The organism is Catenulispora subtropica (assembly GCF_039531675.1).
GTDB classification, from domain to species: domain Bacteria; phylum Actinomycetota; class Actinomycetes; order Streptomycetales; family Catenulisporaceae; genus Catenulispora; species Catenulispora subtropica.
Genome location: NZ_BAAAQM010000071.1, coordinates 1 through 51,374 on the forward strand (window position 1 = coordinate 1; position 51,374 = coordinate 51,374).

Here is a 51,374-nt window from a genome sequence, read left to right on the forward strand (position 1 = left end):
CCCAAGCGACATCACTCCACCTCGCAGCTTGATCACAACAAGCTAAGTGGCATTGGGTCTTGGGCAGCATCGGCCCTCCGCTTGGCCCGAGTTCGGGGAACGCATCGGTCAACGCCTTCATGAGCGAGCTGGGAGCGAGCCAGCGCGCTTAGACGTGTCCACAGCCCACGAGCGATCTGCCGATCAGGTCGTGTTCGATTTCGGTTACCGCTTCGATGTGGACCATGTTGCTCAGCGCGGATGACGACAACGCACGCCTCACGACGAACTTCAAAGCCAAGGCCAATTCACGTCGGGTGCCGAGCAGGGTCTGGATCTGTACGGGCCCTTGCAGAAGCAGGCTGATGAGTCGGTCTCGAGTACGTGTCTGGAACGTCGGCGCATCGCCATAAAGCATTTCGATGGTGACCCTGTTCAGCCATCCGCGATATGGGTCGGCTTCGCGAACGAACCCGATCACTTCGAGTAGTTCAGCTGCGAGCTCATCAAGGCCCACCAGCGCCGGGCTCTGGCTGGATGGCGATGCCTGCGGTATCGAGATGCCAGCTGCCTGTTCGACCCACACACGCAGGTCGTATTCGGGGAATCGGACCATACGCAAACCGGCCTTCTTGGCGACCTCACCCACAAGCTCAGCATGAGCCAAGTCGTCGGGATCGACGCCCTGAAGCCAGGCGATCACATCGCTCCATGCGCCGCGAACCGTCTGTGCCTCTTGTCCTGTGCAGCGTCGTGCGTAGCCGTCGGGCTTCAGCATCAAGAGAAGGCGGCCGGCGGTATCGCTCACTGCTCTCTCCTCGGAGTCACGAGCATGTCACCGATCAAGAGCGCATCGAGCCCGCAGGCAAGAAAGGTCCGCACGGCCTCTACGGGCGTACACACAATCGGTTCGTCTGCGTCGTTGAAGGACGTGTTGAGAACCACAGGCACGCCGGTCAGGCATTTGAAGGCGTCGATGATCCCCCACATCAAGGGGTTAGTGTTGCGCGACACAGTCTGAACGCGAGCAGATCCATCCTGGTGGACGACTGCGGGGATCGCCTCCGCCTGCGTCGGCCGGACCTTGGCGGTGGCAAGCATGAACGGGTAGACGGAGCGGCCAGCCTCGCTGAGGACAAAGTAGTCGTCGCCGTCCTCCTCCAAGACCGCCGGCGCGAGGGGACGGAACGCCTCGCGGCGCTTGATAAGCGCGTTCACCCGCGACGTGTTCGAGGCGTGCATCGGATTGGCGAGAATGGATCGCGCGCCGAGAGCACGAGGGCCGAACTCCATTCGCCCCTGGACCCACCCTATGATCTGGTTCCGGGCAAGAAGCTCGGCTCCGACACGGCAGGGGTCGTCAACTGTCCGGACGTCGCAGCCTTGATCCCTTGCCTGAGAGATCGCCGCCTGCACAGCTGTCGTGCTGGCCGCGGGGCCGAGGAAAGCTGAACGCATGTGCCAGCGTGGTGCCTTACCTAGGTTCTGCGACGCAGCGACGAGCGCGGCGCCGACGCTTGTGCCAGCGTCGTTCGCTGCGGGCTGTATGTGGATGGCCTTAAAGATTCCTGACTCAATGACCGCGCCGTTCGCGACGGCGTTCAGTGCGACACCGCCGGCCATGCAGAGGTTGTCTCCAGGAACGAGGCGTTGGGCGAAGGCGACGTACCCCAGCACGAGTTCTTCAGTGAGCTGCTGCACGGCGAACGCGATGTCGCGGTGATGGTCGTCGATCGGATCGTAGGCGGAGCGTGCCGGCCCCAGGAGTCGGATGAGCTTGTCGCTGAACAGTTGACGCGCGTGGCTGGGGCGGCGATGGTGGTCGAAGTAGTCGAGGTCGAGGCGAAGCCGGCCTCGCTCGCCATCGAATGCGGCGAATTCGCGCACCACCGGGACGAGGCTCGGAGAGCCGTACGCGGCGAGCCCCATGACCTTGTACTCGTCCCGCTGGGGTCGGAACCCGAGGTACTTGGTCATCATGCTGTAGAGGTAGCCGATGGAGTGCGGGTATGCGACGGAGTGGACTCTGCGGAGCTTGCCGTCGCGGCCTTCGAAAATGCAGCAGGACTCGTATTCGCCACGGCCATCGATTGTCACGACAGTCGCATGAGCGAAGTTCGAGGTGAGGTAGGCGCTAGCTGCGTGTGCGAGGTGGTGGCGGACCGGGATGATCTGACAGTGTTCGGCTACCAGTCCGCTACTGCGAATTTGGTCGGGTGCCTTGCTCCTGCTGCGATACTTGCCGAAGTCTGACGCTGTTGAACCCAGAGCGGCGGGGAACGCCTGCCGAAGGTTCGTCAGCGGCAACATCAGCTGTAGTCGCGGTTTCACGAACAGGGCGGCTCTTTTGATGTCGCCGGGCTCGACCCCTGCTTCACGCAGGCAGTACGCCGCGGCTTGTGTAGGGAATGCCTTGGTTTGTTTGGACCGGCTGAAGCGTTCTTCTTCGGCCGCCGCGGCGACAGCCCCGTCAATGACAAGGGCCGCCGCCGCGTCGTGGGTGCCGAAGTTCAGGCCAAGGATCGGCGAATCCACGGCCTCCGATCACCTACTTTCCGAGTCGTTCAGCTCCCCCGAGATAGGGCCGCAGCGCCTTGGGAACGTAGATGCTGCCATCAGGCTGGACGTGATTCTCCAGGACAGCAAGAGCTGCGCGGTCAGTGATGCCCGTGGAAGAGATGGTGTGTGGGTGGATGGTCTTCCCGTCGCGCCGGAACCGAATCTTGAACCGCCGCGCCTGGTAGTCGATCAGGTTGCTGTTGGAGTGGGTCTCGCGGTAGGCCCCGAAGCTGGGGAACCAAGTCTCGGTGTCGTACTTCTTGTAGGCGGGGGCGCCGAGATCGCCGAGGCAGACCCGTACGACACGGAATGGCAGCTCCAGCCCGCGCAGGATGTCCTCCGCATTGGTCTGGCACTCGTCGAGCCAGCGTTCGGAGTCCTCAGGCGCGCAGATGACGATCTGCTCCACCTTGTGGAACTGATGGACCCGGTAGCCGCCTCGGTTGGAACGTCCGGCGCTGCCGGCCTCAGTGCGGAAGCAGGGGCTGAATGCGCTGAGACGGATCGGCAACTCGTCCAGGTCCACGATCGTGTCGCCGTAGTACCCGATGAGCGTCTGCTCGGACGTACCGATGAGCGACAGGTCAGTTCCCTCGACGCGGTAAAGCTGGTCGGCGAAGAACGGAAGGTAGCCGGTGCCGAAGAATGTCCGCTCGCGTGCGACAAGCGGGGTCATCATCGGGGTGAATCCACGCCCGCCAAGGAGGTCCTGCGCGTAGGAAAAGATAGCCCAGGCCAGGCGTGCCCCGTCGCCGCGCCAATAGTAGAAGCCAGCTCCTGCGACCTCAGCGCCACGGGCCATGTCGAAGATGCCGAGCTGTTCGCCGATCTTGTCGTGGGCACGCTCCTCATCCGCCGGCACAGGGTTACCCTCGCGGCGCAGCTCGACGTTGCCCTCATCGTCGTCGCCGACCGGCGTATCCTCGGCGACTAGGTTCGGAACGCGGACCCAGAGCTCATCACGCTCCTGTTCCAGCGCTCGGAAGCGTTCAGTCGCCTCCTGCAGCTCAGTCTTGAGAGCGCGGGCCAGTTCCAGGTCCGTATCTTTGCCCTGCTTCTTCTGGCGCCCACGCAGTTCCTCCATGCGTCCCTGCTCGGCGCGCATCAGCGAGTCGACCTCGATCAGGCGTTCGACATCGACGTCGGAACTCTTCGCTCGCACCGCCTCGCGCACGACGTCCGGGTTGGTGCGAACCAATGCGATGTCGATCATTACTGACCTTCCTGAGGTGGTTTCGGAGCGGACTGCTCGCTCTAAATCATACGGATGATCACTCTCCGCCTACGGCTGATTAGGTACGGGGGCATGTCGCCAAGCCTCGAGATGCTGACGTACCTGGTCAAGGCGCAGCGGGTGTTGGGCGGCATCGATAACCTCTAACAGGTGTTCGGATGATGAGATTGTGATCACGGCGGCGGTAACCGCAGGGTGTCCCAACACCCAGCGAAGGGAGCGTAGGCGATCTCTGGCGGTCGGCGCAGCCGTGTCGACCAGCAATGATCGGCGAAGTGGTGCCATGGCAAGGAACGGCCGATCGCTGAGGGCAATGCGGTCCAGGTACAGCCCAGGCCATGCCTCGACGGGGTTGTACTGCGCCGCGAAGCCGCCGATCTGCGTCGTACGGAGGCAGGCATCAAGGTGCGCGGGGCTGTGACAGTAGGCGAACACAGTTGGTTGACCGCCGAAGCTGGCTACCTGCTTGGCCGTGAAGTCGTAGAACGCTGTGAGCGCGTCGACGTCCACGAGGAGCGCTCGGTCCCGAGTCCGTTTGAGGTCGATCTCGATGGTGACGGCATCGACCCGGTCGATGCCGAGGTTCTGAGCTGATTGTGTAAGCCTCGCATGGATCAGTTCACAGGCTTCGTGCTCCGACGCCCCTAGGGGCAGCTCAACCTTCACCACGTGCCGGATCCGTACGTCTTCGTGGACTCGGCTGAGCGCTTCTCGGATCGCCCATTGAGTTTGCAGCTTCGGGTTGGAATGAATCATGCGTATCCCGGCATCCACCGCCGCTGCCAGGGCGGCGATCCCCGGACCTGAGTCTTTGTCGGGTATCAGCCGCCCGGCAGCGAACGTGCTGGTGCCGAAGCACAGCCTGGTGACGGTCACTCGTCAGCGGCCTGCTGGGCGAGCATCTGGTCGCGCGTCATGATCTCGCGGAAGTGGACGATCTCCTTCTTTGGCCCAACCACCTTGTCGAACCGCAGCTCGCCGAGCTGGGGTCGGTAGTGGCGCCGGTCGGGGAAGTCGACGTCGAACTGGTCGCCGTCCCGGTAGTCCGTCAGGTGCGTGATCGTCGCCAGCTTCTCCTCGTAGGACATGCCCCACAGCACCGGCGGGTTCTTTTGGCTGATGCAGATGGTCGCCAGCCCTTGGGGGCTGATGCGCAGCTTCTTGCAGCCGCCGCAGGGGTAGTCCCAGGAGAACATCGCGAGCACCGCCACCATCACCCCGGTGTCGCCGATCTGGTAGTAGTTGTAGCTCGGGTTGTCGCCTTCGACAGTGGACCGTGGGATGGGCTTGAGCTCGCCGGCTTTGGCAAGCGCTTCGAGGATCACCCCCTCCTCGACGAACTCCTTCTTCCAGTAGTCCTCGCCCTCGTCGGACAGCTGTGCCGGGTTGCTGGGGAAGAACTGGTTCAGCTTGATCGCCAACTTGCCGTCGTGGCCGCGACTGTTGAGGTCCTGGGCGAACTCCACGAACTTGGGCAGCTCGTCCAGCGTCGACCGCATGGTCACGCAGCTAATCTTCGTCAGCGTCGGCAGCACTTCCACCGCGCGGGTGATGCTCTGGACGGTGTCGTTGAAGAAACCGGCGCGCGTGATGAACGCATTCTGCTGTGCATCGAGGGTGTCGAGGCTGATGATTGCCCTCGTGAGCCCGGCCTCCGCTGCCTCGTCGATGAAACGATGGAGCCGGTACCCGTTGGTCGTGACAATCTGCTGTGCGAACCCGATGTCCTTGGCGGCACGCAGGATGTCCAAGAAGTCTCTACGCACGGTGGGCTCACCGCCGGTGTAGTGGACGCGGCGAATGCCGACCTCGTAGGCGGCCCGCAGTACCTCCACCAGTTCCTCGAACGATGCCTGGGTGATCACGCCCTGCGGCCCGGCTGGCAGGCAGTACTTGCAACGGATGTTGCAGCGGGACGTGAGTCCGATCCGGAGGTTCCACGACCGGCGGCCCGGTGCCGAACGTCCGTCCATGATGAGCATGCTGCCTCCAGCTCGTTGGCCGTTGGTGGTTGATGTGCTGTGCCTCGCGATCGTCGTTCCCGGTCATGCATCCTTAGACAGCAGTGAGGACAGCTGACAGGATGTCGAACTAGGAGTGATCGCCTGCAACCTAGCAGTGACCATCAGTGCTCGTATACGGGTTGCGTCTGATGGCCGGCGGCGCGGCTCCCGTCGTGGTGATGCATCCTGCGTTGCCCAATGGTGGTCGTCTGTGTGCGTTCTCCTGCGATCAGTCAGCGTGGCCGAACCCCTGCCGAACTTGAGACCAGAAGCCTGATCCCAGTCGGCCTTGAGCCTGTACGAGGCTCGGCATCCTCATTGGTTTGGTGATTCCAGCCTGTCCACTGTTCGACCCTTTGAGTATGTGTGTTTATGGGATCTTGTCGGAGTCTGGGGTACCAGGTCAGGGACCTCACATGACCGAGGCTGGCCTCAGCGTGTCCGTCGTGATTGGCGGCGTCTGCCCAGCCGCCAACCACATGACGATCGTCGACTGCTCCGGCGAGATCGTCCGTGCCGGTGTCGTTCACGAGCGTGCCATCGAAGCAGCGCTCGGCCGGTAGCACCACCTTCGTGTGACTGGCCCAGACTTCAGGTGTGAACCGTCTCGTTATTCCCCGGGGCTTGCGTCATGTAATGGGCCAGGTCCCGGCTAGCATGGCGGCTCATGAGCGATCGTCCCAAGATAGGCCTCAGTGAGGTTCTTGCTCAGGTGGTGGCCTGCGATCACGACGGCTATGAGCCGGATCTCAGTGGTGGCCGCCGGGTTGAATACGTCGTCATCGCGGTGCGGGGAGTCTTCGCGCATGCGCAGGCCGTCGACGGTTCGGATGACAAGCATCGCGAGAATGCCGAGATCCTCGCCCGGAAGTTCAAGGTCGACGTCGAGGCGCTGCCGGGTCATCGGTTCAGCTATCGCGTCGTGCCTGCCGAGCACGGCAAGTTCATGGTCGACTTCGAGTTGGTCGGCGGGCCGGTGACTCGTTGAACAACGGCTCTCGTCGGGCGGTGTCCCGACGAGAGCGTCGATGTCGCGTATCTACCTGGCCTTGGGCGGGTCGTCCTTGACGGCGCTCTTCGGGCGCTTGTTGGGCCGGTAGCTGGGGCCGTTCATGATGACCTGGTGACTATTGTTGATCACTCTGTCGAGGAGGGATTCGGCCACGACGGGGTTCGGAAACAGCGGATACCAGTCACTCGGGGCCCGGTTGCTGGTGATCACCATGCTGCGGCCCTGACGTTCGCTGACCAGCTCGTAGAGGTCGTCGGCCTGGGGTGCGGTGAGCTGGCGCATCGCGAAGTCGTCGAGGATGAGCACGTCGGGACGGATCAGTTCTTTGATCCTCTTGTCCCAGGTGCGGTCGGCATGCCCGCCGGCCAGGTCTGCCAGGACGCGGCTGGTCTTGGCGAAGCGGACGTTGGCTCCCTGTCGGACCGCCAGGTGTCCGAGAGCCTGGGCGACGTGGGTCTTCCCGACGCCGACCGGCCCGAACAGGATCACGGACTCGCCGGCATGCAGCCAGCGCAGTGCCGACAGGTCGCGGATCTGGGCGGCCGGGAGCTTGGAGGAGGCGTTGAAGTCGAACTCCTCCAAGGTGACGTTCTGCTCGAAGTGGGCGCGTTGAAGGCGGCGCTGGAAGGCGACGGTCTCCCGCCGGGTGATCTCGTCCTGACAAAGGACCTGCAGGAACTCCAGGTGGCCGAGCTCGCCGCCATGGGCTTGCAGGAGACGAGCATCCAGGGTCTCCAGCATGCCGGAGAGCCGAAGGACCTTGAGGGATTCGCGCAGCGCGTTGTCGATCGGGTTCACCGGTCACCACCTTCGGCGTCGTCGGCAGCAGGGTCGTCGGGGAGGTCGTCGCTCGTCCCCGTGGTCGCGGCGGCGAACAACCCGGCCGGGCCGTGCAGGAACGCGGCCGCACCGGCGTCGCCGGTCTCCGGCTCCGGGTCGGTCTCGGTGCCGGCGATCAGTACGCCCTTCACGGTGCGATACGACGGATCGCCGACCGCGGTCGCCTTCACACAGGCGGCCTCCAGCCGGGCGTCGCCGTACTTCTTGCGCAGCCCGAGTACGCCTTGTGCCGCCCGCAGCCGGTAGAGCGCGTTGACCTCCAGCAGCCCGTCGATCAGCGCCCGGCAGGCGTCCCCGACCTCTGCGGCCTGAGTCCGGCACCAGACCGGCGTCCGCATCTGGAACGCGATCTTCTCCGGCGGGTAGTCTGCGGCATCGGTCCGTTTCCCCTGCTCCAGAGCGGCGTGCGTCTTCACCAACTCACCGTCGAGGAACACCTGGACCATCGTGGCCGTGGAGCGGACGTCGACCCGGCGGCCGATTAGCTTCCACGGCACCGAGTAGAGCGTGCGGCCGACCTTGATGTGGATGTCCGGGCCGACGGTCGCGGTCGACCAGCGGGCCAGCGTGAACGGCGCCTCCGGCAGCGGCAGCAGCATCTCCGACTCGATCGCCTCGAACACCGCGATCGGCGCCGCACCGCCCAACGGTCGGCATTCACGCTGGCCAGCCACGTCACGGGCCCAGACGACCGCCTGGGCCTGCATGTGCTCGATCGAGACGAACTCGCGCCCGGCCCAGAACGAGTCCCGGATATATGGCATCTGCCGCTCGACTCGCGGCTTGTCCTTCGGCTTGAGCGCGCGAGCCGGGTCCACGAGCGCCCCGTAGTAGTTCGCGAGCTCGGCATACGCCCGGTTGATCTTCGGGTCGTAGAGGTCGGGCTTGTCGACTCCGGTCTTCAGGTTGTCCGGCACCAGCCGCTTCGGCACCCCGCCGAAGAACTCGAACGCCGCGACGTGCGCCTCGGTCCAGGTGTGCTGGTCCATGTTCACCACCGGGCGCACGAACATGTGCCGCGAGCACGGCAGCACCATCACGAACGCCCAGATCCGGTGCCGCTTGCCGCTGCGCGGGTTGGTCCACTGCCCCAGGAACCCGTAGTCGATCTGCGCCTCGCTGCCCGGGTCGACCTCGTCCCGCAGCACCGTCACCTTTGCCCTGGCCTGCTCTGGCATCGTGGCGTGCAGCCACCGTCGCAGCGTCGGCTCGGAGATGTCCAGGCCCCGCTCGTCTCGCAGCCGCTGCCGGATCGTCGCCCGCGACGCCACCGGAAGCAGCTCCTTGATGAACTCGTGGTGCGCGTCCAGCTCGCCCCAGCGGACCTGCCGCAGCCGACGGTCAGCCAGCTGCGGGAACCAGCTCCTGATCAGCTTCGACCAGTCCTCCTGACTCATCGGCGGCCCACCCGGCACGATCCCGGCCTGCTCGGCCGGCCGCAGGTAGTTCCGCACCGTCTTGCGATCGATCCCCAGCGAGGTGGCCACCGCCCCCTTGGAGCGACCCGCATACCAGTGGACGTAGATCTCGATGATGTCGACCACGGCGAACGTCCTCCTTGCCATCGGCTGCCCATCGGTCTGTTGAACCGTGGAGGCGGGGGGGACCACGACGCTTCGGCTTCGCGACCACGTCCCTCCCGACCCACCGGAGGCGCTACCCGCGACGAACAAAACCGAGCCGGGCAACCATATGACAAAGCACTAAAACCACCCGCGAGCGCTACCTCGGGGCAGCGGTCAGCAGACGTCCGCGCACCGGGGACGACGACGAGCCCGGCGGGGAATTACGAGACGTGATCATGACGTTCGGCGGGGAAATCCGTGACGGCTGACATTCAGGGCTGAACCGCGTAAGAACGACCGCTAGATCCCGGCGGGCAAACGGAATGGAGCCTATCGTCGTGGGCGTGCCCGACTTCGAAGAAGACGCGCGACGCACGCTTGCCCACGCAGCGGTTCTCGCGACCATCCCGGATAGCGAATGGTTGACCGTACGGATCGGCGAGCGAGGCGTGTTCCGCCGCGGAGACGTGGTGGCGAAGGTCGCACGCAGCCGATCCAGGTTCCCGCACGCCAAGCGCGAGGTTCTTGTTGCTCGCTGGCTTGGAGCATCGGGAGTACCAGTTGAACGGCCACTCGCGAACGAGCAGCCGGACGAGCGAGTCGCGCTTCCGGTCACGTTCTGGCACGCAGTCGATGGCGACTGGACGACGCCGGACCGGTTGGCGGAGGTGCTACGGGTGATGCACGAGCTGACCCCACCCGACGATCTCGACCTTCCCAGGCTCGACCCGTTTCCGCGTATGCGCCAACGCCTTGATGGAACCGCAAGCCTTGACGCGGCCCAGCGAACACAGCTGGAAGCTTTGGTCGCCCGATTTGAGCCGCAACTGCCAGTGGCATTGGCCGTCATCCAGCGCCCCAATGTGGTGCTTCACGGTGATGCGAATATCGGCAACATCCATGTCCAAGCCAATGGTGATCTGGCGATGCTCGACCTGGACGGAGTATGCGTCGGTGCATCGGCGTGGGACCTGATGATCACCGCCGTATATCGAGACCTCGGCTGGCACACCGCTGCGGAGTACGCGGCTTTCTGTGACGCCATCGGTTGCGACGTCACCCAGGACCCGGCATGGCCCACACTGAAGGCCGTCCAAGAGCTACGGATGACCTGCTGGCTGGCGCAGAAGGCCGCTTCGGACCCGCTCGTGGCACAGGAGTTCGCTGGCCGTGTTGCCGACCTCGGCGACCCCCAACGACCTCGCAGGTGGCATCCCTACTAGGCGGTGCAGCTCGGTGACTCCGATCTCCACTGATGTTGACCGCTTCTGGTTCGATCCCGCCGCGACGTATCTGATGGAATGGTCCGGTAGGCCTCCTATCTGTAGCGATGTTCGGATGAAAGACACGCCCGTTGATGGAACAAGAGGATCAACCCCTCGAGGACGCGACATGGGTCGCACGGCAGAAGGTCTCGATCGACGAGCTCACCTTCGCTGCAGGCGTCTTGTGGTGGCTTCAGAACTCCCCAAGCGGCGGTAAGACCCAGTTGATGCGCAGTTCCGGAGCCGAGGCACCGGTGCCCGTGACGCCACCGGGCTTGGCGATCGGCGGCTGGCTGCATGGCTACGGCGGCGGGTCGTATGCCGTGGGAGATGACGGCGTCGTGTGGTTCATCGACGGAACAGACAGCGGGCTTCGCCGATTGAACCCCGAATCTGGTCACGTCGAGGCTGTAACAGGGGAGGGCGGATTTCTCTTCGGTGATCTGAGCCCTGCCCCGGGGGGTGTGCTGGCGGTCCGCGGCTGTGACGGCGGCGACGAACTCGTCCTTTGCCACGCTGGCGAAAGCTCCGTTCAGGTTCTGCTCCGATCGGCTGGGTTTCTGGGTGCCCCGCGGTTGCTGGGTGACCATTTGGCGGTTCTGGAGTGGGACGAAGACCAGATGCCGTGGGACGGAAGCCGTCTGCTGGTATCTCGTCTGGTCTCGGACGGGGTGCCGGAATCGCCGAAGGTGATCGCGGGCGGCGTCGAGGAGTCGGTCGTTCAGCCGATGTGGGGTCCGGACGGGGAGCTGTACTACCTGTCGGACCGCAGCGGATGGTGGAATTTGTATCGCTGGGATGGGGTGCGCCACCGCGCCGTGGCGCCAATGGACTTTGACTGTGCGCCGGCGCCGTGGGAGGCCGGCTACCAGTCGTTCGCGTTTCTCGCTGATGGTCGAATCGCGCTGACGGTGCAGGATGGGCTGTCACATCGCCTGGTCATTGCCGCCGCCGATGGGACCGTACGTGACGTCGACGTCCCGCTCACGTCGATCAAGCCATACGTAGCTGCTCACGCCCATTGGGTGGCCGTCATCGGTTCAGCCTCAGCCGAGCCGCCCGCTGTTGTCGATGTGAACGTGGACGCGAACGTTGCGCCTGCTTCATCGCCGGCCGTCGTGTCCGCGAAACCAGCGGCGGTGGCTGGTGAGCACCGTCGAGTGCCAGGCCGCGGCCAACTCCGGTTCCTGATGCACCGGCCGAGCGTCGACGAGCCGGTCCCGCTGATCATCCGGGCGCATGCCGGTCCGACGGACGAGGTCCGCGACCGGCTGGACTGGACGAAGCAGTACTTCGTCGCCCACGGCTTTGCCGTCGCCGAGGTCGTCTACCGTGGTTCCGCCGGACTGGGGCGCGCGTTCCGCACCTGCCTGAATGGGAACTGGGGAACCTTCGACGTCGAGGACTGTCTGGCCGTCGCGCGGCATCTTGTATCCGAGGGACTCGCTGTGCCTGGCGCAGTCTTCTTGTCCGGCAGCAGTGCCGGCGGATACACCGCTCTTCAGGCGGCGTGTGTCCAGGATTCGCCGCTGGCGGCGGTGACCGCGATTTCGGCGATCGTCGACCCGGTTGGCTGGGCCACGACGGCTCCGCGCTTCCAGCGGGCGCATGCCAGGACTCTGGCTGGTCCGGCCGGTGCGGTACGGGCCGAGAAGGTGAGGATCCCGGTGCTGCTGATGCATGGTCGAGGCGATCAGGTCGCGACGGTCGCTGACGCGGAGGCTCTGGCTGGCGAGCTTTCTATTCGCGATCGGCGGCATGAGGCGCTGTTCTTCGACGACGTGGGCCACTACCTGTCCAAGCCGGAAGTCCTGGCGCAGGCCCTTCGGGCGGAGCTGGCGTTCTATCGGCGGTTCACCGACTGATCGCGGGTGCCGCCTCGGGAAGCACTTCGCGGACCAGTGCTTCGACCTCGGCGGCATACGGGGAGCCGTGGTAGACCGACAGGTCGCTCATCAGCGTGCGCACTCGTTGTCTGCATCGACCTGAGGAGGTGCGGGCGGTGTATTCGACGGCCTGCCTGGCCGCCGCGCACGCCTGCTCGACGTCGCCGGAGCGCAGCCAGGTCGAGGCCAGTAGCGCCGCGTCAATGGCCAGCCGCCGGACCCGGGAGGCGCCGACTCCTTCCATGGCGCTTTCGGCTTCGGTGCGGGCGGCCGGGGCGCGTCCGAGGTCGTGGAGGCAGTGCGCGATCTCATCGGCGAGGTAGGCGCGGTTGAAGTAGGCGATCCAGGCCGGTTCATTATCGGGGTTGACTGCATCGAGCAGATTTTCGCAGGTCATCAATGCTGTGGTGGTCTCCTTCTCCCGGCCCATCCGGGCCAGGGCTCGGGCTGACACCGCAGTGATCGCGGCGCGGGTCGCCGGGCTGGCCGCAGTGCCCACTCCGGCCTCGGCCTTCTTTGCCCAGGTGAGCGCGACTTCGGGGTGCTTGCAGTGAAGAGCGAGGTGGCCGAGGTTCACCGCCACGAGGTAGCCGCCGTAGGCGGTGTCTCCGGAGCGGATCGCTGCGGTCAGAGCGCGTTGATACAAGTGCTGCGAGGCACCGTCCCGACCAGCGTCCACGGCTTGGTATCCGGCGAGTTCCAAGAACTCGGCGGCCAGTCGGTCCCGGTCAGCGGCGACCTGGTCCGTGGATACCGGGCGGTTGATCATGCCGTTCAGTTCGGTGTCGATGTAGGTGACCAGATGCCCGGCGAAGCTTCCGGCCCCGTGGGCGTGGTCGAGTTCCCGGAACATCGACAGCATCCCGCGCGCCACGTCGAGGTCTTGGTCGGTGACTCGCAGACCGCCGCTGCCGCTGCCGACGGACAGCGCCGCTTGCGCGGTGAGCCATGAGGCGATCACCTGCTCGGATCGGGCGGAGATGAAGGTGGCATTGACGGCGTCGGGCTGGGCATCGGCTGCGTATGCCGGAATGAGGGTTTCGGGGATGCCGAGTGCTCTGGTCCAGGCCAGGAGCTGTTGGCGGTCGCGGATCTTCTTGCCGCCGCGCTCCAGGCGGCTGACTTCGCTTTGGTCGATGCCGACGGCGGCGGCGATGCGGACCTGTTTGGCACCGGTGTAGCGGCGGTACAGCCCGACTGCCGCGCCGATATCCCAAGTGTTCAGGGCTTGTCGGGCGGGCTCGGTGGTCCATAGGTCGTCGGCGGCCGGCAGTTGGGGACTGCGCGAGCACGGTCCGCACAGCGGCGCGTCGTTGAACCGGCTCAGGGCACAGCCGCATGTCGCGCAGCGGCGCGCAGCCTGCTCCGACACGAGCGGTTCCCCCTCCCCGTCAAGCACAGCCTGTGACGGCGCGATGCCGTCCGGTTCCAACATCCCATAAACGCCCATACACGGCCACTGCAAAACATCGCACCCTGATAACGCCCGCCTGAGCGGACAGGAGTAGACAGGGGGTTTACAGGTGGCCAAGAGAGTCGATCGGACCGAGTTCGTCAGCGAGTCCCAGTCCGGGGTCGGGACCGACGGGTCGATGCTGTCCTACGCGCCGGTCACTTCCACAAGCGTGCTCAGCGTGGTCGCGGGAGAGTGCCAGTGAGCAGCGTACCGGGGCTCGGCGGGCTGACCGGTGACCTGGTGGGTTGGCGGGAAGTCGTGCGCGAGCAACTGCGTGACATGGCGTCCTGCTTGCGGCGAGGGGCCTGCCGATGAGCGTGATCTCGAACTCTTGTCGGACTTCGCCGTTGGTGTACTCAACGATGTGCAACGGGTCGGAGCAGACGCCGATAAACCCCGTGACCTCCGCAGTGATACCGGTCTCCTCGCGGAACTCACGGATCGCGCCCTGAGCAGGCGTATCGCCGAATAGCGCCGCTCGTGACACCCCCGAACCTCTCGCTGTTGTAGGCCCCGAGCTCGTGAAGGCGCTCGCGAGCACATGCCTGGCCCGCTCGCCTACATCGTTCTCCAGTGGCCCGCGCGGTCGCCGCTGCGGATCCCGTCCAACCGTTGCCGCAGCGCATCGCGGTACCGAGGCTGCGTGGCAGAGTGCCGGAGCGGGCCAGTGAGCTGCATGAAGTCGCGCATACGCATGAGGGTCTCGAAACCGGGAGAGTCGCTGAGCTCGTAGTCGTAGGTTTCAGCGAAAGCCTGGGTCCAGGCGGTGTCGCGGCCGTAGCGTCGGGCGGCGTGCCAGGTCGGCACCAGGTCGACTTCCCGGGGGCCGATGCTGACCCAGTCCCAGTCGCCGAGCAGCAAAGCGGTCGAGCGATCGCGAGCGAGCAGATTGCCCGCCCAGGCATCGCCATGGATCAGGCCGTACGGCAGCTCCCAGCGGACGTCGGCGAGTTCCTCGCGCACCGCCGTGATTTCCTGCTTGAGCCAGATCAGGTCGTCGGCCGGGAGGACAGTGTCGGGGATGTTCTCGGCGAGCGCCGTCTCGAGCGACGTCAGCGGTTGCCATGATCCGATGCCGGAGGGCTGACCGTTGTCGTCGATTTGGTGGAGTCTGCGCAGCAGGGCAGCGAGGTCGGCCGAGGTGTATTCGAGTTGCTGAGGTTGCTGATGGTATTCCCAGAAGCTGGCGACGGCTCCGTCTGCGAGCCGGACTGGTTCTACGGCCCGGTACGGTGCGGTCGCCGGGAAATCGTGGGTTCTGGCGAGCCAGCCGGTCACGGCCTGGGTGAGCCGGACTCGTTCGATATCGGCCGGGCCCACCGTGATGCGGACCAGGACGTCGTCGGCGGGCAGGTGGAAGATGGTGTTGCTGTAGTTGTGGAGCAGCCGCGCGCCAGCGGGGTTGATGCCGCGGAGTCCACAGGCCGACTCGAGTTTTGTCTGAAGGAGATGGTCGATCCTCACGCCGTGGTGCTCCTAGACGTCGGCTTGGCCGGACAGCGCGAACGCCTCCTCGAGTTCCTTGACGCTGGCGCTATCACTGAAGTCTGCCAGACGCTGACGGGTCCGTTTGACTGCCGCCAAGGCTCGGGCGCTGGTGAGTCCGCCGATCAGCGGAATGCATTCGGTCATGACCGCGCAGGCCCGCTCGATGTCGACCCGTTCATCGGTGAGGTACGACAGCGCGAGCGTGGACTTGGCCAGCACGTCGCGCCGCGGCATCGCGTCACCCGCGGCGTGATCCAACTGGGCGGTGTCTGCGTGGCGTTGAACGTATGTGGAGCGGCCGAGGGCTTCGGAGGCGTACATCGACTCGACGGTCAACTGCCGGGTGGAGAAGAACGAGATCCAGGCCGGTTCCTCGCCGTGGCCGCGGTTGTCTAGGACGCGCTCGGCCTGGTTCAAGTGTTTGTCGCTCGCGGCGGCGTCTCCGGCCGCTGCGGCGGCTCGAGCGGCGATGGCGTAGCAGCGTGCAAGGGTGGATGGGGAGTTGCCGCGCCGCGCGGCGGCGATCGCAGCATGGGCTGCGTCGACCGCGGGGGAAGTCTGGCCGACGTAAATGGCCTGCATCGCCAGGTCGGTCAAGATGTGCGCGCTGAGCACGGGGTTGCCACCGGCGGCGGCAAGGCGCAGGGCGTGTACGAGATAGTGCCGACCGGTTAGCTGATGGCCGGCATCGAAGGCCATGAAACCGGCGACATCAGACAGGCGCGCGATCTCGGCCAGCAACTGTCGACCGACGTGATCGGTGTAGCTGCTGTGCAAGGCGAGCGGGATCGCGACGCTATTTAGGTAGTGGGCCAGGGTGCTTCTAGCGTGGCCGCCGCCGAGACGGTGGTCGGCGTCAGCGAATGCCTGCGACATGATCGACAGGGTCTGAACATCCGCCATCCCAATCTGGCGTCCCGGCCTGTCACGGTGAGCGGACTCGCCGTTTGGGGCGACGTTCGCCCAGGCTATGAGCGCGTCAGTAAGTGGTGCGGCGTCGACCTCTGCGGCTTCGCCGATGCGGCTGTTGATGTCGGCGCCGGTCATCTCGCCCACCGCGGAGAGGGTGTCGGCGAGGGTCGGCAACCACAAGGTGCTCGACAAGTCGGGGCGTCCCTGGCCGGCGGGCATCACGGGAAGCAGGTCGTCGGGGACGCCGAGTACCCGGATCCACATCAGAGCCTGCTGCCGATCCCGGATCTTCTTTTCGCCGCGTTGCAGGCGGCTGACTTCGGACTGGTCTATACCGACAGCTGCGGCTATGCGCACTTGCGTGACTCCGGTGTGGCGGCGATACAGCGCCAGCGCCGCCCCAACGTCCCAGCCACGAAGTGCCTGCTGGGCCTGGGCTGTGGACCACAGGTCGTCGGCGGGTGGCAGTTGCGGGCTGCGTGAACAGGCTCCGCACCGCTCGGTGGCGTTATAGCGGCTCAACACAGCGCTGCACACCGAACACCGGCGTACAGCCTGCTCGCGCATGAGCCATCCCCCTCCTCGGCCAAACACAGTCCGTGACGGCGCGACGCCCGTCGGGTTCCAACATCCCATAAACACCCATAGGCGCGCCGCGATAAACATCGCACCCTGATATTGCCCGACCGCGGCCAGCTGGCGAGTCCCGCCCCGCTGGCTGGCCGCCACCGGTGGGTGGGTCGCGCTGTGTGTTCCCCGAGAGACGCTCACACAGCTAGTGGGCTGGCGCGGCCGCTCGTACCACTCAGCGGCGGGGTTCGTCACGGCACGTGACGGCAGTTGATGACGAAGTACGGAGGAGGACGTCGATGGCGACCGGCACAAGCACGAACGCAAGGGTGGCCGAGAGCGCCATGCCCGAGTCCTCGACGAGGTCCTGCGTCGATGCCTCGAACGACGACCGCGCCTACTCCTCGACATCCTGCGGCTGGACCTGGGAGCGCGAGTGGGGGCCGACATGGGACAGCCCGGACGAGCTGGTCATGGGGCGCTTCGGGACCAACGGGGGTCTCGATGGCCGCTGAGTTGATCGACTCCCAGACGAGTGCCACGACCGCTGGGCCTGTGGTCGTAGCTCTGTGCGGGTCCAGGGCTGCCGAGTCAGTCCGTCAGGCCGAGGCAGACCTGACGCTTGCCGGAAAAATCGTATTGACGCCGTTCATGCTGCCGTACCTGGTTCCCACTCCAATGGGTCAGACCGAGCGCGACCGAGTCGCGGCGTTAGACCGCGCGAAGATCGCAACCGCAGACGAAGTGGTGGTGGTCAACCCGGAGCGGTATCTCACCGACTCGGCGATCGACGAGATCACGTTCGCGTTACGGCTGCGACGGCCGCTCTCATTCACCGAGCCGGTCATTGCGATGGGGCTTCGGAGCGAGTTGTTTGATGCCGCACTCTCCGGCTCCAAGACGATCGAGATCCGTCGACTGGATCCCAAACGCCTAACGCTGCGGCCCGGCGAGGTGATCCGCTTCCACAGCGGACAACGCTCGCTGCTCGCGCGGGCAAAGACGCTCCGCCGCTCGCCGTCTGCTACCGCGCTGATTTCCGGGCTAGATCCGTCCACGGTGGTGCCCGGAGCCGATCGCGACGAGATGGTGAAAATCCTCGAAGAGATCTATCCAGGACTGTTCGATGCCGAGGTCCCGGTGATCGCTATCGAGATTAACGTGCTCGGGGAGCTACCGGCAGAAAGCCCATTCCAGCCGCTTCCCACAGGCTGTTCCATCACCTGGCATCCGGGGCCGCCACCTGCCGACATCCCGGTGACTGGCGCGGCTGGCTGGCTGGTTGACCCGGTTGACGGCCGGGTCCTGGTCCAGCAGCGCGACAGCATCGACGGCGGGCGCAGGTTCACGCTGCCGGGTGGCCGCGGTGAACCAGTAGACGGTGATGATCCGCTGGCCACGCTGGTGCGTGAGTCGATCGAGGAGTCGCAGGTCGAGATCGACGCCGCGAGCGCGGTCTATCTGGGCTGCCAGATCGTCACCGGCCATCCGGATCACCCGGAGCCGTCCGCCAAGGCGTGCTTCGTCGTGCCGATCAGCCTGTACGAGCCCATCGCTCCGGACGTCGACGATCCGGCCGGTCGCACCTATCGACGGTTCATGACCTCGATCAGCGATGCCGCCCGGCTGCTCGGCCGAGGATGTGCTGGCCGTCACGAGGCGTCTGCCGCGCTGGTGGCCGCCCGCGCCCTGGGCATCTGCGTGGACACGCCCACATCGGCCGACTTCCGCGACGACGGTGACACGGTCCCGGTGATGAGCCGATGCCTGGGCTGAAACGGACCGGCCGGTTGGCCGACGACTTCTTCCTAATGGTCCACGACGACGTCCCCGGTCGATCCCGCCTCTCGGACCGGATCCTCGGCCTCGGCCTGGCCGGCGCACTGCTCGGTGAGCTGGCAATCCTCGGCGCGATTGGTATCGACGACGGGTCCGTGAAGCTCACTGGCCACGCTCTGCCGCCGGACCCGCTTGCTGCGGACGTGTATGGGGACTTGATGGACGAGCAGCCCCGTCCAGTCCGCGACTGGCTCAACTACCTCGCCCAGCAGGCCCCCGAGCGCGTGGCCAAGCGGCTGGAATCCGAGAACCTCGTGTACTTCAAGGCGCCACGCGTACGCCTGCCGGGCATCGCAGGCCGGTGGACGCCGACCGACATCACCACCGCCGGCTGGCCCGCGATCGACGTGAAACTCAAGGTCCACAACGGCCACGCAGACGTTCATCACCTCATGCTCTTCGGCCTGACCCGCGCCACGGGACTCAACCACCCCTCGCTGTGGGAGGTGCGCGAACTCCTCCAAGACCCAGCAGTCCTGCAGCAGACTCTGGCCCCGCTCCGCTCCAGTCCTCCGCTGCTGGAACTGCTGGCCCAGACCGAGGCCGCTGTCGGCAGCGCCGTCACCAGCCAGCGCATCACCTGACCACGACTCTCCATTACCACCAACGACTACTGACTCCCATCGAATTGAGGACGTCCATGCCCAGACGCTCACCAGCCAACAGCAAAGTCTCGACAGCACTGGCCAAGAACCGGCTCGGTGTCACCGGCGTCATGTTCTTCATCCTGGCCGGGGTCGCGCCGCTGACCGTGACCGCCGGGGTCGTGCCCGCTGCCTACGCCGCCACCGGCCTAACCAGCGTCCCGGCCGCGTTCCTGATGGTCGCGGTGGTGCTGGGCATCTTCGCCGTCGGATACGTCGCCATGGCCCAGCGCATCCCCAACGCGGGCGCCTTCTACGCCTTCATCTCCCAGGGCTTGGCCAAGCCCGCTGGCGTCGGCGGCGCCCTGGTCGCCGTAGTCGCCTACAACCTGCTGCAGGTCGGGCTCTACGGCATGATCGGGCCCTCCCTGCAGTCCTTCGCCGCCGACAACTTCCACATTAATGCGCCCTGGGGTGTGTGGGCGTTCGGCGCCTGGGCACTGGTGACCATCCTTGGGCTGATCCGTGTCGACCTGTCCGGCCGTCTGCTCGGCGTGCTGTCGACGATCGAACTGCTCGTCGTCGTCGCGCTGACCGTGCGTGGCCTGACGCACCCGGCCGCTGGCCGGATCAGCGCGGCGTCGCTGTCGCCGACCAGCCTCCGATTGGCCGGGTTGGGCGCGGTCATCGCGGTCGCAGTCCTCGGGTTCACGGGCTTCGAGCAGGCCCCCGTCTTCAGCGAGGAGGCCCGCAGCCCGCGGCGCACGATCCCGCTTGCGACCTTCGTGTCCCTCACCGTGATCGCCGTGATCTACGCCGCGGCCTCCTGGGCCCTCAACGTGCACTACGGAGACCAGGTGGTGGCGACCGCTCAGGGTCCTGGCAGCGCGACGATGCTGTTCGCCATGGCCCCGGGCACGCTGGCCAGCATCGCGCGCACGCTATTCCTGACCAGCTTGCTCGCTGCGGCGCTCGCGTTCCACAACGCGGTCGGCCGGTACATGTGGGCCTTGGGCCGAGAGCGGGTCCTGCCCTCAGTCATGGGCCGGACCGGGACGAACGGCGTGCCCCGGGCGGCCTCGGGAGTGCAGAGCCTGCTCGGCGCGGTGGCCATCACGCTGGCCCTCGTGCTGGGTTGGGATCCCGTGAACCAACTGTTCTTCTGGGGCGGCACTACAGGCGGCTTCGGAATCCTGCTGCTGTTGGCCGCCACCTCGGCCGCGGTCGTCGGCTACTTCGTCAAGGCGCCGGGCGACGAAACCGTGTGGCGGCGCCTGGTCGCCCCCGGCGTCTCCACGGCGCTGCTGGTGGTCATGGCCTGGCTGTGCGTCGATCACTACGACGTCCTGCTCAACGTGCCGCCCGGCTCGTTGTCTGCCAAGGTCCTGCCCGGGATCTTCGGCGTCACCGCGGTGATCGGGGTGGTCTGGGCCCTGATCCTGAAGACCATCCAGCCCGACGCCTATCAGGCCATCGGCCTGGGCAGCGCTGGCGCCCTCGTACGCACCAAATCGACGGCATCCAGCGCGGTAGCGACCGCGAGCGCAGCAGCACGCGCCGATGGGCGGGCGTGATGAGCACCCGCGCCCAGATCGTCATGGCGCAGCCGGAGGATATGGAGGCCCTGAGCGAGGTGATCGCGCTGTCCTTTCACGCTTTGGCCCCCTCGGTCTGGCTCATCCCCGACACCGATGAGCGCAGCCGGATCTTCCCCGGGTACTTCCGCCTCTACGTTCAGGACGCGATCGAGCGTGGGCGCGCCTACACCACAACCGACCGGACCGCCGCCGCCTTATGGATCCCCGTCGGCGAGGCCGGCGGGCCGGCGCAGTCCGACTACGACACCCGGCTGGCCGCAGCGACGGGGCCCTGGATCGACCGGTTCCGGCTCTTCGACGCGCTGCTGGAAAAACACCACCCGACAGGGCTACGCCACCACCACCTCGCGATCCTGGCGGTCGACCCGGACCACCAGCGTCGCGGCATCGGTGCCGCCCTGCTGGCCGCACACCATGGCCACCTCGACGAATCCGATCCGCCGACGCCCGCCTACCTCGAAGCCAGCGACGCCACGACTCGAAAGCTGTACCTCCGGTACGGCTACACCGACCACGGCGACCCCATCCAGTTGCCCGCCGGACCGCAGATGTTCCCGATGCTGCGCCGGCTAGTCCAGTGAACAGTCCTTCCAGGCAAGCCCGCCGACCTTCACGGAGTCAGGGCTGTGGCCGGCGCCGAGGCGGGGCATTCAACACCTTACGGAGCCACCCATGACCTACTTGGAAGCAACCGCTGCCGCGGCGTCTGGCCCCCCGCGCGCCCGATCCGGCGCCAAGCCGCTACGGCTGTCCGCAGGCGAGCTGCGGCTGGTGCGCGCCACCTCCGCGAACTTCGAGCAGATCGAGGCGTGGGCCGCAGCCGAGGGGTGGAACCCCGGCCGTGGCGACGCCGCCGTGTTCCTGCGGACCGACCCAGCGGGCCACTTCGCCGGGTTCCTCGGCGAGCGCCACGTCTCGGCGATAAACGTTGTCAACTACGACGAGCAGTTCGCATTCTGCGGGATGCTGTTGGTCGATCCCGCTCTGCGCGGCCAGGGCCTCGGCACGGCCACTTGGGAGGCCGCGATCGGCCATGCCGCAGATCGCACCGTCGCCGCCGATGTGCCGCCTCACCTGACCGAGGAGGCCGAGCAGTTGGGGTTCATCGCGGACTTCAGGACCATCCGGTTCGCCGGGCAGCTCCCGCCGGCCCGCCGCGTGGACCCGCACGTGCTCCCGGCAGTGGTTAACGAGCACCAGAGACAGATGGTGGGGTTGGACGCTGCTTGCTTCCCGGTCCGGCGGCCCAAATTCGCCGTTGCCTTCGCCACTGCCGCCGAGCACCACGCGTTGGCGTACGTCGATGCCAACGACAACGTCCACGGTTACGGGGTGCTGCGCCCGGGGCGCGGGATGGCCCGCATCGGGCCGCTGTACGCCGAACGCTCCTACATGGGCGCCGCCATCTTCGATGGGCTGTGCGCCCTGGCCGCCGACATGGGAGCGGTCGCCGTCAGCATGGACGTACCCGCCCAGAACCCGGGCGGGCGCGCAGTGGCCGAATCCCGCGGCCTTTCCCACATTGGCGAGGCACACCGGATGTACCGTCCCGGCGCTGGCGAACCCCGCTCGATCGACACCGACCAGCTGTATGCCTTGACCTGTCTGGGACTGGGGTAGGTGACGGTGGAGAAGTCCCGATCGTGAAGGACACCGCCTGCATCCTTGCCGCGATCGCGTTGCTAGCGCTGCTGTTCCTCGCCAAGCACAACCACACCATCCCGAACGCGCCGCCGGCCAGGACGCCCTCATCGGCGATGACGCCCTGACGGCATCAGCCGTTCTGTGTCAGCCGCACAGAACGGCCGCTACCTTGATACGACCTGCCTGCCTGGAGCTATCGGTGACCACTGCTTCGCGTCTCAGCGGCGTTTCCCCCGGTTCCGCGATGCTGTTCGTGCTTCGCCAGCCGTGCGGATGTGACGAATCCGCCATGGCTGACCCGCCGCGGTGCGGCCGCTGGCTACGCGGGCCAGGTGCGGGCGTCGTGGGCCGGAAAGAGGTGCCCGCCTACCCCGCCGGGGAACGCGTTCCGTCAGCAGGGAAGGCCGTGACATGCGGTCCGGCGAGCCGTCCGGCCGTGAGGCTGGTCAGTAGGCGGCGTCTGACTGCGGTATCAGAGCTGACCGGAGGGGGTCGATGACGTCGGTAGTTGCAGCCGCCGATCGGTTGAACCAAGGCACTGCGCGCGAGGCAGCCACTGAGACGGGCGCCAACGCCGATCCGTTGTACGGAACGGGATTCGCCTACAAAATGGGCTGGAATCGGCACGACGGAGCCCGCACCATCGGCTTCACCAAGATCGTGCGGCGGCTGCCGTCCTTGGTGGCGCTGTGCGCGCGCCTGTCCTGGCGGGCCGATCGCAGTGCCCTGATTATTGTGGTTGGCTGTGAGCTGATTTCCGGCGCGGCCACGGCCTTCGGGCTCTTCGCAACCAGCGGGGTACTACGCGCCCTGCTTGCCGAGGGCCCGACGCCGGCCCGGGTGAAGGCGGCGATCCCGGCGATGATCCTCGTTGGGGTGTTCGGGTCTACGGTTGCGATCCTGGCCGCGGCCGGGCACGCGGCCTCTGGCCGGCTCAAACCGCGGGTCCAGCGTGTCGCCTTCGCTGAGCTGCTCGCCAAGGCTGTGCGCGTAGAGCTGCTGCAATTCCGCCAGGCTGACTACCACGACCTGCTGGATGCCGCGCAGTACGGCGCCGGATGGGCGGAGTTCGTCATCGAAGAGCTCGTCGACGTCGTCTCCGCCACGATGTCGCTGATCGCGGCGGCCGGAGTCCTCACGGTTCTGCACCCGGCGCTGTTCCCGTTGCTGCCGCTGATCGCGTTGCCACGTGGCTGGGCTGCCTATCGGTCCATCCAGCGGCGCAATACCTCCCGCCTGGCCTGGATCCCCAAGACCCGACGCCAGCGCTCCCTGGCCGACCTGCTGGCCGCCACCGGGCCGGCCGAGGAAGTCCGGGTCCATGACGCGGGCCGGTTCCTGCTGGGTCACTACGAACGCCTGGCCGCCGACTCCGAGGCCGAACAGGCACGCCTGGCCCGGGCCGAGGCCAGAACGAACCTGATCGGCGCCGCACTGTCCGGCATCGCGACCGCGGCCACCTACGCGCTGCTGGGCCTGCTGCTCATGCACGGCATCGTCCCGCTGGCCACCGCAGGCACCGCCGTGCTGGCCATCCGCACCGGCACCAGCCAGTTGTCCGTCCTGATCTCCTCAGTCAACAACGCCTTCGAATACGGCCTCTACGTTCAAGATCTCGACGATGCCTGCCGCACGTCGGCGACCATCGCCATCCCCGTCGGCGGCACCACCCCGACGTCCCCGCAGCGCATCCGCGCTGAGAACCTGACCTTCACTTACCCCAACACCGACGCCCCAGCATTGGACGGCGTCGACCTGGACATCGAATCCGGACAGGTCGTCGCCCTAGTCGGGCACAACGGCTCTGGAAAGACGACTCTCGCCCACGTCCTGACCGGTCTCTATCTCCCCGACGCCGGGCGCGTCACCTGGGACGGAGTGCCGACCACGGAACTGGACCGTGACGCGCTGTTCGAGCACGTCGCCATGCACTCCCAAACCTTCGAGCGCTGGCCGTTCCTGCTGCGCGCGAACGTCGCCATCGGCCGCCACAGCGCCGAAGCCACGCCGACGGCGCTGGCCTCCGCCGCCGAGCTCGCCGGCGCCACAGACATGATCGCCAAACTCGCGGACGGCTGGGACACCTTGCTGGCACCCGAGCACCTCGGTGGGGTCGACCTGTCCGGCGGACAATGGCAGAAGGTCGGCCTGGCCCGTTCATTCTTCCGTGATGCCCCGATCTTGGTGCTGGACGAGCCGACTGCGGCCCTGGATCCCAGGGCCGAGGTGGAAGTGTTCGAGCGTGTCCGGGAGCTTGCCGGAGGACGCACCGTGCTTCTGATCTCGCACCGCCTGTACTCCGTCAAGAGCGCTGATCGAATCTTCGTCATGCAGGACGGACGGATCCGGGAGTCCGGAACCCACGACCAGCTCATGGCGGCCGGCGGAGAATACGCCGAGCTCTGGCACCTGCAAGCAAGCCAGTACGCAGCCGACGAAGCGAGCCAATGATGGTTACCGGGATAGTGGAGCAGGACCCACCCCAGAAGGCACGGCTCGACAGTACCGGCCCTGCTTGATGGCTGACCACGGCGGTGAAGCGGTTCACCTCGGCAGTCGGGGATGCAGGGGGCTTCAAGACATACTGCCTCTGCGAGGCCGTGGGCCAGGACGACACGCGGGGAACCAGCTGCGTCACCGTCGGGCCGACCAGCTCATGGTCCAGAGCAGAATGGGAAGGACGACGTGATGGGCCTGCGAACATCTGACGGCACCTCGCGCGGGAGAAATGCGTTGGGGCGCGCTGCCGTCGTGCTGGCAATGGTGTCGCTGGTGATATCTGCGACCGCTGGCGCGGTCCTCGGGGCCGCGGAGCATGACCGGACGTGCCCGCGTGCGCACGGATTGCAGTTTCTGACGACTGAGCAGTTCAATCGGATCTACTACGCATGCGGGCGCTGATATCGGCTTAGATCTCCAACAGCCGTCGCAACTGCGGCACCGCGACCTTCTCTTCCACGGCATGGATCACGGTCATGCCCAACGCCGCAGCTGGCGGCAGATTCTGCTCCGAGTCGTCCACGAACACGCACTCCGAAGGCGTCATGCTCAACTGATCGCAGGTCAGCTCGAAGATCCTCGGATCTGGCTTCCGAACCCCATGCTGATCGGAGAAGACCGTCACGTCGAAACGGCCTGGCAAGTCGTAGAGCGCGTACGGATCGAACGGCGCACGCCCGAGCGAATTCGTCACCACCGCCGTGGCCATCCCGGCGGCACGGGCATCCGCAGCCAGCTTCAGCATGTCGTAGGCCGGATCCATATCCGACAGCAGCCGTCCCATGAGATTCTCTGGCGCTATGCCGACCAGCGCTGCCGTCCCGGCATTCCACTGCTCCTGGCTGATCTCGCCAAGTTCCAGTTGCTCGTACAACCGCTGCCCAGCCGGCGTGCCCCAACCATCGCGCAGAAACGTCATCGGCCGAAGGCCCTCCCGTTGCTCAAACCGGGCAAACACCTCCACCATGTTGTCCGTCAGCACCCCAGCGAAGTCCAAGATCAGGGCGGTGAAACGCGACGAGGCCATGAAGAACAGCGTACTCAGCACGTTTCATGAGCCCAGCACGCCGAGCTGTGTTCAAGAATTGGTCGACCAGCTACGCAGAATTCACACCATCCAAAAGACCACCGCGGCGATGACTCGTGCGGCATAAGCGCCCCAGGGAGAGTGCGTGACCAGCAGCCCCGACCTCAACGAGGAAGACCTGCGCCAGGCCCGCACCGTGTGGGACTACCACCTGATGAACCATCCGAGGCGGCCGTGCGATATCGCGGTTGGGCTGGGTGGCTGCGATCCGGGCGTGGCGTTGTATGCCGCCGAGCTCTATCGATCGGGTCTGTTCCCGCGCATTGTTTTCACTGGCGCCACCAGCGATGCCACCGCTCACCTGTTTCCCAAGGGTGAGGCGTACGCGTTCCGTGCCCTGGCGGTCGAGAACGGCGTGCCGGGGGCCGCCGTCCTGGTCGAGCCACGCGCGACCAACACTGGCCAGAACATCCAATACAGCCGCGAGGCTCTGGACGAGGCCGGCATCACGGTCCGGACCGCAATGTTGATCTGCATGCCCTACATGGAGCGCCGCGCGTATACGGCTTGGCGACGGCAGTGGCCGGAGCTCGACGTCGTGTGTGCCTCCCAACCGATCGCCTTCGATGACTACCTCGCCTCGTTCGACGATCCCCGCCTGGTCATCGACTACATGGTCGGGGACCTTCAGCGCGTCATCGAGTACCCGAAGCGCGGGTTCGCCGTCGAACAAGACATTCCGGAGGACGTCCATGCCGCACTCAAGCACCTGGTCACCGCAGGATTCGAAAGTGCGCTCCTCAAGCCCTGACACCAGCCAGGCAATATCAGAGCCAGCATGCGCAATCCACCAGCCGAACCCCGGCCACCCCGTTGAGGTGTGATCATAAATCGGAAAGTACGGAAATCATCCTCTGCGGCGAACGGCACCTTCAGCTGATCGCGACGGCGACCAGCGCGCCTGCGAAGATGTACGGCGCGAACGCGAGCGTCTTGTCCCGCGCGGACCCTCTCCTCGCCATCCGCAGCACGGCAACGGCTGCTGCTAGGACGAAGGCCAAGAGGGCACCGAACGCCGTCGTCCTCCAACCGACGTAGCCGAGGAAGATCCCGCAAAACCCGGCGGCCTTGCAGTCACCGAGCCCCAGCTGGCCCGTCCCGAGCGCGAGCGCAAGGTAGGCCGCGAACGTCGCGCAACCTGCCAACAGAGCCCTTCCCAGGGCGCTGTATGTACCTTCGCAGTGTGCTGACAGCGCCAAGAGTGCTACAGCGGCAGGCAGGGCCGGGATCAGGATCCGATCGGGCACTTTGCGGACGGCGATGTCGATCGCGGACAGCGGGAGCGCGACCGCGACCAGCGACAGGTAAGCCGCCAGCTCGATACCGACGCCGAAGCGCACGCCAATCGCGGCTCCTGCAGCCGGTCCGGCAATGAGGATCCCCCATTCGGCCGACTGAGTGTTAACGCGTCTGACGGCGTCATTGTCCGACTGCGAGGCAGTTGAGCGCGCAGCACGTACGGCGAGTACGCCGGCCGCCGCACCAACCGCCACGCCGCTGACCAGTGCCAATGGCTGGCAGTGGAGGGTCACGCGCGCACCCTTCAGTCGTTGAAATTGAGACAAGCACACGAGTTGACACGAGTCACCGTATGCATCATATGTCTACATGTTTCTGATCACTCGGTATCAATTTAGACAAGGGGTCTAGACCTGGCAGTCGGGCTCGGGTGAGACTGTGGCTCCAGATCAGCAGGACTTGTCCCATTGAGTCCGTGCTGCCCTTCTACGGGGGATCAATGATGAGGGTCACGGGGTTGCAGCGTCGTGCCGCGATGCTGGTCGGCGCTGCGCTGACATTGAGTTCGCTGGCCGCGTGCGGTGGCGGGGGCGGAGGGTCGACGCCCGGTGCCGCGCCGCTCAGCGGCACGAGTGGTTCGGCCTCAGCGTCCAGCAGCTCGACAAGCGCTCCGGCGACGTCCGCGCCGTCCAACAGCGGTACGCCTGCCGAGGCCGCCCAGGCGGGCCAGGATGCGGTGGCCGCCTACCGCGCAGCCTTTGCCGACTGGCAGACGGCCGGGGCGACGTCGAACTATCAAGACCCCGTCCTGACTCACCACATGTCCGGTCAGGCACTTTCCTATGTTTCCGGGGCTTTGAGGGTCGACCAGGTCCAAGGTTCTGTGAGCAAGGGTGCTCCGGTACTGCATCCGACGATCGGCCAGCTGATTCCGCCAAATGATCCGACCGAGGTCGTCATCAACGACGTGATCGACACGCGGCCCTGGCTCCAGTACACGACCGACGGACACCTGTACAACGACACCCCGGGCGGATGTCGCCAGACGCAGGCGCTGGTGGTGAAGAAGGACGGCGTGTGGAAGGTCGATCAGTTCGCCATTAACAAGGTGGGGACCGGGAAATGCTGACCGGTATACGCCGCAGTGGAGCTGCTGCGGCGCTCGCCGCTGGCGCCGTGGCGCTGCTTGGAATCTCAACTGCGTACGCCGGCGACAGCGGAGGCCCGGGCACACAGTGCCCGACAGGTGGTTCGACCTGCACCGTGACCGTCGTGACTCCTGGCTCGCCGGGCAGCACCACTACCAGCAGCCCCACGGGCGGAGCCTCGGGCGGGACCTCGACCTCGGGGTCGGGCGGGACCTCGACGTCGACTCCGACGCCACCCGAGCCTTCCATGGTAAACGGTTCGTGCACCTACACGCCGGACCCGACCTACCAGCCGCTGAATGATCCCCACGCCGGAGAGAAGGGCGCGTGGTATCTGATGACGTGCCCTGACGCTGTGAAGCCCGGGAATCCGCCAATTGCGACCACAGTGACGTCCGAGGTGTGGCTGGCTACCCCGCCGCCGGCGCCGGTGTTGCCATCACCGGCGGTGCTGGCGGCCGAGGCGCAGAAGAAGCTGCAGCTGCCGGCTCCGACGATCGTGTCGAACCCGCGGCCTGGACTTCCGCAGCTGGTGTCCGTGCCTATGTGGGCGTGGACTCCCCGCTCGGTGTTTACACCGGTATCGGCGACAGCGGAGGTGCCAGGTGAGTCGGTGACGGCGACTGCCACGCCGGTGTCGGTCGCCTGGGACTTCGGCGATGGCTCGACTACGACTTGCGCGGGTCCGGGAACGCCGTTCCCGACCGGTGGTGACCCGGAGGCTTCGTCGCCGGACTGCGGTCACACCTACACCCACTCCTCGGGTTCGGGCACCTACACCGTGCGCGCGACGATCACCTGGAACGTCACCTGGGCCGGAGCCGGCCAAGTCGGCGCGTTCAACGGCATGACGACCACCGCCTCCGAGCAGGTCGTCGTCCAGCAGTCTCAGGCCCTGATCACCGGCGGCTGACCAGCGGGCCCGAACAGCCTCTCTTCTCCGTCCCTCGACGCAACACCACTTGTGAGGTCCCCTGTGACTACCCCCATGCCTTCCACCCGGCTGCCTCGGAGTCTGCCGCGCCCGGGCAAGAGCCCTGGCGCTGCGGGCCCGACATCGCAAGCCGGACCCGGGCAGACGCGGGTGGCCGCCTCCGGCCGTAGGCGTGCCCGCCCGTACGTGGTGCTGGGCGCGGTGTTGGCGGTCGGCGGGGCGTTCGCGTTCGCCGGGGCGTTCTCGCACCTGAGCGGGAAGGTCTCGGTGTTGCAGCTGGCCCGCCCCGTCCACAGCGGTCAGATCCTGTCCGTCGGGGACCTGCGCAGCGTGGAAGTCGCCGCCGGGGCGAACGTGCCGCTGATCGCCTTGTCAGCCTCTGGCTCGGTGATCGGGCATCCGGTGGCGATGTCGCTGCCGGCCGGGACGCTGCTGTCCCCGGCTGACCTGGGCAGCGTGGCGCTGCTGGGCGGGCAGGCGATGGTGGCGGTCCAGGTCAAGGCCGGTGCGTTCCCGACCGAGCTGGCCTCCGGGCAGAAGGTGGCGGTGGCCGCGGTCACCCCGGCCGGCGCGGGCGCGGGGGTGCAGGTGGTGGTGCCCTCGCTGCCGACCGCCACGGTGATCTCGACGACCGCGGCCTCGGATTCCTCGGGGTCGATATCGGTGACCTTGCAGACCGACAGCTCCTCGGCCGGGCAGATCGCTTCGATCCCGGCCGGTCAGGTGCAGCTGATCGTCGTCGGCTCCGGCACGGGGAGCTGAACATGCTGGTCACAGTGGGTTCGATCAAGTCCGGCTCGGCGACCACAACCGCGCTGGCCCTTGGGGCGACCTGGCCGGGGGACGCCACGGTCGTGGTGGTGGAGGCCGACCCGTCCGGCGGCGACGTCGCGTCGCTCTTCGGCCTGGAGCGCGAGCCGAGCCTGGTCTCGCTGAGCGCCGCCGCCCGAGCCCGGCACGAGGTCGGGGTGCTGACCGAGCACGCCCAGGCGTTGCCCGGTGGGCTGCGGGTGGTGGCCGCGCCCCCAGGTGCCGAGCAGGCCAGCGGCGCGGTGGGTCTGCTGGGCCGGGACGCCGGCCCGCTGTGGAAGGCCGCCGCAGCGGCCGAGGACCTGGTGGTGATCGTCGATGTCGGCAGGCTGGACCCGGGCTCGCTGGCGCACGCGCTGGTGGCCGCCGCCGATGCGGCACTGCTGGTGGCCCGGCCGACCCTGAACGAAGCGCACGCCCTGGCGGCCCGGCTGGACGGACTGATCGGCGCTGCGGAGGCGGCCGGGACCCGGCTGCATCTGGTGCTGCACGGCGAGGGCTACCCGGCCGAGCAGGTGTCGGCCTCGCTGGCGTTCCCGGTGACGGCGCACCTTCCGCACGACGCGAAGGCTGCGGCGATCTTGTCCGGGGCAGGGCGGGGCGAGCTGCGCCGCACGGCCCTGGCCGGCGCCGCCCACCGGCTCGGCACGGCCCTGCTGGCTGAGCACACCGCTGCGCAGGCAGACGCCGCGACCCCGGAGATGACACAGGTTCTGGGCATGGAGGAGGTGGCGTGATGTACGGATCTGATGGATCGATCGAGGCGGGTTCGACTGAGCGCGAGCGGGCCGTGGTGGCCGCGGTCCGCCAGCGGGTCGGGTCGTCTCTGGCATCCTGGGCCGCGGACAAGGACCTTCCGGTCGCGGAGCGGGAAGCCCGGGCCCGAGAGATGATCGCCGACGCGCTGGCCGAGCTGACCCGCAACGCGATCGCCGGCGGCAGCGAGGTGCTGCAGCGCGACGCCGAAGCCCGGATCACCGAGGCCGTGATCAACGTGCTGTTCGGGCTCGGCGGCCTACAGCCGCTCCTTGATGATCAGAGCATTGAGAACATCTACGTAAATGGCCACGACGCCGTGTTCGTGGACACCACCTCCGAGAAGGGCAAGCGCGTCGGGCCGGTGGCGGGCTCCGACGAGGAGCTGATCGACATGATCCGGCTGGCTGCGGCCCGCACCGGGGTGGAGGAGCGGCGGTTCGACCGGGGAAGCCCGGAGGTGAACCTTCAGCTGGCCGACGGCTCCCGGATGCACGCCATCGCCTGGATCACCCCTGCCCCGGCGATCACCATCCGCCGGCACCGGTTCACTCAGGTCCGGCTGGCGGACCTGGTGCAGCTCGGCACGATGACGGCCGAGATCGCCGCGGAGCTGTCGGCGTGCACGCGAGCCAAGAAGAACATCGTCGTCGCAGGGTCCACCAACTCTGGCAAGACGACGACGTTGAGGGCGCTGGCCGCGGAGATCGCACCGCACGAGCGTCTGATCACCATTGAGGACACGCTCGAATTGGGCCTTCATAAGGCTCCTGATCAGCATTACAACGTGATCGCCTTGCAAAGCCGCGAGCCGAACACCGAAGGCGAGGGTGCGATCACGCAGGCGCAGTGTGTGCGTGCCGGGCTGCGGATGTCCCCGGACCGCGTGATCGTCGGGGAGGTCCGCGGTGACGAGGTGCTGCCGATGCTGGCGGCGATGAGCCAGGGCAACGACGGCTCCATGACCACCGTGCACGCGAACAGCACCACCGGGGTGTTCACCCGGTTCGCCACCTACGCCGCCCAGGCCCCGGAGCGCCTGAGCCTGCAGGCCGCGAACATGGCGATCGCCGGGGCCGTCGACGTCGTGATCCACGTGGCGAAGATCGGCGGCCGTCGTGTGCTGACCGGCATTCTGGAGGTCGAAGGTTTCGACGGCACCCAGGTCACCTTCCAGGAGGTCTACAAGCCCGGCCCCGACGGTGCCGCCGTCTTGGCCCACGGCTGGCGCCACCAGACCGCCGCCGAACTCATCGACGCCGGCGCCGACGAGGCGCTGTTCACCCGCCGGTGGGCAGCGTGAACGCCGTGACCGCCCTGATCGTGGCCGGGTTCGCGGTCGCGATCGGGCTGGTGCTCATCGTCCGTGGCCTGGCCGGGGACGGCCAGGAGCCCACCGCGGCGCCGAGCCGCTTGGATGCGTGGCGGGAGAAGCTGGCCGAGCCCAAGATGGTGCGCCGTCTGGGGATCTCGTTCGGCGCAGCGGTGCTGGCCGGGGTGTTCACCGGCTGGCCTGCCGCGGCACTGCTCGCGGGCGGGGTCGCGTGGTTCGCCCCGTCCCTGATGGGCCGAGACACCTCCACCAAGACGGAGGTGGCCAGGATCGAGGCGATTGCCTCCTGGGCGGAGCTCCTGCGCGACACGCTGTCGGCCGCGGCCGGCCTGGAGCAGTCCATCCTGGCCAGCGCGACCGCGGTCCCGGCGCCGATCCGCGAGCAGGTGCAGTCCCTCGCCGGTCGGCTGCGGGCCGGCGCGACGATGGAGGAGTCGCTGAAGGCGTTCGCCGCCGAACTGGCCGATCCAACCGCCGACCTGATCATCGCCGCGCTGCTGCTGGCTTCCCGGTCCCAGGCCCGTAACCTGCCCGAGGTCCTGGGATCCCTCGCGGAGGCGACCCGCGCGCAGGCGGCGCTGCGGCTGCGCACGGCGGCCGACCGGGCCCGTACCCGCACCTCGGTGCGGATGATCACGGCGGTGGTGATGGCGATGGCGTTCGGGCTGATCATGCTGAACCGCTCCTTCCTGGCTCCGTATGACACGCCCACCGGGCAGCTGGTGCTGCTGCTGGTCGCATCGCTGTTCGGCAGCGCTCTGATGTGGCTGAACAAGATGGGCGCGGGCAAGGCCCCGGCGCGGTTCCTGACCCGCCTGGATGGCCCTGCCGCGGCGGCCAGTCGTCGGGGGCGGCGATGACTGCGTGGATGCTGCTGGCCGGCGCCGGATTCGGCCTGGGGCTGACTCTGCTGGCCCGGGGGCTGTTCCCGCCCAAGCCGACCCTGGCCCAGGCGCTGGCGGATCTGAACCGGGCTCCGGCACCGGTGCGGATTCTGTCGGCCGACGACGGCGGCTGGGCCGCCCGGTTCGGCGGCCCGCTGGTCGGGCTGCTTCAGTCCTGGAACCTGCCGGGCGAGAAGGTCGCCCGCGACCTGCAGGTGCTGGAGCGCTCCGCGCGCCGGCACCTGGCCGAGAAGGCCGTCGCGGCGTTGGCCGGTCTGCTGCTGCCGCTGGTGCTGACCGCCGTGCTGGCCGTGGCCGGCGTGGTGCTGCCCTGGTCGGTCCCGGCCTGGGGAGCCCTGGCGTGCGCCGCGGCCGGGTTCTTCGTCCCGGACCTGACGGTGAAGTCCGAGGCCACCGCGCGGCGCATGGAGTTCCGGCACGCTTTCACCGCCTTCATCGACCTCGTGGTCATCGGGCTGTCCGGCGGCGCTGGCGTGGAGGCCGCGCTGGATCAGGCCGCCCGGATCGGCGAGGGCTGGTCGTTCACCGCGATCCGTAAAGCCCTGGACGCCGCCCGGCTGTCCCGGGTCGCCCCGTGGACCACGCTCGGGCAGCTCGGCGTCGAGCTGGACGTGCCAGTCCTTGAGGAGATAGCCGCCTCGCTGACGTTGGCCGGCGTGGAAGGGGCGAAGATCCGCACCTCCCTGTCGGCGAAGGCCGCCGCGCTTCGCGCCCACGCCCTGTCCGACGCCGACGCCGACGCGCAGCAGGCCACCGAACGCATGGCCCTGCCGGTGGTGCAGATGTTCGCAGGGTTCTTGGTGTTCATCGCCTACCCGGCCCTCGCGCACGCCTTGGGGGCGCTATGAAAACGCCACCGCGACCCCGCACGCGCTACGCGGATCGCCGGAGCCGCGCTCGACCGGCTGGACGCCGGCGGCTCATCCACCTCGCCCAGGGCTGAATGCCCATCACGACTTCCCCCGGGACCTTCGCCCCGGGTGGGACGCGCCGCCGCCGGCGGCGCAGCACCACCGCACAGGCACACCACGAAAGGCACCACGATGTCAGAGCTGATCCCCCTGAAGGCCATGTTCGACGGGCTCAAGGCCCGCCTGGCCGCGCTGCGGGAGAACCCCGAGTCCGGCATGACCACCGAGTACGTGATCGTCGTGGCGTTGATGGCCGCCGCCGCGATAGCCATCGTCGCGATCATCGTCGCGAAGGTCACCGCCAAGGCCAACGCCATCCAGACCGGGTGACGCACGCCCATATATCAATCTATTGGCAAATAGTGAGTGTGCGAGAGGAGTGTGGCGCGATGCCGGAACAGAACGTCGAAGCGGGACCGCCTGTGCGGCATCGCGGCCTGGCCGGGCGCGTTCGCCGTCTGCGTGAAGACGGCGAACGCGGCTCGGTCACCACAGAACTCGTGATCGCAACCCCGTTGCTGCTGTTGCTGGTGCTCCTGGTGATTCAGTTCGGACTCGTGTGGCACGCCGAGCAGGTCGCGCAGACCGCAGCCTCCCAGGCGGTCAATGCCGCGCGGGCCCAGAACACTTCGGGCGCGGTCGGGCAGGGCCGCGGCGAGCAGATCCTGTCCCAGCTCGGGCAGGGGGTGCTGACCAACGACTCCATCTCGGTGGCCCGCGGCGCCGGTCAGGTGACCGCGGACGTGCAGGGCCAGGTCGAGTCGATCATCCCCGGCTGGCACCCCTCGGTGCACGCCCACGCCGCCGCCCCCGTCGAGGTCTACGTCCCCTAACCCCGTCAGTTCACGAATCCCGAACCCGATCGAAGCAGGAGAAGGCGATGAGCACTGCACCACGCGCCGCCGGCGTGCGCTCCGTGCTGCGCGCTCGCCTGGCCGCGCTGCGCGCGCACCCCGAGTCCGGGTCCACCACGGTCGAGCTGACGCTGCTGGCACCGGTCTTCATCTTGTTCTTTCTGCTCGTGGTCGCCCTCGGCCGGGTCACCGTCGCCCACGGGAAGGTCCAGGACGCCGCGTTCGCCGCTGCCCGGGCGGCGACCCTGGCCCCGAACGCCGCCGCGGCGGCCTCGGCGGCCGAGTCCGCCGCCGCCCAGTCCCTGGCCAATGCCGGCGTGGTGTGCCGGTCCTTCAGCGTGCAGGCGTCCGTAGGTTCCCTGGCCCCGGGATCACAGGTCAGCGTGCGCGTGGACTGCACCGTCGGCATGGCCGACGTCGCGGGGCTTCGTCTTCCGGGCGCCTCGGCCCAGTCTGCGACCTCCGTTTCGGTGGTTGATCGTTTCCGCAATCTGGACGGCCCGGCGGGAGGCAACGCGCCATGAACCGTCGCATCAAAGCCCTGATCGCTGCGGTGCGGGCGCGTGCCACAGCCACCGGCGGGCCGGAGGACGGGGTGGCCACGGTGTTCGTCGTGGTGATCACCGCCGCGCTGCTGGTGATGGCCGGTCTGGTGCTCGACGGCGGTCGAGCGCTGGACGGCAAGTCACGGGCGGTGGAAGAAGCGCAGGAAGCGGCGCGGGCCGGGGCGCAGGCCCTGGACCTCGACGCATTCCGCACCAGCGGACACGGCTCGCTGAGCCCGGGCAAGGCGATGGCCTCCGCCCAGTCCTACCTGGCCGCCACCGGCGATTCCGGGACCGTGTCCGTGAACGGCGCTGCGGTCACCGTGACCGTCACGCGCGTGGAGCACACGCAGATCCTTCAGATCGTCGGCCTGTCCACGCTGACCTCCACCGCCTCGGCTACAGCGACCGCCGAGCAGGGCGGGTGAGCCCCGTGCCACCGACCTCCACCTGTCGCCGCCCCAACGCCACCGACCGGAAAGCCAGCACCGTGACCGCACGCCGAACCCCCGCCCCGATCCGCGCGATCGTCGCTGTATTCAAGGCGGTGTTCCTCACCGTCCGCGCGGCGTTCGCCGTCGCGCTCGGCGCGGCGGTGCTCGGCGGGCTGCCCTGGGCACTGGTGCGCTTCGCCGGCTGGCCGCTGCCTCACCACATGCTCTCCGCCGGCCAGCTGAAGACTGATCTGACCTCGCCGATTCTGGGCGACCAGTTCTACCTCAACGCGATCGCGATCGTGCTGTGGTTTCTGTGGTCGATCCTGGCGTTCTCGTTCCTGCTGGAACTGATCTACGCCGTGCGCCGCATCCCGGCCCCGCACGTGCCGGGCCTGGGTCCGGCGCAACTGCTGGCCGGGTTCCTGATCACCGCGATCGGCGTCACCGCCCTGCTCGGCCGCTCCGCGGCCCCCGCGCGCGCCGAGGTCTCGACGGTGGTGCCGAAGGCCCGTACTGCCACCACCGCCCCGGCGACCATCAGTACCCCTTCCGGGCTGCGCAGCGCCTCGGCGCTTCCGGTCCGCGAGAGCGTGCACCACGTGGTGCCCGGAGACAGCCTGTACAAGATCGCCGAGCAGGATCTCGGCGACGGCCAGGACTGGCCGGCGCTGTTCAAGGCGAACGCCGGCGTCGTGCAGCACGACGGACAGCGCCTATCCGACCCGAACCTGATCCTGCCCGGCTGGGACATCACCATCCCCGGCGCCGCCACGATGCCCGCGACCGCCGCACCGGCCCCAGCATTGACGCCACAGGTCGCGGCACCGGTCACGACGATTCCGGCTACGCCGGCCCCCGACACCCGGTCGGCGACGGTCCCCTCCCACCCCGTGCCGTCGCCCGCCCATCAGGCGCCGACGGCGCCAGAGGGCAGCGCGCCGTCTTCCTCCCGGCCGGTGCCGACCGCCCCGGCTCGAAGCGTCGGCGAGCGGCCCGCCGCGTCGTCGGCTCGTCACGCCGACGGTCGCGGCGGCGCGGGCTCGGGGCTGTGGATCGAGCTGGCCGGCGGCGGCGTAATCGCCGCCTCCACCCTGCTGGCGCTGCGCGCCGCGGCCGGCCGGCGGCACAAGCTGCGCTCGCTGTGGGCTAACCCGTATTGGCCGCGCCCGGGCGAGGTCAAGCCGCTGGACACTCCGCAGATGCCGCGGGCGCTGCGGCCGGCACGCACCATCCCCTTGACCTCGGCCGAGCCCCAGGACACCGAGGAACTGGTCGAGATCAGCCTGTTGGACGCCTTCGGCGCTCCAGCCGACGCGACGACTCCCCGCAACGACCAGAAGTCTGAGATCGTCCCACCCGGTGCGATGCCGGCCGGGCAGGGCCGCGAGCCTTACGCTCAGGCTGGCGAACCGACCCAGGCGGCCGTCCTGGCCGTGCCGTCGGCGCCCGACGCCGACCAGGACCGGGAGGACGACGCGCCGGTGTGGATGCCGGTGGCCGTCACCAGTGACGGAACCAGTGTCGGGCTGGCCGATCTGTTCCCGGGTCTGGGCTTGAGCGGGCCCGGAGCCCTGGGGGCCGCCAGGGCGATCGCCGCGGCGGTGCTGTCCAGCCGCAGCCCCGAGGAGTTCGGCTCGATCCTGCTGATCCCGCGCGCCGATGCTGCGCTGCTGCTGGACGTGCCCGAGGCCCAGGTCGATCAGCTGTGCCGGGACGTGTGGCACCTGCGGATCGCCGAGGATCTGGATGCCGCCGTCACGGATCTCGCAATGGACGCCGCGGCCCGCAACGCCGCGCTGGCCGATAACGACGTGCCGGACTTCGAGGCCCTCGCCGAGATCGACGAGCTGCTGGACGATCCAGAGCCGGTGGTGCTGCTGGCCGTGACCCGCGGCGCGCCGGACGAGCGCACGAAGGCGTCGCTGGTCCAGCCGCAGCACCTGCGCCTGCACTCGGTGCTGCTCGGCGCCCACCCGGCCGGCGCCAACTGGCGCATCGACGCCGACGGCGAGGTCCTGTCCGGTGCCGCCGAGACCGGCGTGTACGCCTTCAACTTGTCCACGGCCGGGCTGCGCTCGGCACTGGATGTGGTCACCGGGCCCGCCGACAGGCCCTTGATCGTGGCCACGGACCCGCGCGGGCCGCTCGCGGCACCCGACAGCATCGAGGCCGCGGCGATCGACGAGCCCAACGACGCCGCACCCACGGAACCGGCTGACGCTTCGTCCTTGACCGACACCGACGGGTCGAGGGCCGGTGACGCCGACGAACACGTCGGGACCGACCGTGTCCCAGCCGAAGCCGACAACGACGAGGTGACACAGGTCGAGCAGCCGCACGGCGCCGGTGACGACCCGAGCCCGTTCCAGGTGGGCGCGGAGCCCGCGCGCGAACCGTCCGCACGCGACGACGCGGAATCGGAGCAGCATCGCAGGTCCGGCGACGGCGCCGCCTCCTCGGCAGCGCCACCGCCGGCGCCGGTTCCTGATCCGCCCCGGGCGTCGGCCGGGTCCGCAGGCAGTCGCGAGCGCTTCGGGGCCGGGCTCGCCCGCCTGGCAGAGCTTGACGCCGACGACGCCGGTGCGACGTTGAAGCAGATTCAGGAGATCCTCCAGCGGTTCTCCTCCACCCCCTGCCAGATCCGGGTCTTGGGCCCGTCGACGCTGACGACGTTCACCGGCCCGGTGGAAGGCAACGTCCGCGAAGGCTCTCGCAAGTTGGCGGTGCTGCTGGCGCTGCACCACGCCCGTGGCCGGTCCACCAAGGAGCTCGGCGTGCTGTGGCCGGACGTGCCCGAGGGCAAGCTCGCCCACATCCGCAAGAATGACCTCTACGATCTGCGCCGCAGTCTCAAGCGCGACATTCTGGCCGGGCGCGGCCCCCGGCACGGATACGCCGCCGAGTTCGTTCCCCGCCGCTCCGGCCGCTACCACCTGGACCTGAACTACGTCGGCGTCGACTTGGCCTGCTTCGAGCAGCTGCGCGCGATCACCGCGCGCGCCACCGACACCGAGGTGCGCAAGGCCGCGGCGACCGCGGCGCTGTCGTTGTACAGCGGCGAACTGGCCGAGGGCATGGACGAGGACTGGATGATCGCCCCGCGGGTGGCCGTGCGCCGCGACGCCCTGGCCACCGCCAGCCTGCTCGCCCAACTCGCCACCGAGGCCGGCGACGACGAGCGGGCCCTCACCTGGTGGGAGCGGGCCCGCAGCATCGACGACAACGAAGAGGTCTACCGGCAGATCATGAAGGCCCAGGGCCGGCTCGGCCGGCGGGCCGACATCATCGCCACCCGCGACCTGTTGGAGCAGAAGCTTGAACCCTTGGGCGAGTCGGCGTCGCACGCCACCCGCATGGTTCTGGCCGAACTGCTCTCCGAGCAGCGCGGCATTCCCCGCGACCGCATCGGCACCCCCTAAGCCAGCCGAACCGCCAGGCCCTGATGGGGCGGGCGTGGCCTCCGCGACGGGGGACGCGGAGGCCACACGTCCACCGTGGCACGACGACGACCCCGGCACCAGATCACGCACCGTCGGCACCGGGACCGACGAAGCGTCGGCAATCGCAGCGTCTGGATTCCAGCGGGCCGCATCCTCGGTGCGCCGCAGGTAAACGGCCCTCTTGTGGCTCAGCGCTTCAGTTGGCGAGTTGAGTGTTGCAATCGGCGGGCGAGCCGATCTCATCCCGGCAGCAAACTCTCTCGTCGCTGGCATGACCGAGACGCTGCGGCCGAGCGGTCGAGGCGGTCTCGTCTTGCTTGGCCCGATCAAAGTGAGATGATGAGGACGCAGTCTGAACCGCCCACCTGCGGGCGGGTAGGTCTGCGCTCACCCCCGGTAATGAACTTGCCGGGGGTCTTACATTATGGTCGGTTTACGTTGGCCAGAGAACAATACCGGGAACTCCTCCGGCCAGCTGATTAGCGGGCGCAAATCGTGCGAGCCCCAGCTCGTCCCACATTCCTTGAGGACAGACAGTCGAGCGTTGTGGAGGAGGTGGGTAATGTCTACGGTATGCAGCGTAGGCGCACAGGTCGGCTAGTTGAATAAAATACGATTGGCGGGAGTCCCGTGACACTGGGTCATCGACTAGCCAACGTGCAGGGTTCCGAAGATAACCTGTTCCAAACCTGCTTCCTGCGACATTGGCTCGTCGGGCCTTGCGAGCGAGGGTGCGTATGAGTGCGGCCTCACCCTCGTCGTGGACAAGCAAGAGAGGGGACCCGCTCTTGGTGGTCAGGCGCTCAATGCGCTGGAACAGGTACTCCCAGGCGATGTCTCGCGGATCTCTTGATTGGTCTTGTATGAGATCTTTTTGGATCACTATGGCGAATGCGCTGAGTCCAAGCTTCTCTAGCAGTCGGAGATGTTGGCGATAAATATCATGCCGAATTCCATCGCCGAGACCCAGTTTAGAGAATGTACCGCTGCCCCGGATTAGATAGTTTGCCTTTACTTCATCCCTAATGGGAACGCCAAAGGACCTTCGCAGAAATCTTCGGAATCCGATCATTCCGTCAAAAGCTGTCGGCCAACCCATAGATGGAACGAGGACGCAGCCCAAGGAGAAGGTGGCCGACGCCTTGTATCCGCTATTCCCAGACTCGTCGACGTAGGCGATCCACATACATCGATCGTCACCTGAAGGGGTCCAGCGTGCCAGTTGGCGACGAGGCCGGCCGGCAAGGCATGCACCCGCAGGTTCTTACAGGCGCCGCCTCAGGACTCGGTCTCGGAGGAACCGCTTGGCTGATCGATGGACGCTGCGCATGGTCACGCACCTTGGAGACTGAGCGCGTCTCCGCCAACTTACACGCTCACTCGCCAACTGAAGCGCCCAGTCACACCTCTATGGGGGCCGCGCCACTGCCGGAGACGATCACCCACTTGACTTCATGCCGGTCGATAGAGCTTGCTGTGGATGCCGCCACGGACCACAGCGCCCGGCGGCGCCCCGGCCGGGGCATGCACGTATCCGAAACCCACTTAATTTCCAGGGGATCCGTCATGCCCAAGAACAGCAAGACCACCACATCGAAGACCACGAAGAAGACCACGGCCGCGCCCGCCGTGACCACAACGGACGAGGTTTCGGCACCCACCGCCGACGCCCCGGGGCTGACCGAGCGGCAGCAGCTGCTGCTGGCCCGGCTGTCCCCGTCCATCGGGATCAGCGCCGCCGTGCTGGCCGCCGCAGCCGAGATCGGTCGCTCCACCGCCCAGCACGACTTGGTCGCGCTCGAGAACGCGGGGCTGGGCCGGCGGGAAAAGGGCGTCCAGGAAGGCGCCCGCCGCAGCCCCGACCAGTGGTTCCTCGCCGCCTCAGACTCCCCTGGGCACGCCGACGCTGAGGGCCTGCCGCAGGAACCAGATACCGCCGACACCGACACGGATCAGGCCAGCGAGCCGCTCACCGGGGCAGCGGCCGACGGCACCGCGTCAGATGCGGACTCCTCGGGCGAAAGCGAACCGGTTGCGACGGCCCCCGAGGGCGCCGAAGCCAACGCCGCCCATGACGCGACCGGCACCGGCACGGCGACCGACGCACCGGAAGTCAACGAGCCGCCCGCTGCGTCGACAGTCGACGCACCCGCGTCGACGGCGGACCCATCCGGCGACAGCGAACAGCTCGCGGAGACGCCCGCCGCCACCGAGACCGACGAGACGCCCACGGACAGCACCGCCGACGACACATCGGCGCTCGGACCAGAGGCCGCGCCGCAAATGCCAGCCGCTGCGGCAGCCGAGGAAGGCGAAGCACAGGAGAAGGACGCTGTCGACGCTGGTGCCGCGCCGCCCGCGACGCCGCCGACCAGCGACACGCCGGTGGAGGCAACGGCCGAACGTCTGGGCAAAGGGGCACTGCGGGCGCTGGTCGAGGTGCACCTGCGCGCGTACCCCGAGCAGGACTTCACCGCCGGACAGATCGGCAAGTCGTTGACGCGGTCCTCCGGGGCCGTAGCCAACGCCCTGGAAAAGCTGGTCGGCGAACACGTCGCCGAGCAGACCGGCACGGCGCCCCGCACGTTCCGGATAGCCGCTGACGCCGTCTCCACACAGGTAGATGCCTGACTATCGGACACCCTGTCAGGCGCGGCAGCGGAAACCCCACCGGATCCGCCGCCGACCGGCCCGGCCCCGGCCGCAGCCGCGGCGGCCGGGCCCGGAGGGCTGCATTGGCACCCGAGGGAGAGCAGCACGATAAGCGCCGACGGCAAGATCCATGCCCCGGTCGGCTGGCGGCTGCACGTCGTGTACGGACGCTGGTTCCGCGACCACCGTCGGCTGTGCGACGAGCCATGCGACGTGTGCTGTCACGAATGCCCGTGCCTGCGCTGCTCCGGCTGGTGCGACTGTCAGACTCCCCCGACACCGCCGGTCTACCGTCGCGACGACGATCCGTCCCAGCCGCGCTGACCCTTCCGCCGCCCCCATGCCGGGCGGCACCCCGCGAGGATGAACAACGATGATCGAGACGGAATGGCCCAGGTGGATGGCGGACTGCCCTGGGTGCGCGGCGCTGATCACCGCCGTGACGCAGGCGACCGCCGCCCGTCCGCACGGCGAGATCGAAGCCGTGCGCGACCATCTGGTCGACGCCCACCTGGCGCGGATTCCCGACTATGTCGAGGACTGCGCGAACTGCCAGGAATGGAGGGCGCTGGCCGCGAGCCCCGAAGGGCTGAAACCGAAGATCGTGCCGGTGTTGGGCCGAGAAGGACCTGCTGCACCGTGCCGGTCACCTGTTCCTGCCCTACGCCCCCTCCGCCTAACCGACGGCGCGAGCGCGAGCCCTGCCTCCCGGTGACCGCCGGGAGGCTTTCGCGCTGCCACCCGCCGCCACCGCGGTTGCCATCCCGGCGGCCCCGCCGCCGGGGCTGGAAGTCCGCGACCACCGACGCAGGCTCGTGGCCGGTTCGAACGCCGGGAGGGTGTCCGCCTTGCCAGCTCAAGGCTCGGCGCTGCACCGCCGCTCTGACCTCTGCACTGGACGCGGCCGTGCGGTGCGTGCCGCACGGCCCGTCATCCGTGTGTATGCCACCGATCGCGCCAAATGGATCTTCGAGTTAGCTTTTGGCCATGGCTGCTCGAGAGTCCGCGAACGCCGCGCGGAAGAAGGCGCGGGACCTGGCCGCCGCGTTGCTGGAAGCCGAGGATGCCGAACGGCAGCAGCGGGAGCGGGAACGGCGGAAGCGGATCACCGAGGCCGCGGCGAACATCGCCGGTAACGACCTGGAGATCGAGGAGCTGACGGCCAGGATCACGGAGCTGCGCGCGGACACCGCCCGGCAGCTGGCCGCGATCGTAGCCGACGGGGTGAGCGAGGCGAAGACCGCCGAAATGACCGGGCGCGAGGAGCGCGTGGTGAAGGCGGCGGCGAAGGCGGGCACCGCCGCTCGCACGCCGTCGCCGAAGCGCGCTGCCAAGCGCACGGTGGCCACGCAGGCAGCTGCCTGACCGCGCCGTTCACGACCCTGCGGCTCCGTCGATGGAACCGGCTCCCGGCCCGGGTACGGCCGGAGGGTTAGCGGCTGGCTCCGGAGGCTGCGCTGACGCCGATCTTGACGATCGAATACGTCTCCCGGAGTGCTTTGCGGCGCCATCCGCGTCCAAGGCTTCGCCCGGGCGTCGCGCCGGTGTGTCGGGTGTGTCGCACCCCGCTTTGTCGGATGCGGCCGGTAGCCTCGGACTCCTTTCCTCGACAGCCCAAAGCACAACATGTAGGGGTTCAAGTGATGTCTACGCCCAACATCGACGGCTCCGTCTCGCGCCCACTCCGGGTGCCTCGGCAGGTCCGGTCCGTCACGCACGACGTGCTGGTCGGGGAAGAACGCGAACAGGGCACGCTCACCGTGTCGTCGCTGCCGGACGTCGGCATCGTCGGGGTGGAGCTTCGCGTCGGGTCGCACGGAACCGCGCTCGCGGCGCTGGCCGAGGCGGCCTCGGCCGCGGTCACGCTGGGCCTGCTGCACGGGGCGCCGCCGGCAGCCTTCACCAGCAAGGCCCACCGCGTCGATCTGCCGATCGTGCTCGCGGCCGACCACTCCTGAACGGAGCTCGGCGGCGGCGGCCGGTCAGGTGAGCGTGGTGGTCGTGCCGTCCGGCAGCAGCGGGCCGATTTGTCCCCGCAGCAACTCCAGGCGCTCGACGGCATCGCGGCAGCGCAGCCCGAACACCACGCGGTGCTCGTCGCGGACGTTGTGCCGGTCGGCGAAGTCGATGCCCTCGGGGACGACGCGGCCGAAGGCCCGCGCCAGCACCGGATAGGGGTCTTGGCCGTGGCGGAAGTGCGGCAGCGGATGCACGACCAGGTGCCACCAGCCGTTGCGGTGGCCGTCGTCGACGCCGTCGTGCCGGACTTGCTCGGCCGGTCGGCCGAGTACCTCGGCCAGGTCGGGGATCGGCGGCCAGTGCGAGGCCGCCCACGCTCCTTGCCGCGCGCGGCCGATGCGGGCCCAGCCGGGTATCGCGTCGACCCGAGCGCCGGCGTCGACCAGCAGGCCGATCTGCGCCGTCACGTGCGGCCAGTCGCCGCGGTGCGGATCGTGCCCGCCGAGCAGGATCCCCGCCCACTGGGCCAGCAGGTCGGCGCGATCGCCGGCCAGGGACCGCAGCGAGGCCACGGCCGCCTGCTTCGGCCAGCGCCGGTGCAGTACGAGGCTTACGTGCCCGGACAGGCGCGCAATGGTGAGCCCGTCTCGGTCACCGCTGAACCCACTCACACCGGTGATCGTACAAACTTTCGACGCCGGTCGTCTTCATAGTCTCCCCGCCGAGGGTGAGGCTCCGGTTCGTTGACCGCGCGCCGGGAAGACGACAGGCGTGACTGCCATCCCGCTTCCCGGCTGCTGCAACTCCTGCGGCGAGCCGGTGATCCAACGACAGAAGTCCGTGGTGTTCGAGGGCCCGAATCTGCGCTACTCGGAACTCGGCGCGGATACGGCGGTCTTCCACACCCGCCAGTCCTGCCGGTTCGATGCCCGCGGCTACGACGAGGCATGGGCGCGCGCGGTCCCGGGGCGGGTTCAGAAGTTCCCCGGCTGGCTCGCCGGCGAGATGTTGCTGAAGCTGATCGAGGTCACCGAGGGTTTCGACCCCGAGGCCGAGCGCGGCGTGCCGGTGTCCATCCACCTAACCGGAGGCCCCTTCGACGGCACGTGCTGGAACGTCTCGATGCCGCAGGAGTTCCGCGAGGTGCTCTACACCGAGCCCGTGCCGCAGCCGCGCAAAGCCGAGCCCGCCGCCTGGTACGAACACGCCGCGGACTGCCCGTGCGGCGCCGCCGGGTCAGGACAGATGGCCGAAGGTGACCACGTCTACCGGGCCCAGCGGGCCGTCGGGGCATGATCCGGGAACGCCCGGTCGCCACCATGGGATTCCGGAGTCGACCCGGGCCGAAGTCTGGTCGGACTCGCAGTCGTCGGCCGAAAGCACAGTGACCTCCCGCAGCTCGCCGACGATCGTGCCGCGCCACAGCGGGACCGGCTCGCGCACGGTGTAGGAGGTAAGCATCGGCAGGCGTACGTGCACGCGGCCGACGTCACAGGGGCGGCGGTCCTGGTCTGCGGCCGTGTCGATCAGGCAGGAGTAGACGCGCACCGCGTCGTCCGGGTCGCCGAGCAGGAACGAGGCCGGTCGCTCGTCGTCGGCAAGGGCGTCGTCGGGGTCGAAGAACCGCGCCGTCGCCGCCAAGGTGATCACGTCGCCTACTCTTCCGCCACGCCCGCCGCATCGCCGACGCGACACGCAGGCCGTCCCGACGGAGAGGCCGGGGGTTCACACTTCCGCTGCGTGGGCGGGGGCCGATGTCGGAAGTGGTTTGCCTCGCGGGCGGCCCGGCCGTAATGATCACCGGTATGGGTGAGTCGTGGACGACGCTGGCGCAGATCGAGGGCAAGCGGGCCGAGCTGGAGCAGGCGCTGGGCGCCTCCTGGCGTTGGCCGGCGGCCTGGGCGATCGTGCACGAGGCCTGCGGGCAGATCGCGGTGGACCGGGTCAATATCGGCGAGGGGATGCTTGCGGCGCTGGTGCTCGCTACGGTGGCCGCCTGGCCGGGCCAGACCGGTTCGGTGCCGCTGTCAGCCGCCGGCCTGGATGCGGCGATCGCGATGCTCGCCCCTGCCGAGGCGTGCGACGAAGTGGAGCATCCGAACCTGCGCACCTGGCGGTATCTGCGCCAGGAGATCGGCGACGGCGGGTCCGCGGCCATCGTGGCGTTGGAGGCGATCGACCTGCCCGGACACGACGACCGGTTCGTGACCGCGGTGCTCGCGGCGATCCATCACGGCCGGGTGGAGAACCCGGACGGGACGACGAGTCTGTGGCGGCCGGTGGGCCTGGCCGAGTTGGCGCTGCTGGAGGAGTCGGGATTCACGGCGTGGCCGCCGCGTCTTCCCGACCAGCCGATTTTCTATCCCGTCTTGAACGAGCAGTACGCGGCGCAGATCGCCCGGGACTGGAACGTGGCCGCCTCGGGGTCCGGATTCGTCACTCGGTTCACGGTCGCAACTGCTTTCGCGCGCCGTTACCCGACGCGCCAGGCCGGGGGCCGGGGCCATCTGGAACTGTGGATCCCGGCAGAGGACGTCGAGATCCTCAACGCGCACCTGATCGGGCTGATCGAAGTGGTCGGCGAGCACCGCTGACCCGCGTCCAGGGCCAGGACGCGGGTCTGTGGGCGGGGATGCTGTCAGGCGGCGAGCAGGTCGGCCAGGAAGGCGGCGATGCCGCCTTCGCCGGGGCTGTGCACGAGGGCGTCGTGGGTCGTGTCGGTGAAGGCGCTGCCGAAGGCGGTGCGCTGTTCAACGGCCGCGCTGGGCTGGCGTTCGCGGCCTGTGGTCGTTCACGGCGGGCTCGGGTCCGCACCGTGCGGGCCGGGGAGCATCCCGGCCAGCCATGCGAACAGCGGCAGGCCCAGCGGCGCCGTCGCGGCCGACGCGGGGCCGGGGACGGCGTCGCGGGGCGGCAGCAGCCGGGTCCCGTGGTCATCGGTATGGGCGTCGCTGATCAGGCAGGACACGTACATCCGGCTCGGCCACACCGCCACCGTGATGATCGCCTCGCCGCGCAGCGGGGTAGCGCCGAGCGGGGTACGGGCGGCTGGGAGCTGAAGACGCCGTTCGGTTCGCCGTCGAGGTAGAGGTCGCCGATATGCAGGCAGGCGATGATCGCCTGGGCACCGAGGCCGGCGGCGGCCTGCTGGATGACGGCCTCGCCGACGGCGCGCGGCTGCCACAGGTTGACGGACAGCCCGACCGGCTCCCCGACGGCCGGACATAGCAGCACCTGCACCGGCAGCTCGTTGCTGTGCAGCCAGGCCAGCTCGGTTTCCCGATGCAGATGCTCGACGCCTCGGCGCAGCGCCTTTTCGCTCAGACTGGGCGCGTCGGGCTGTGGGGTGGCGCGCGGCGGCACGGGGCTCATGGCCTGCCCCCGGTGGTCTCCGGATCCGGCGGGTCGACCTCGAGAACCCGGCCGAGGATGCGGGCGATGCGGATCGCGGTGGAGTGGGTGCCGAAGGCGTCGGCGAACCCGCGGCACGCCGCCGCGCGGGCGCCGGGCGGCGCGAGGGGCTTGTACGAGTTGTGACAGAGCAGGAAGTCCCCGCGCTCTCGGATCTGTCCGGTCAGCTCCTTCAACCGGCCCGGCCCCAACTCCAGGCGCTCGTCTGGGCCGTTGAACACGCAGTCGTGGCAGCAGCGGGACATCATCACCAGCAGGCCGGACTGCTTGTCGATCGCCGACGGTTCGGGTTCGTCGTCGATCTCGACCTCGCACCCGTCGTCGTCGACTGCGACCGCCCAGGCGGTCGGGTCAGGGCCCCGTCCAGCGGAGTTCTCGCCGGCTGTCGGCAGGTCGCTGTTCTGGTTCATGCCTGCCCTCCGGACGACGGCTTGGTCACGGTGATCGTCAGTTCGTCAGCGCCGGACGGGACGGCGGTGATCGCGAACCGGCCCGTGCGATCGCAGCGGGCCTTTCCGCCTGCCAGCGACCGACGCAGGGCTTCGGCGCCGGCGTCCGCACCGGCTCCGGGAGAACGCCACGGCTCGAACGCCACCGCCCAGGGCGCCGGGAGCGTCTTGAGCACCGGGTTGACGGCGCAGACGACCTCCAGCCACGACATACAGCCGACGGTGCCGCCGATCGTCCCGGCCGGGCCGGTGACCTGCACGGTGTAGCGGGGCGGGTAGCTGCGCAGCTGCCATAGGTCGTCGTCTTTCGGGCCGCCGGGCCACTTCTCCCGCCCGGGGCTGCAGGTCACGATCCCGGCGCGCTCCAGCCGCAGGAACGCCTGCCGCACCGTAGACGCGGCGTTGCGGGTCGCGATCTGGGTGCGGTTGACGTTGAGAACGGCCTCCGACTTCTTCCGGAAGTAGGCGATGACCTCGTCCTCGGCGCTGGGCGAGTACCACGGCGGGATGGACCACGGGTTGTAGCGGTAGCCCGGACCAGCGGAGTTCGACTCCGCTGCCTGCAGGACGCTGCTCTGGTTCATGCCTGCTCCCCGAAGGGGATCGGGGCGTCGCGGTGGATGAACTGGTCGTCGCGGTACAGCTCCACCGGTATGTGTGCGGGCAGATCGTCCGGGGTGGCCAGCGAGGAGTCTTCGTCGGTGTCCTTGGTCCAGACGTTGTGCGGTCCGTTCGCGTCGGGACCGCCGGGGCGCGGTGACTGGGCGTCGCGGTGGACGAGGTCGTCGTCGCGGAACAGCTCCACCGGCGTGTGCGCGGGCAGCGGCTTCGTCGCGGACGGCAGCCCGTCGCGTGTGACGTCCCAAGTCTGGACGTTGATCGTCAATACCGGTTCCGGGCGTGTGAGCACCGCGGTGCTGATCCGCAGTCCTGGGTACGCGATGGTGGGCCTGCTGCGGTCGTCGTGGGCGAGCGCGGCCTGGTTCAGGTTCGCCGCCCAACCTTCTTCGATCATATTTGACAAACTCCTGATTTCAGGGTGAGGGCGCGCCGGGTCGACGCAGCGTGCCTGCGGGGGCGCGTTGTTCCGGTCGGGCGGCTGGTTGCCGCCGACGTGGGGCGGCTACAGCGGGAACGGCTTCCAGGTGCGGGTGCGCTGGTGCGGGATCGTCGCGATGACCGGCGGCTTCACCGGCGCCAATCGCTCGCCGAGGCCAGGGCACTGCTCGGGCGTGCTGTGGACCTGGAAATCGGTCAACGCCGCGACCAGCCCTTTGGCCAAGGTCAGGCGCAGCAATACGGCGAGGGCTGCCGGATCGGGCCCGGACAGCGGCACTGTGTGGGTGCCGTCGGCGAATGTGCCGGTTCTGGGGTCGGCCGTTGCGCCGCTGATAGCGGTGATCTGCCAGGTCCGCGGTGCGAGGAACAGGTAGCCGGCGTGGTTCAGGTGTGGGCAGGAGCGGGCCGCGGTCGGCGCGCACGAGCGGCATACCGGCGGGTTGTGACTCTCGAACGGAGTGCCGGGCTCGCAGATGTCCAGGTATTCCTGGAACACGGTGGCCGGTGTCATCCACAGATCGGCGGGCCCGGCGCAGATCTGGCATCGGCCTCGAGAAAGGCACATGCGCTGCCTGATGGCGTGGAGTCCGGCGAAGTGCGGGCGTCCGACCCCGGGTGACCAGGGCACTCTGGTCCACAGCACGCCGTACTGCCGGTCGGTGGGCTGCTCGTCGGTGTAGGTGAGCCAGGACCCGCCGGCGTCGCTGCGTCGCAGGATCAGGTCCGGGCTGGTGGTGCCGGCCGGGGTCTCGCTGTCCCAGGAGGCGATGTAGGGCACGGGGACGCCTCGGTAGACCAGCGGATTTCGCTCACTCATCGTCGCCGCCGAACACGAAGGCGGTGTGCTCGCCGGCGATCGCGACCGCGCCGGGCCAGTCCTCGGCCAGCAGGCGCGCCACGGCCTGGTCGTCGGGCAACGTCGTCCAGTCCGGGTGCCGGGCCAGAGCCCGGGCGAGCAGGGCATGGTGCAGGTCGGGGCCGACGATCGCGTCGATGCCGGAGCGGTCGGCGCCGTGGTGGCGGAACACGATGGTCCAGGTGCGGTAACCAACCGCCTGGGTGAGCGTGCCGATCCAGTCGGGCAGCGCGTCCGCGGCCCGGGCGTGGGCGTCGTCGGCGGCGGTGTCGAGGGCGCCGTGCCCGTCGGGTTCGGCCGGAGCCGCGTGGGTCTGGGCGGCGCGTATGGCGGCGTTCATCTGGCCGAGGACGGCCAGTACGGCGTCGCGGTCAACAGGGGTGTCCACAGGTGGTTCCTTCATCAGTGATCGGGTGTCAGGGGTCGGATAGGCCGGAGTCGGTGACCGGCCGGGTAGCGAGGCTGGCGCGATGGGCGCCGCACGCCCGTCGCGGCGTTGTCGCGGCGGGGTTAGCGGCGTAGGACGTTGACGCGCTCGCCGCCGATGAGTGGGGCGTTCTCGGGTCCGGCGCGGTGCAGGTCGATCCAGATCGGGCGGTGCTCGCCGCGCGAGGGGTACCACTGGTTTCGCCAGTGGCCCCGGACGTACCAGGAGTGCCGGTAGGTGCGTCCGCTGCCGCCGGGCTCGTCGTCGTGTTCGCGTGTCGGGTACTTCGTGGCGCGCAGGTCGACGTACCGGACCTCGGGATCGGTCTCTCCGCGCCGCCGGGCGGCGGTCTGCTCGGCGGTGGTCGCGGGCATCCGGGTTTCGGCGATGATGGTCTGGCCCATCACCAGGAACGTTGCGGCGACCAGTTTCTGCAGCTCGATCGTGGCTGCCGAGCCTTCGCCGTGCGGGTTGGTGTAGACCCGCGCTGGCTTCCCGTCTTCCTCGGCGTCCTGGGTCTCGACGTCGCCTGTGTCGTCGTCGGGGTCGTGCCAGGGCCCTGCGAGGTAGTCGTGGTCGACCGGTCCGTGCAGCACCAGCGGGGTGATGCGCTGGTAGAGGTAGCCGTGGCGCGGATAGACCTGTCCTGGAACCCGGTTGGCGGGTAGTTTCCCGCCGTGCTCGGCCAGCAGCCGGGCCATGCCGGGCACCGTGTAGCCCAGCTGCTCGCTGCGTTCGACGTAGCTGTTGGGGCACCAGAACTCCAGCAGCACCGTGTTCCGCCGCAGAGTCCAGGTGACCAGGGTGATCGGCCGGCCCTCGGGGTCGTCGGTGAGGGCCTCGTCGCGAAGCGGGGAGGCGAACAGCAGCAGGCCGTTGTCGGCCGGCAGGTCGTCGAGGTGCAGCTTGTAGCCGGTCAGCGAGGCTGCGGCGTGGTGGACCAGGGTGGAGGCGGCCGGGGCGACGTAGAACATCTCGGCGCGCGGCAGCAGGTGCCGCCAGCCCTCGACGATGCTGTCGGCGGCGGCCGAGTCGAACCGGGGCTCGCGCATTCCGACGGCCGCGGCCTGGTAGATCAAGCGCAGCCAGGTGCGCGCTCCGTTGCGGCCGGGGTCCTGGGTCCAGCCGATCATGGCGCGGCGGATCGCGGGCAGGTGGCGGGCGGTCGGCGCCGTGCCGCCCGGTCCGGCCGGTCGCGGCGCGGGTGCGGCTGCGCGCGTGGCCGGGCC

55 protein-coding genes are annotated in these 51,374 nt (G+C 68.3%); 32 read left to right on the plus strand and 23 right to left on the minus strand.

Annotated features, from left to right (window positions below):
• Positions 1-148 precede the first annotated feature (148 nt).
• From ABD466_RS38915 to ABD466_RS38935, 5 genes are all read right to left on the minus strand, one after another.
• Positions 149-787, minus strand: a complete 639-nt coding sequence (locus tag ABD466_RS38915; RefSeq protein WP_344662308.1) for a hypothetical protein — start codon at positions 785-787, stop codon at positions 149-151.
• Positions 784-2,514, minus strand: coding sequence for a carbamoyltransferase family protein (locus ABD466_RS38920; RefSeq protein WP_344662309.1), 1,731 nt, complete (start codon positions 2,512-2,514; stop codon positions 784-786). Before ABD466_RS38920 ends, ABD466_RS38915 begins: the two co-directional genes overlap by 4 nt.
• Positions 2,515-2,527: 13 nt before the next feature.
• Positions 2,528-3,751, minus strand: coding sequence for a serine--tRNA ligase (gene serS, locus ABD466_RS38925; protein WP_344662310.1), 1,224 nt, complete (start codon positions 3,749-3,751; stop codon positions 2,528-2,530).
• Positions 3,752-3,820: 69 nt separating this feature from the next.
• The gene (locus ABD466_RS38930; protein WP_344662311.1) at positions 3,821-4,648 is read right to left on the minus strand and encodes an aldo-keto reductase family protein; all 828 of its coding nucleotides are present in this window, start codon (positions 4,646-4,648) and stop codon (positions 3,821-3,823) included.
• Complete coding sequence (locus tag ABD466_RS38935; RefSeq protein WP_344662312.1) at positions 4,645-5,754, minus strand: radical SAM protein; 1,110 nt, start codon at positions 5,752-5,754, stop codon at positions 4,645-4,647. Before ABD466_RS38935 ends, ABD466_RS38930 begins: the two co-directional genes overlap by 4 nt.
• Before the next feature lie 437 nt (positions 5,755-6,191).
• Between ABD466_RS38935 and ABD466_RS38940 the strand changes: the two genes are divergently transcribed.
• Both ABD466_RS38940 and ABD466_RS38945 read left to right on the plus strand, forming a co-directional pair.
• Complete coding sequence (locus ABD466_RS38940) at positions 6,192-6,338, plus strand: hypothetical protein (RefSeq protein ID WP_344662313.1); 147 nt, start codon at positions 6,192-6,194, stop codon at positions 6,336-6,338.
• A gap of 104 nt (positions 6,339-6,442) precedes the next feature.
• Positions 6,443-6,763 carry a hypothetical protein gene (locus ABD466_RS38945; protein ID WP_344662314.1) on the plus strand — a complete coding sequence of 107 codons (321 nt, stop codon included), beginning with the start codon at positions 6,443-6,445 and terminating at the stop codon, positions 6,761-6,763.
• A gap of 51 nt (positions 6,764-6,814) precedes the next feature.
• Here the strand turns inward: ABD466_RS38945 and istB are convergent, their stop codons facing one another.
• Both istB and istA read right to left on the minus strand, forming a co-directional pair.
• A complete protein-coding gene (istB, locus tag ABD466_RS38950; protein ID WP_344662315.1) occupies positions 6,815-7,585 on the minus strand; it encodes an IS21-like element helper ATPase IstB in 771 nt (256 codons plus the stop codon).
• A complete protein-coding gene (gene istA / locus ABD466_RS38955) occupies positions 7,582-9,171 on the minus strand; it encodes an IS21 family transposase (protein WP_344662316.1) in 1,590 nt (529 codons plus the stop codon). Before istA ends, istB begins: the two co-directional genes overlap by 4 nt.
• A 365-nt stretch (positions 9,172-9,536) precedes the next feature.
• On the opposite strand from istA, the gene ABD466_RS38960 reads away from it, so the two are divergent.
• Positions 9,537-10,415 (plus strand): phosphotransferase enzyme family protein, encoded by an 879-nt coding sequence (locus ABD466_RS38960; protein ID WP_344662317.1) that lies wholly within the window; start codon positions 9,537-9,539, stop codon positions 10,413-10,415.
• Between the two features lie 134 nt (positions 10,416-10,549).
• Complete coding sequence (locus ABD466_RS38965) at positions 10,550-12,322, plus strand: S9 family peptidase (protein WP_344662318.1); 1,773 nt, start codon at positions 10,550-10,552, stop codon at positions 12,320-12,322.
• Here ABD466_RS38965 and ABD466_RS38970 read toward each other — a convergent pair.
• Entirely contained in the window at positions 12,312-13,715 is a 1,404-nt protein-coding gene (locus ABD466_RS38970; protein WP_344662319.1) for an NsdA family TPR-like regulatory protein, read from the minus strand. The two genes, ABD466_RS38965 and ABD466_RS38970, sit on opposite strands and share 11 nt — an antisense overlap.
• 151 nt (positions 13,716-13,866) lie before the next feature.
• Here ABD466_RS38970 and ABD466_RS38975 point away from each other — a divergent pair, with 151 nt between their 5' ends.
• On the plus strand, positions 13,867-14,001 hold the full coding sequence (locus ABD466_RS38975; protein WP_344662361.1) for a hypothetical protein: 135 nt from the start codon (positions 13,867-13,869) through the stop codon (positions 13,999-14,001).
• Between the two features lie 356 nt (positions 14,002-14,357).
• On the opposite strand, the gene ABD466_RS38985 is transcribed toward ABD466_RS38975, so the two are convergent.
• Together ABD466_RS38985 and ABD466_RS38990 are read right to left on the minus strand one after the other, a co-directional pair.
• Complete coding sequence (locus ABD466_RS38985; protein ID WP_344662320.1) at positions 14,358-15,263, minus strand: phosphotransferase; 906 nt, start codon at positions 15,261-15,263, stop codon at positions 14,358-14,360.
• Between the two features lie 12 nt (positions 15,264-15,275).
• Positions 15,276-16,766, minus strand: a complete 1,491-nt coding sequence (locus ABD466_RS38990; RefSeq protein ID WP_344662321.1) for a helix-turn-helix domain-containing protein — start codon at positions 16,764-16,766, stop codon at positions 15,276-15,278.
• 302 nt (positions 16,767-17,068) lie between these two features.
• Between ABD466_RS38990 and ABD466_RS38995 the strand changes: the two genes are divergently transcribed.
• The 8 genes from ABD466_RS38995 (at position 17,069) to ABD466_RS39030 (ending at position 24,885) form a co-directional block, all read left to right on the plus strand.
• Positions 17,069-17,284: a hypothetical protein gene (locus ABD466_RS38995; protein WP_344662322.1), complete on the plus strand. Its 216-nt coding sequence runs from the start codon at positions 17,069-17,071 to the stop codon at positions 17,282-17,284.
• A complete protein-coding gene (locus tag ABD466_RS39000; RefSeq protein WP_344662323.1) occupies positions 17,274-18,545 on the plus strand; it encodes an ASCH domain-containing protein in 1,272 nt (423 codons plus the stop codon). The genes ABD466_RS38995 and ABD466_RS39000 overlap by 11 nt, the downstream gene beginning before the upstream one ends.
• A 14-nt stretch (positions 18,546-18,559) precedes the next feature.
• Positions 18,560-19,192 (plus strand): GPP34 family phosphoprotein, encoded by a 633-nt coding sequence (locus ABD466_RS39005; RefSeq protein ID WP_344662324.1) that lies wholly within the window; start codon positions 18,560-18,562, stop codon positions 19,190-19,192.
• A gap of 56 nt (positions 19,193-19,248) precedes the next feature.
• A complete protein-coding gene (locus tag ABD466_RS39010; protein WP_344662325.1) occupies positions 19,249-20,766 on the plus strand; it encodes an APC family permease in 1,518 nt (505 codons plus the stop codon).
• A gap of 23 nt (positions 20,767-20,789) precedes the next feature.
• Positions 20,790-21,371, plus strand: a complete 582-nt coding sequence (locus ABD466_RS39015) for a GNAT family N-acetyltransferase (RefSeq protein WP_344662326.1) — start codon at positions 20,790-20,792, stop codon at positions 21,369-21,371.
• Positions 21,372-21,462: 91 nt separating this feature from the next.
• Positions 21,463-22,410, plus strand: a complete 948-nt coding sequence (locus ABD466_RS39020) for a GNAT family N-acetyltransferase (protein ID WP_344662327.1) — start codon at positions 21,463-21,465, stop codon at positions 22,408-22,410.
• Positions 22,411-22,433: 23 nt separating this feature from the next.
• Positions 22,434-22,559, plus strand: a complete 126-nt coding sequence (locus ABD466_RS39025; protein ID WP_344662328.1) for a hypothetical protein — start codon at positions 22,434-22,436, stop codon at positions 22,557-22,559.
• Positions 22,560-22,929: 370 nt separating this feature from the next.
• A complete protein-coding gene (locus ABD466_RS39030) occupies positions 22,930-24,885 on the plus strand; it encodes an ABC transporter ATP-binding protein (RefSeq protein ID WP_344662329.1) in 1,956 nt (651 codons plus the stop codon).
• Between the two features lie 457 nt (positions 24,886-25,342).
• On the opposite strand, the gene ABD466_RS39035 is transcribed toward ABD466_RS39030, so the two are convergent.
• Entirely contained in the window at positions 25,343-25,981 is a 639-nt protein-coding gene (locus tag ABD466_RS39035) for an HAD-IA family hydrolase (RefSeq protein ID WP_344662330.1), read from the minus strand.
• Positions 25,982-26,105: 124 nt separating this feature from the next.
• On the opposite strand from ABD466_RS39035, the gene ABD466_RS39040 reads away from it, so the two are divergent.
• On the plus strand, positions 26,106-26,771 hold the full coding sequence (locus tag ABD466_RS39040; RefSeq protein ID WP_344662331.1) for a YdcF family protein: 666 nt from the start codon (positions 26,106-26,108) through the stop codon (positions 26,769-26,771).
• A 121-nt stretch (positions 26,772-26,892) separates the two neighbouring features.
• Here ABD466_RS39040 and ABD466_RS39045 read toward each other — a convergent pair whose 3' ends face one another.
• Positions 26,893-27,552 (minus strand): prepilin peptidase, encoded by a 660-nt coding sequence (locus ABD466_RS39045; protein ID WP_344662332.1) that lies wholly within the window; start codon positions 27,550-27,552, stop codon positions 26,893-26,895.
• Between the two features lie 182 nt (positions 27,553-27,734).
• On the opposite strand from ABD466_RS39045, the gene ABD466_RS39050 reads away from it, so the two are divergent.
• The 12 genes from ABD466_RS39050 (at position 27,735) to ABD466_RS39105 (ending at position 39,311) form a co-directional block, all read left to right on the plus strand.
• Complete coding sequence (locus ABD466_RS39050; protein WP_344662333.1) at positions 27,735-28,388, plus strand: hypothetical protein; 654 nt, start codon at positions 27,735-27,737, stop codon at positions 28,386-28,388.
• Positions 28,389-29,020: 632 nt separating this feature from the next.
• The gene (locus ABD466_RS39055; RefSeq protein ID WP_344662334.1) at positions 29,021-29,320 is read left to right on the plus strand and encodes a hypothetical protein; all 300 of its coding nucleotides are present in this window, start codon (positions 29,021-29,023) and stop codon (positions 29,318-29,320) included.
• Positions 29,321-29,395: 75 nt separating this feature from the next.
• Positions 29,396-30,103, plus strand: a complete 708-nt coding sequence (locus ABD466_RS39060; protein ID WP_344662335.1) for an SAF domain-containing protein — start codon at positions 29,396-29,398, stop codon at positions 30,101-30,103.
• 2 nt (positions 30,104-30,105) lie between these two features.
• Entirely contained in the window at positions 30,106-30,888 is a 783-nt protein-coding gene (locus tag ABD466_RS39065) for a CpaE/TadZ family protein (RefSeq protein WP_344662336.1), read from the plus strand.
• Complete coding sequence (locus ABD466_RS39070; RefSeq protein WP_344662337.1) at positions 30,888-32,210, plus strand: TadA family conjugal transfer-associated ATPase; 1,323 nt, start codon at positions 30,888-30,890, stop codon at positions 32,208-32,210. Before ABD466_RS39065 ends, ABD466_RS39070 begins: the two co-directional genes overlap by 1 nt.
• Entirely contained in the window at positions 32,207-33,100 is an 894-nt protein-coding gene (locus tag ABD466_RS39075) for a type II secretion system F family protein (RefSeq protein ID WP_344662338.1), read from the plus strand. Before ABD466_RS39070 ends, ABD466_RS39075 begins: the two co-directional genes overlap by 4 nt.
• On the plus strand, positions 33,097-33,993 hold the full coding sequence (locus ABD466_RS39080) for a type II secretion system F family protein (protein WP_344662339.1): 897 nt from the start codon (positions 33,097-33,099) through the stop codon (positions 33,991-33,993). The genes ABD466_RS39075 and ABD466_RS39080 overlap by 4 nt, the downstream gene beginning before the upstream one ends.
• A gap of 195 nt (positions 33,994-34,188) precedes the next feature.
• Positions 34,189-34,386, plus strand: coding sequence for a hypothetical protein (locus tag ABD466_RS39085; protein ID WP_194909583.1), 198 nt, complete (start codon positions 34,189-34,191; stop codon positions 34,384-34,386).
• A 59-nt stretch (positions 34,387-34,445) separates the two neighbouring features.
• A complete protein-coding gene (locus tag ABD466_RS39090) occupies positions 34,446-34,889 on the plus strand; it encodes a TadE/TadG family type IV pilus assembly protein (protein WP_344662340.1) in 444 nt (147 codons plus the stop codon).
• Between the two features lie 47 nt (positions 34,890-34,936).
• On the plus strand, positions 34,937-35,434 hold the full coding sequence (locus tag ABD466_RS39095) for a TadE family protein (protein WP_344662341.1): 498 nt from the start codon (positions 34,937-34,939) through the stop codon (positions 35,432-35,434).
• Positions 35,431-35,883: a pilus assembly protein TadG-related protein gene (locus tag ABD466_RS39100; RefSeq protein ID WP_344662342.1), complete on the plus strand. Its 453-nt coding sequence runs from the start codon at positions 35,431-35,433 to the stop codon at positions 35,881-35,883. Before ABD466_RS39095 ends, ABD466_RS39100 begins: the two co-directional genes overlap by 4 nt.
• Before the next feature lie 62 nt (positions 35,884-35,945).
• Positions 35,946-39,311, plus strand: coding sequence for a BTAD domain-containing putative transcriptional regulator (locus ABD466_RS39105; protein ID WP_344662343.1), 3,366 nt, complete (start codon positions 35,946-35,948; stop codon positions 39,309-39,311).
• 454 nt (positions 39,312-39,765) lie between these two features.
• Here the strand turns inward: ABD466_RS39105 and ABD466_RS39110 are convergent, their stop codons facing one another.
• Positions 39,766-40,518, minus strand: coding sequence for a DUF3800 domain-containing protein (locus ABD466_RS39110; protein WP_344662344.1), 753 nt, complete (start codon positions 40,516-40,518; stop codon positions 39,766-39,768).
• A gap of 380 nt (positions 40,519-40,898) precedes the next feature.
• Here ABD466_RS39110 and ABD466_RS39115 point away from each other — a divergent pair, with 380 nt between their 5' ends.
• The 4 genes from ABD466_RS39115 (at position 40,899) to ABD466_RS39130 (ending at position 43,942) form a co-directional block, all read left to right on the plus strand.
• Entirely contained in the window at positions 40,899-41,963 is a 1,065-nt protein-coding gene (locus tag ABD466_RS39115) for a hypothetical protein (RefSeq protein WP_344662345.1), read from the plus strand.
• A gap of 394 nt (positions 41,964-42,357) precedes the next feature.
• A complete protein-coding gene (locus ABD466_RS39120) occupies positions 42,358-42,699 on the plus strand; it encodes a hypothetical protein (protein WP_344662346.1) in 342 nt (113 codons plus the stop codon).
• A gap of 272 nt (positions 42,700-42,971) precedes the next feature.
• Complete coding sequence (locus ABD466_RS39125; protein WP_344662347.1) at positions 42,972-43,349, plus strand: hypothetical protein; 378 nt, start codon at positions 42,972-42,974, stop codon at positions 43,347-43,349.
• Positions 43,350-43,627: 278 nt separating this feature from the next.
• The gene (locus tag ABD466_RS39130) at positions 43,628-43,942 is read left to right on the plus strand and encodes a hypothetical protein (RefSeq protein WP_344662348.1); all 315 of its coding nucleotides are present in this window, start codon (positions 43,628-43,630) and stop codon (positions 43,940-43,942) included.
• Positions 43,943-43,966: 24 nt separating this feature from the next.
• On the opposite strand, the gene ABD466_RS39135 is transcribed toward ABD466_RS39130, so the two are convergent.
• Complete coding sequence (locus ABD466_RS39135) at positions 43,967-44,614, minus strand: hypothetical protein (protein WP_344662349.1); 648 nt, start codon at positions 44,612-44,614, stop codon at positions 43,967-43,969.
• 100 nt (positions 44,615-44,714) lie between these two features.
• Here ABD466_RS39135 and ABD466_RS39140 point away from each other — a divergent pair, with 100 nt between their 5' ends.
• Positions 44,715-45,239, plus strand: coding sequence for a hypothetical protein (locus ABD466_RS39140; RefSeq protein ID WP_344662350.1), 525 nt, complete (start codon positions 44,715-44,717; stop codon positions 45,237-45,239).
• On the opposite strand, the gene ABD466_RS39145 is transcribed toward ABD466_RS39140, so the two are convergent.
• On the minus strand, positions 45,180-45,593 hold the full coding sequence (locus tag ABD466_RS39145) for a hypothetical protein (RefSeq protein WP_344662351.1): 414 nt from the start codon (positions 45,591-45,593) through the stop codon (positions 45,180-45,182). The genes ABD466_RS39140 and ABD466_RS39145 overlap by 60 nt on opposite strands.
• A gap of 590 nt (positions 45,594-46,183) precedes the next feature.
• Between ABD466_RS39145 and ABD466_RS39150 the strand changes: the two genes are divergently transcribed.
• The gene (locus ABD466_RS39150) at positions 46,184-46,537 is read left to right on the plus strand and encodes an ADP-ribosylation/crystallin J1 (protein ID WP_425558851.1); all 354 of its coding nucleotides are present in this window, start codon (positions 46,184-46,186) and stop codon (positions 46,535-46,537) included.
• Between the two features lie 197 nt (positions 46,538-46,734).
• Here the strand turns inward: ABD466_RS39150 and ABD466_RS39155 are convergent, their stop codons facing one another.
• The 8 genes from ABD466_RS39155 to ABD466_RS39190 form a co-directional block, all read right to left on the minus strand.
• A complete protein-coding gene (locus ABD466_RS39155) occupies positions 46,735-46,911 on the minus strand; it encodes a hypothetical protein (RefSeq protein WP_344662352.1) in 177 nt (58 codons plus the stop codon).
• Positions 46,899-47,315 carry a hypothetical protein gene (locus ABD466_RS39160; protein ID WP_344662353.1) on the minus strand — a complete coding sequence of 139 codons (417 nt, stop codon included), beginning with the start codon at positions 47,313-47,315 and terminating at the stop codon, positions 46,899-46,901. Before ABD466_RS39160 ends, ABD466_RS39155 begins: the two co-directional genes overlap by 13 nt.
• On the minus strand, positions 47,312-47,764 hold the full coding sequence (locus ABD466_RS39165; protein ID WP_344662354.1) for a hypothetical protein: 453 nt from the start codon (positions 47,762-47,764) through the stop codon (positions 47,312-47,314). The genes ABD466_RS39160 and ABD466_RS39165 overlap by 4 nt, the downstream gene beginning before the upstream one ends.
• Positions 47,761-48,387, minus strand: a complete 627-nt coding sequence (locus tag ABD466_RS39170; protein WP_344662355.1) for a hypothetical protein — start codon at positions 48,385-48,387, stop codon at positions 47,761-47,763. The genes ABD466_RS39165 and ABD466_RS39170 overlap by 4 nt, the downstream gene beginning before the upstream one ends.
• On the minus strand, positions 48,384-48,818 hold the full coding sequence (locus ABD466_RS39175) for a hypothetical protein (protein WP_344662356.1): 435 nt from the start codon (positions 48,816-48,818) through the stop codon (positions 48,384-48,386). Before ABD466_RS39175 ends, ABD466_RS39170 begins: the two co-directional genes overlap by 4 nt.
• Positions 48,819-48,926: 108 nt before the next feature.
• A complete protein-coding gene (locus ABD466_RS39180) occupies positions 48,927-49,679 on the minus strand; it encodes a hypothetical protein (RefSeq protein WP_344662357.1) in 753 nt (250 codons plus the stop codon).
• A complete protein-coding gene (locus ABD466_RS39185; protein WP_344662358.1) occupies positions 49,672-50,106 on the minus strand; it encodes a hypothetical protein in 435 nt (144 codons plus the stop codon). Before ABD466_RS39185 ends, ABD466_RS39180 begins: the two co-directional genes overlap by 8 nt.
• 122 nt (positions 50,107-50,228) lie before the next feature.
• Positions 50,229-51,374, minus strand: a 1,146-nt coding sequence (locus ABD466_RS39190) for a hypothetical protein (protein WP_344662359.1), incomplete at its 5' end; no start/stop codon positions are given.

Excerpts from the sequence above, each read along its gene's own strand:
- serS (WP_344662310.1), bottom strand. The coding sequence starts at position 3,751 with ATGATCGACATCGCATTGGTTCGCACCAACCCGGACGTCGTGCGCGAG.
- ABD466_RS38935 (WP_344662312.1), bottom strand. The coding sequence starts at position 5,754 with ATGCTCATCATGGACGGACGTTCGGCACCGGGCCGCCGGTCGTGGAAC.
- ABD466_RS38940 (WP_344662313.1), top strand. The coding sequence starts at position 6,192 with ATGACCGAGGCTGGCCTCAGCGTGTCCGTCGTGATTGGCGGCGTCTGC.
- ABD466_RS38945 (WP_344662314.1), top strand. The coding sequence starts at position 6,443 with ATGAGCGATCGTCCCAAGATAGGCCTCAGTGAGGTTCTTGCTCAGGTG.
- ABD466_RS38965 (WP_344662318.1), top strand. The coding sequence starts at position 10,550 with ATGGAACAAGAGGATCAACCCCTCGAGGACGCGACATGGGTCGCACGG.
- ABD466_RS38990 (WP_344662321.1), bottom strand. The coding sequence starts at position 16,766 with ATGCGCGAGCAGGCTGTACGCCGGTGTTCGGTGTGCAGCGCTGTGTTG.
- ABD466_RS38995 (WP_344662322.1), top strand. The coding sequence starts at position 17,069 with ATGGCGACCGGCACAAGCACGAACGCAAGGGTGGCCGAGAGCGCCATG.
- ABD466_RS39000 (WP_344662323.1), top strand. The coding sequence starts at position 17,274 with ATGGCCGCTGAGTTGATCGACTCCCAGACGAGTGCCACGACCGCTGGG.
- ABD466_RS39010 (WP_344662325.1), top strand. The coding sequence starts at position 19,249 with ATGCCCAGACGCTCACCAGCCAACAGCAAAGTCTCGACAGCACTGGCC.
- ABD466_RS39015 (WP_344662326.1), top strand. The coding sequence starts at position 20,790 with ATGGCGCAGCCGGAGGATATGGAGGCCCTGAGCGAGGTGATCGCGCTG.
- ABD466_RS39020 (WP_344662327.1), top strand. The coding sequence starts at position 21,463 with ATGACCTACTTGGAAGCAACCGCTGCCGCGGCGTCTGGCCCCCCGCGC.
- ABD466_RS39030 (WP_344662329.1), top strand. The coding sequence starts at position 22,930 with ATGACGTCGGTAGTTGCAGCCGCCGATCGGTTGAACCAAGGCACTGCG.
- ABD466_RS39060 (WP_344662335.1), top strand. The coding sequence starts at position 29,396 with ATGCCTTCCACCCGGCTGCCTCGGAGTCTGCCGCGCCCGGGCAAGAGC.
- ABD466_RS39065 (WP_344662336.1), top strand. The coding sequence starts at position 30,106 with ATGCTGGTCACAGTGGGTTCGATCAAGTCCGGCTCGGCGACCACAACC.
- ABD466_RS39070 (WP_344662337.1), top strand. The coding sequence starts at position 30,888 with ATGTACGGATCTGATGGATCGATCGAGGCGGGTTCGACTGAGCGCGAG.
- ABD466_RS39080 (WP_344662339.1), top strand. The coding sequence starts at position 33,097 with ATGACTGCGTGGATGCTGCTGGCCGGCGCCGGATTCGGCCTGGGGCTG.
- ABD466_RS39085 (WP_194909583.1), top strand. The coding sequence starts at position 34,189 with ATGTCAGAGCTGATCCCCCTGAAGGCCATGTTCGACGGGCTCAAGGCC.
- ABD466_RS39090 (WP_344662340.1), top strand. The coding sequence starts at position 34,446 with ATGCCGGAACAGAACGTCGAAGCGGGACCGCCTGTGCGGCATCGCGGC.
- ABD466_RS39095 (WP_344662341.1), top strand. The coding sequence starts at position 34,937 with ATGAGCACTGCACCACGCGCCGCCGGCGTGCGCTCCGTGCTGCGCGCT.
- ABD466_RS39100 (WP_344662342.1), top strand. The coding sequence starts at position 35,431 with ATGAACCGTCGCATCAAAGCCCTGATCGCTGCGGTGCGGGCGCGTGCC.
- ABD466_RS39110 (WP_344662344.1), bottom strand. The coding sequence starts at position 40,518 with ATGTGGATCGCCTACGTCGACGAGTCTGGGAATAGCGGATACAAGGCG.
- ABD466_RS39115 (WP_344662345.1), top strand. The coding sequence starts at position 40,899 with ATGCCCAAGAACAGCAAGACCACCACATCGAAGACCACGAAGAAGACC.
- ABD466_RS39120 (WP_344662346.1), top strand. The coding sequence starts at position 42,358 with ATGATCGAGACGGAATGGCCCAGGTGGATGGCGGACTGCCCTGGGTGC.
- ABD466_RS39125 (WP_344662347.1), top strand. The coding sequence starts at position 42,972 with ATGGCTGCTCGAGAGTCCGCGAACGCCGCGCGGAAGAAGGCGCGGGAC.
- ABD466_RS39130 (WP_344662348.1), top strand. The coding sequence starts at position 43,628 with ATGTCTACGCCCAACATCGACGGCTCCGTCTCGCGCCCACTCCGGGTG.
- ABD466_RS39160 (WP_344662353.1), bottom strand. The coding sequence starts at position 47,315 with ATGAGCCCCGTGCCGCCGCGCGCCACCCCACAGCCCGACGCGCCCAGT.
- ABD466_RS39165 (WP_344662354.1), bottom strand. The coding sequence starts at position 47,764 with ATGAACCAGAACAGCGACCTGCCGACAGCCGGCGAGAACTCCGCTGGA.
- ABD466_RS39170 (WP_344662355.1), bottom strand. The coding sequence starts at position 48,387 with ATGAACCAGAGCAGCGTCCTGCAGGCAGCGGAGTCGAACTCCGCTGGT.
- ABD466_RS39175 (WP_344662356.1), bottom strand. The coding sequence starts at position 48,818 with ATGATCGAAGAAGGTTGGGCGGCGAACCTGAACCAGGCCGCGCTCGCC.
- ABD466_RS39180 (WP_344662357.1), bottom strand. The coding sequence starts at position 49,679 with ATGAGTGAGCGAAATCCGCTGGTCTACCGAGGCGTCCCCGTGCCCTAC.